Below are 56,565 nucleotides of genomic sequence, written 5' to 3' on the forward strand. Positions count from 1 at the left end.
AGATATGCTGCCCTCGTCCACTATGCGGTTCCCAACCAACAACACGGAACCAAACACAACAAAACACAACAAAATACAGGAAACAAATCTGTTCAAGTTGTAACCACACACTTCCCACCCCCAAACACGTGTTGGGCGGAACGGGTAAAAAGGTTACGGCGGTCACAGCGTGGGGGAAACGCCCGGTCCCATTCCGAACCCGGAAGCTAAGACCCACAGCGCCGATGGTACTGCACCCGAGAGAGTGTGGGAGAGTAGGACACCGCCGGACAACCATTAAACGAAAGGCCCCACCCACAGTGGGGCCTTTCGCACTTAACCACCACCCCACACCGGTCTGTTCGACGCAGGCCCTACAATGGATAGGGCGGCGAAGGATGCCGTCCTTATAGATTCATAGAGAAACCGAGCGGGTACTGCATTCACTGCTGGACCGTTTGTAATGAGAGGAACCGCGCAGCCATGGCCGATCAAGACCGCAACCAAGGAGCGGACCGGGGAGAACGACGACCCGATCGAACAGGCACCCAGGGCGGCCGGTCCTTTGACAGGCAGAGCGACTCCCCCCGAGGCTCGGCTTCCCGCGACGATCGGTCGGCCGGCCACCGTGGCGGACGCCCGGGCGGCGGTGGGTCGTCGACTGGGCGTGACGGCCAGCGTGGTGGGTCGTCGACTGGCGGGCGGATTGCGGGCGGTTCCTCTGCCGGTCGTGGATCCGCTGGGGGCCAAAGCCGGGGCGGAGGTCCACGTGACGAAAACCGTGGCGGGTCCGAGCGGACCGAAAGTGGAAAACGCTCCTTCAACGCCCGGGATCTCCGCAGCGCCAACCGGCCCGACCGCGAACGGTCACCGGACATCGATGAAGACGTCACTGGCGCAGAGCTGGACCGGGTCACCCGCGCGCAGATCCGTAACCTTGAGGAAAAAAGCGCCGAGTGGGTGGCGCGCCACCTCGTGATGGCCGGACGCCTCCTCGACGACGAGCCTGAACTGGCGTTCCAGCATGCTCTGGCTGCCAGCCGCCGCGGGGGCCGTCTCGCCGTCGTCCGCGAGGCAGTGGGCCTGACGGCCTACGCGGCGGGGCACTATGGTGAGGCGCTCAGGGAGTTCCGCACCTACCGCCGGATCAGCGGATCCAATGATCATCTACCGGTGATGGCCGACTGTGAACGTGGGCTCGGACGTCCGGATCGGGCACTGGACCTGGCACAGTCTGAAGAGGCAGAAGGATTGAGCTCGGCAGGCAAGGTGGAACTCGCGATGGTGGTCTCGGGCGCACGCTCGGACCTGGGCCAGCACGACGCAGCCGTTGCAGCCCTCGAAATCAGCCAACTGGACCGCAACCGTGCGTTCAGCTACAGCCCGCGGCTCTTCCGCACCTACGCCGAGGCCCTGGCCGCTGTCGGTCGCAGCGCTGAGGCCGAGCAGTGGCGCCGTCAGGCCGTCATGGCTGACAGTGCCCTTGGTCTCGGCGACTTCGCTGAGCCCGACATCCTGGACCTCGCCGGTGACGATGAGGAAGTCCCTGACGCGTCGGCCGCCCGCCGACGGGTGGCCTCCGCCCCGACAAGCAGCCCCGGCAGTACCTCCGTGACCGAGCGTGACTCAGGGATTGACGAGGAGAATACCGACGACGACGGTGCCGAGGCTGACGACGATCGCCCGATCCACGTGAAATCAGCCGGGCAGGAAGCGGCGGAAGCTGCGGCCGCCCAGGAACCGGAGGATGCGGCAGTCCGCCCCGACGGGGAGCCAACCGAGGGATCCCCCCGTGCGCCGGTCACCTGGCGTTCGTTGAACCGTCCCGCTCCTGTCCGCACCCGCGGAGAGCCAGCTGAACCGGTCCCCTCCGAACTCCATGAGTCGGTGGAAACCGACGCTGCACCCTCCGACGCTGCACCCTCCGATGACACAGCTCCTTCCAGTGACACAGCGGACAGGGTGGACACCGAAAGGCACCATGACTGAGGTTTCCCTGATCTCGTCCTACGATGCGCTGCTGGCAGACCTGGATGGCGTGGTCTACGCAGGACCCAACGCCATCCCTGGTGCGGTGGAGTCCCTGGAACGTCTGGCCGGCATCAAGGTTGCCCTGGCGTACATCACCAACAACGCGTCCCGGTCGGCCGAACAGGTCGCAGCACACCTCCGCAAGTTGGGCGCTCCGGCAACGGCCGCCCAGGTCTTCGGGTCGGCGTTCGCCGGGGCAGAGCTCCTGGCCTCACTGGTGCCTGCCGGCTCGACGGTCCTGGTCACGGGTAGCCAGACCCTGATCGACCAGGTCAAAGCCCAGGGACTGGTTCCGGTCACCTCGGCCGACCCCATCCCGGCAGCAGTGATCCAGGGCTTCGACCCTGGCCTGGGCTGGAAGGATCTTGCGGAGGCCGCCTACGCAGTCGCTGGCGGCGCGGTGTGGGTAGCAACCAACACCGACCTCTCCATTCCGCAGCTCCGCGGAATCGCCCCCGGGAACGGGTCGCTCGTCAATGCAGTCAGCGCCGCCACCGGCAGCACCCCCGCCGTCGCCGGTAAACCCGAAACGCCGCTCTTCACCACAGCAGTGAAACACCTCGGCGTCTCACGACCCCTGGTGGTGGGAGACCGGCTCGACACCGACATCCTCGGCGGAAACCGTGCGCGCATGGATACCGCTTTGGTGCTGACCGGTGTCGACACCGTGCGAACAGCGCTTGCAGCAGTCGCCGATCAACGTCCGACGTTCCTCCTGGCCAGTCTTGAGGGGCTGTCCGAGCCGTACCCGGATATCACCCATAGCGACGGCGTGTACTGGTGCGGTTCGTCGTCGGCAACAGTCGACGACGGTACCGTCCACCTGACCGGCGACACCGAGAGCCTCGACACCTGGCGTGCCGCGTGCAGCGCCTGGTGGAGCGCCCACCCTGACACGGAGACCGCTGCACTGCCCACCCTGAAGTCCGAGGGTGGCCCGGTCGTAGACGACCCGGTAGGCCGCCAATGACCAGTGACCACCCGGGCGAATCGTCATCCGAGGAAATCGTTGGTGAGCAGGCGACTGACGACGACGCCCCGGTCTTCCCATCAGGGGTGGACATCTCCGGGGACCCCAGCGTCGATGGGCTGACCGCGAGTCTGGCTGACATCCCCGCTGTGGCAACTGATGAACACAACGCGCTCTACACAGGGCTCCACGACGGACTGCTCGCCGAGCTCAACGCCGACCCGTCCGCGGACCATGACGCGTCTTGACCAGGCACTGGTAGCGCGCGGACTCGCGCGCTCCCGGTCCCAGGCCGCCCAGCTCATCGCCGCCGGCAGGGTGCGCCGCGCTGGCGTCGTCCAGGCGAAGGCAGCTACCAAAGTGGCGGAGGTAGACGAACTGACAGTCGACGACGGCGGGGTCCCCGACTTCGTCAGTCGTGCCGGTGTGAAGCTCGACGGTGCGCTGCGGGCCTTTGCCGCCATCAACGTCAACGGCCGACGGTGTCTCGACGCCGGTGCGTCCACCGGCGGCTTCACCGAAGTGTTACTCAGGGCTGGGGCGTCGCACGTGGCTGCTGTCGACGTCGGACATGGACAACTTGTTGACCAGCTGCGCAAGGACCCGAGGGTCGGCGTCGTCGAAGGCCTTAACGTGCGTCAACTGGAGGCTAAGAATATCGGTGGGCGGGTGGACCTGACGGTCGCGGACCTGTCCTTCATTTCCCTCACCCTGGTGTTGCTGCCGCTCGCCCAGGCCACTGAACCCGGCGGCGACATGGTCCTACTCATCAAACCGCAGTTCGAGGTGGGCAAAGGGAAACTGAACTCCAGCGGGGTAGTGGCAACGGAAGAGGAACGGCATCGGGCCGTCGGGTTGGTGGTCCGCCATACCCTGGGACACGGTCTGGGCGTGGCGGGGTTGATCCGCAGCCCGCTGCCGGGCCAGGACGGAAATGTTGAGTTCTTTGTGTGGATAACCGTGCCGACGGGCCCGATGGTGCCTAGGATCGAAGAGGAGCTTGATCGCATGACCCGGCGGGTGCTGGACTCCAGCCCTGCTTTCACCGATGCCCGGCTAGTTACCGGCACGCCAGACGGCGCACTGGATACGACGGAGCTTCTATGACACGACGGATACTGGTTCTCGCCCACACCGGGCGGCACGATGCGATGGCGGCTGCCCAGGAAGCCTGCACCCAGGTACACCAGTCAGGGCTGATCCCCGTGATGAGGGCAGAGGAACTTAAGGACATCCAGGACGAGTACGGGGTGCTGACCGCTCCCACCGAGACCCTCGGCGTCGACGTCGCCCTCGACGAGGTGGAACTGGGCATGGTGCTCGGCGGTGACGGAACCATCCTGCGCGCCGCGGAACTGGTGCGCGGCTCGGAGGTCCCGCTGCTCGGCGTCAACCTGGGCCACGTGGGGTTCCTCGCCGAGAGTGAGCGGGCGGACCTCACCGAAACGGTGCGCCGCGTCGTGGACAGGGATTACACGGTTGAGGAGCGCATGACCATTGACGTCCAGGTGTGGCAGGGCGATGTCCTGGTCGCCCAGACCTGGGCCCTGAACGAGGCAGCAGTGGAAAAGGCAAGCCGCGAACGCATGATCGAGGTGGTGATGGAGGTTGATGGCCGCCCCCTGAGCTCCTTCGGCTGCGACGGGGTGGTGATGGCCACCCCCACCGGGTCGACCGCCTACGCGTTTTCCTCGGGTGGCCCGGTGGTGTGGCCCGAAGTGGAGGCGCTCCTGATGGCACCGATCAGTGCACATGCCCTATTCACCAAACCGCTCGTGATCGCACCGACGTCGGTGCTCGCCGTGGAAATCCTGACCCGCACCGATGCGGCGGGCGTCCTCTGGTGCGACGGACGACGCACCGTGGATCTGCCGCCCGGAGCACGGGTGGAGGTGCGTCGCGCTGGCACCCCGGTCCGGTTGGCCCGCACCCAACTGACGCCCTTCTCGGAGCGCCTGGTGAAGAAATTCTCGTTGCCCACCCAGGGCTGGCGTGGCCCCACGAGCCATGCAGGAGGCACTGGCCAGTGATCGAAGAAATCCGCATCCGCGACCTCGGCGTTATCACCGATGCCACCCTCCATCTGGGTGGAGGGTTCACCGTGGTGACGGGCGAAACCGGTGCCGGTAAAACCATGGTAATTACCGCCCTGGGCCTGCTGCTCGGAGCCCGGGCCGACGCCGGCGCGGTGCGCCTGGGCGCGAAGGCTGCCTCCGCCGAAGCGGTTCTGCGGATCGCGCCGCACAGCACTGCGGCACTGCGCGCCGCGGAAGCCGGCGGGGAGCTTGACGAGGCAGAGGGCTCGGCCGAACTGATCGTCGCGCGCACGGTCAACAGCGAGGGGCGGAGCCGTGCCTACGTCGGCGGCCGGTCAGCCCCCGCAGGGGTGCTCGCTGAGCTGGGATCCGCGCTGGTGGTCGTCCACGGGCAGTCGGACCAGTTGCGGCTCAAGACCACCACCGCCCAGCGCGAAGCGCTCGACAAGTTCGCCGGAGCCGACCTGTCCGTGGTGCTGGGCGACTACCAGCTGAGTTATCGCCGTCTGCAGGAAGCAACCACCGAGCTGGAGCAGTTGCGCACCGATTCCAGGGAAAGGCTCCGCGAAGCCGAATCGCTGCAGGCCGCCCTCGAGGAAATCGACGCCGCGGCACCCCAGCCCGGCGAGGATGACACGCTGAAAGCCGAGTCCATCCGGTTAGGCCACGTCGAGGAACTTCGCATCGCGGCGTTCAAAGCCCAGCAGGCGCTGGTCTCAGGTGAGTTTGCCGATGACCAGGACGCCACAGTGCTCGTTGATGCCGCTAAACGCCAGCTGGAGTCGGCGGGGGACCACGATCCAGCCCTCGCCGCGCTGGCAGGACGACTCGCCGAGGTGGGATACATTCTTACCGACATTTCAGCCGAACTCTCCGGTTACAGCGCCTCCCTCGATAGCGACGGACCGGGCCGGTTGACCGAGGTCGAATCCAGACGGGCAGAACTGGCCGTCCTGGTCCGCAAATACGCGCCCAGCATTGACGAGGTGCTGGAATGGGCCGAGGCAGGGCAGACTCGGCTCGGCGAACTGGGTGACGACTCGTCCAGGGTTGATGCGCTCAGTAAGGAGATTGCCGCGCTCGAGGACACGGTTGCCGACCAGGCGGCAGAGCTCACCGCCATGCGCACCAGCGCCGCCACCACCCTCGCGGAACGGGTCACCAAGGAACTCTCCGCCCTCGCCATGGCAGCCGCCAGCCTGGTCATCGACGTGACGCCGGGGGAGCGGACCCTGTTTGGCGCCGACATCATCGGCTTCCTCCTGCAACCGCACCCCGGCTCCGCTGCCCGACCGCTGGGCAAGGGAGCATCGGGCGGTGAACTTTCCCGGGTGATGCTCGCCATCGAGGTAGTGCTGGCCGCCGTCGACCCGGTACCGACTTTCGTGTTTGATGAGGTGGACGCCGGAGTGGGCGGCAAGGCGGCTGTGGAGATTGGCCGCCGGCTGGCCATGCTGGCCGAACACGTCCAGGTCGTTGTGGTGACCCATCTGCCCCAGGTGGCGGCGTTTGCCTCCCAACACATCCGTGTGACAAAAAACTCCTCAGCCACGGCGGCGGGCGACGGCGTGACGGCCAGCGACGTCGAAGTCCTCCCCGAACCCGAGCGGGTGCGGGAGTTGGCGCGCATGCTGGCCGGCCAGGAAGAATCGGCGACCGCGCAAGCACACGCTGAGGAACTGCTCGCAGACGCAGCGCGGACTGTGTCGAAGTGCTAGGCTCAAACTCCGTGGTGCAATCAACAAATTCCCGGTTCCAGAAGTCCGCAAAGACTACCAAGCACGTCTTCGTGACGGGCGGTGTGGCCTCCTCCCTCGGCAAGGGCCTAACCGCCTCCAGCCTCGGCCATCTGCTTCGTGCGCGTGGCTTGTCAGTCACGATGCAGAAGCTTGACCCGTACCTCAACGTGGACCCGGGCACCATGAATCCGTTCCAGCACGGCGAGGTTTTCGTGACCGACGACGGTGCTGAAACGGACCTCGACATCGGCCACTACGAGCGCTTCCTCGACGAAAGCCTTGACGGTTCGGCGAATGTCACCACCGGCCAGATCTACTCGACGGTTATCGCCAAGGAACGCCGCGGCGAGTACCTCGGCGACACCGTCCAGGTCATCCCGCACATCACCGACGAAATCAAGCGTCGGATGCGGCTGCCCTCCGAGCCGGTCGACGCCAAGAAGGCACCCGACGTCATCATCACTGAGATCGGCGGTACCGTCGGTGACATCGAATCGCAGCCGTTCCTTGAGGCAGCCCGCCAGGTCCGGCAGGACATTGGCCGTAACAATGTCTTCTTCCTGCACGTCTCCCTGGTCCCGTACATCGGCCCCTCCCAGGAACTGAAGACCAAGCCGACCCAGCACTCGGTGGCAATGCTCCGGTCCATCGGTATCCAGCCGGACGCCATCGTCATCCGGTCCGACCGTGAGATTCCCGACGCCATGCGGGAAAAGATCGGCCGCATGTGCGACGTCGACGTCGACGCCGTCGTGAACGCCGCCGACGCAGCGAGCATCTACGACATCCCGAAGACCCTCCACGCCCAGGGCCTCGACGCGTACATCGTGCAATCTCTTGACCTGAAGTTCAAGGACGTCAACTGGACCAAATGGAACAAGCTCCTCGACGCTGTCCACCACCCCAAGCACACGGTCGAAATTGCCCTGGTCGGCAAGTACATTGACCTGCCGGACGCGTACCTGTCGGTGACCGAGGCGCTGCGTGCCGGCGGGTTCGCCAACAAGTCCAAGGTGATCATTCGTTGGGTGCCCTCGGACGAGTGCGCCACCCCCGAAGGAGCAGCGAAAGCCCTCGACGGCGCCGACGCGATCTGCGTGCCGGGTGGCTTCGGTATCCGCGGCCTCGAAGGCAAATTGGGCGCACTCAGGTACGCCCGCGAAAACTCGGTCCCCACGCTGGGACTCTGCCTCGGGCTGCAGTGCATGGTCATCGAGTACGCCCGCAACGTGGTGGGCCTTGAGGGCGCATCATCGAGCGAGTTCGACCCCGACACCCAGTACCCGGTCATCGCGACCATGGCCGAGCAGTTGCATATTGTCGACGGCGACGGCGACATGGGCGGCACCATGCGCCTCGGCCTCTGGGAAGCGAAGCTCGACGAAGGCTCGGTCATCGCCCGCACCTACGGCAAGACCACCGTCAGCGAACGACACCGCCACCGCTATGAGGTCAATAACGACTTCCGCGATCAGATCGCTGCTGCCGGGATGGTGTTCTCCGGAACGTCACCGGACGGCAAACTGGTCGAGTTCGTCGAACTTCCGAAGGAAGTCCACCCGTACTACGTCTCCACCCAAGCGCACCCCGAACTGAGCTCGCGCCCCACCCGGCCGCATCCGCTGTTCGCGGGACTGGTCAAGGCAGCGCTGCTCCGCCGTGGAGTCAAGGCCTGAGCATGAGTCGAAGCCTGAACATGGGTGATCCGTCGGCCCAGCCGCTGGGCGACCAGCAGAGCCCCCGCAGGCTGCTGGACTCGACAGTGGTCTATCAGGGCAGGATCTGGAACGTCGTCAGCGATACCTTCTCGCTCACCGACGACGTCGACGGCGAGCCGCTGGTACGCGATTACATCGAGCACCCCGGAGCCGTAGCGATCCTCGCGATGAACGACGCCGGGCAGGTGCTGCTGATCAACCAGTACCGGCACCCGGTGCGGATGACGCTGTGGGAAATTCCGGCCGGTTTGTTGGATGTCCCGGACGAGGACTTCGTCGTCGCCGCCGCACGGGAGCTGGCCGAGGAAGCCGATCTGACGGCCGAACGGTGGAATGTCCTCACCGACCTGTTCCTGTCGCCCGGGTCATCCAGTGAGGCGCTGCGCATCTATCTGGCGCGGGGCGTAGCGGAAATCCACCCGGACGAACGCCACGAACGCACCCATGAGGAAGCCGAGATCGAGCTGGCATGGGTTGATCTGGACGACGCCGTCGCGGCCGTCCTGGCCGGCCGGATCCACAGCCCCTCAGCGGTCGCTGCCATCCTCGCGGCATCGGCTGCGCGCGGCACAGGGTATGACCTGTTGCGGCCGGCCGACGAACCCTGGCCCGAACACGCCAGCCAGCACCACACCTGGCCCAACGGACCGGTCCTGAAGAGCTGACCATGACGGCCCCTGCAACGCGGACCGTAGCTGACGAGCTGCGGGAGACCGTCCCCGGACGGCTCATGAGCGAATATCTTCAGCACATGGCTGTGGAACGCGGGCTGTCGATCAACACCCTTGCCGCGTACCGGCGGGACCTGCTGCGGTATCACCGGTTCCTCGCCACCCGGTCAGTCACCGAGGTGCAACGGATTACCCGCCACGACATTTCGGCCTTCGCGCAGGCCCTCTCCACCGGATCGGATGGCCTCGCCCCGTTGAGCCCGCGCTCCGCGGCGCGCACCGTCGTCGCCGTGCGCGGCCTGCACCGGTTCTGGGCGCTGGAGGGCATTTGCACGGCAGACCCGGCGCACGATGTGCACCCGCCGATCGCCGGGAAACGTCTGCCCAAAGCCATCTCGGTGGATGAGGTGACCCGCATCCTGGAGGCGGTGAACACCGATACCTTCGCTGGCCAGCGGGACCGCGCGCTGCTTGAGTTTCTGTACTCCACCGGTTCGCGGATCAGTGAAGCGGTGGGGCTCGACGTCGACGACGTCTCGGTGGATGCAGCGCTGGACGGGCCCGCCGTCGTCCGGCTGTTCGGCAAGGGCTCCAAGGAGCGGATGGTGCCGTTGGGCTCGTACGCGGCGAAGGCCATCGACTCGTACCTCATCCGGGCGCGGCCCGCCCTCGCGGCGACCGGGAGGGGTAACTCCGCACTGTTCCTCAACCTGCGCGGCGGGCGGCTGAGCCGGCAGAGCGCGTGGACCATCCTGAAGTCGGCGGCCGAGAAGGCAGGGGTCACCCGTGAAGTGTCTCCGCACACCCTGCGTCACTCGTTCGCCACGCACCTGCTGGAAGGCGGCGCCGACGTTCGCGTAGTGCAGGAGCTGCTGGGGCACGCTTCGGTGACCACCACCCAGGTGTACACGCTGGTCACTGCTGATACTCTCCGCGAGGTATATGCTGCTGCGCATCCACGCGCACTCTAATCCTCCCGCCTTCGGCGGTGTGCGAGCGTAACCTTTTCTGCCTATCCGGAAACTAACCAGGTAGAGGTAGGTCACTTATTCGGAGGGGGTAGATGTGTACCGAGGACAGCGCGATCAACGATTCGCCGTGGTGGACCACAAGCTCCGGCCTCGAGTTTTCAACTTTATCCACCGCCGCGTGAGTAGCCGCGAAGCAGCGGACGAGCTGACCAATGACGTGTTCAGGATTGCCTGGGAACGAAATCCGGAAGCCGTAGACCTGACGGTGGCCTGGCTTTTGGCGGTTGCCCGCAATGTGGTGGGCAACGAATATCGGCGGCGTGAGCGTGCGGGGCTCCTGATGGAACGCCTGCACGAATCGGCCAGGGTGTCGGCCCGGACCGGAAACCCGGAGGGTCAGCAGGAAGCGGTCGCCGCCGGTCTGCTTCTGCTGAGGGAATCCGACCGGGAGGTGCTGTTGCTTGCCTACTGGGATGACCTGACAATCGCCGACATCGCCCAAGTCCTGGGCTGTAGCCAGCCAGCCGCGAAAGTACGGCTGCACCGTGCCCGCAAAGCCTTCGCGAAAACCATACCCCCCGTGTTGCTGACTGAGGGAGATAACTGAGATGGATCCTATCGAACGACTTATTCGAGGAATTGACCCGTTCCGGACCGAGACGTTGTTCAGGGGCGCCGACCACGAGCGGGAACCGGAGTCCCCGATCTTTAGTGACGATCAGGGAGAGCCGGGCTCGACGGTGGTGCCCCTGAATCGTCGACGCCGGTGGGCGGTAACCGCCGCAGTCACCGCTGCCGCCGCGGCAGTCGCGACCGGCGTCGTCATCGGCGGAAACTTCGGCGCCACCTCCCCCCTCCCGGCCGACGAACCGGATCCTGTGGCGACCGGTTCGACCACGCCGTCGAGCGAGCCTACACCCACGACGACCGTGCCCACGCCCACGACGCCGGTGGCGGCCGGATCGCCGCTCGCAACCTACACCCCCTTCGGTGAGGGCGGGGATGCGGCGTTGCTGACCGGAACGCTGGTCCTCGAGGACGGCTGCCTGTACATCGAAGCTTCTGATACCACTCGGGTCTTGGCCTATTTTCCGGACACCGCGGTGAGCTGGTCCGATGGTGTGTTGTCCTTCTTCGGGACCGATTACGAGCTTGGGCAGGAGATTTCCGTTGGGGGCGGGGGAAGTATCGTCCCGGGTCCCGTGGAGAACCCAACATCGTTCTTCGCACCCGAGACCTGCGAGCCGGATAGCCAGTGGACCGTGTCGCAGGTTCCGCCGTCGCCGTTGGACGTCCCCTCCCCAGACCCCACCCGTGAGCCGTATCCGGCCGCTGACATGGGGTTGTCAGTGGAGGTGCCCGCCGACTGGAAGATCGTCGAAGCCGCGCAAGGGCTGGACATTCTGAGCCCCAGCGGGGAAGTGGTGTCCAACCTACAGCGTTCAGTGGAGGGCGGTATCGGCGGAGCCTGCCTCGAAACTGCGGTGCCCTGGCAGGAGGTCCGTTCGATCCCGGTCTCCATCGATGCGCCCGCTGGGCCAGTCGACGCGAGGTTTGTGCTCAGGGTTTTTACTGGGGAACGATTCGTCGGGACCAGCGCACTGGTGTTGGTCGACGACCCGACCTCGGGTACGGCCTGCATGCTCTATAACGTCATCTCGAATGCTGAGGTCGGGTTGCTCTCCTTGACGAACAAGTTCCAGCTCTCACCGTACGAGGTAGGTAGGGAGTTCGCATCCCTGGCGGAGGCTGAAGAGTATGCCGGGTCGGCCGAGTTCGACGCCCTCGCAGTCATCGCCGACTCGATAGCCATCAGAGACTAGCCCCTTGCCCCCACCCCTGCCCCTACAGCCCACCGCAGCCTCTCGCCCTACTCGCTGAGAAGCGAGCTCTGGCGACTTAGGACGTCCCTGAGTCGCCAGAGCTCACGATTCGGCGGGGTTTCGGAGGCTACACTTGGGCCTCATGAAACCCCGCCCTGTTGCACTGTGCTTCCTGTTCCGTGAAACGGAATCGGGAAGCGAAGTGCTGCTCGGGCTGAAGAAGACGGGGTTCGGTGCCGGGAGGATCGTCACCCTCGGCGGGGGAGTCGAACCCGGCGAAACCGAGGTCCAGGCAGCGGCGCGCGAAGTTGCGGAGGAATCCGGCGTCGTCGTCGTCGAATCCCAGCTGACCCGCCTCGGAAGGATCCGCTGGAGGTTCCCGTCGCAACCGGCCGCTGACATGGACGCGGCAATCTTTACCGCCGTCGAGTGGACCGGGACCCCGCAGCCGACGGCCGAGGTGGACCCCGCCTGGTACCCGGTGGATAACCTGCCGTGGGTCGGCATGTGGGACGACGCGCGGCACTGGCTCGGGTCGGTGATCGACGGAACCCCCCTGGATGTTCTCGTCACCCTCAATTCCGACAACGAGACGGTCCTCAGCGTCGTCTTTGCCTGACCCCTATGGATCGAGCCTGTCTCGATTCAAGCACTTAGGGGACCTGACGCTGCTCTGGACCGTTGTAGGCGCTGAGCGGGCGGATCAGGGAGTTGGACGCGGTCTGCTCCATGATGTGGGCGGTCCACCCGGTGATCCGGGCAGCGATGAACAGGGGGGTGAACATCTCGGTATCGAACCCCATCAGGTGGTAGGTGGGGCCGGCCGGGTAGTCAAGGTTGGGCTTGATGCTCTTCGCCTCGTCCATGGCCGTTTCCAGCCCGCTGTACAGTCCGAGTAGCTCGGGCCGGCCAAAGTGCTTGATCATCCCGTCCAGCGCGCCCTTCATGGTGGGTACCCGTGAATCGCCGTTCTTGTAGACCCGGTGGCCGAAGCCCATCACCTTCTTCTTCTGGGCGAGGGCATCCTCCATCCACGCCTTCGCCCGGGCGGCAGCATCCTCTCGGGACTCGTCGGTGCGGATACCGATCTCCTCGAACGTGTGCATCACTGCCTCGTTCGCCCCACCGTGCAGTGGACCTTTCAGGGCGCCGATGGCACCGGTAACCGCCGAGTGGAGGTCAGCCAACGTTGACGTGATCACCCGAGCCGTAAAGGTCGACGCGTTGAACGAGTGCTCCGCGTACAGCACCATCGACACGTTGAACGCCTCAACAACCTCGGGCGCCGCCTCCTCGCCGAACGTCATCCACAGGAAGTTCGCCGAGTAGTCAAGATCGTCCCGCGGAGCAACGATGTCCAGACCACGACGACGACGCTGATCGTAAGCGACGACGGCGGGGAACGCCGCGAACAGCTCTTTCGCTTTCTCCAGGTTGGCTCCAGGCGAAGAAGCGCCGGCCAACGGGTGATTGGCGCCCAGCACCGACACAGCTGTGCGGGCAACGTCCATCGGGTGGCATGACGTGGACAGCAGATCGATGGCGGCCTTGACGTTGTCGGCCAGCGCACGGTGGCTGCGTTCAAACGTGGTGAATTCCGTCAGCTCGTCCTTCGAGGGAAGCTCCCCGTGCCACAGCAGGTACGCGACCTCTTCGAAGCTGCACCTGGCGGCCAGCTCCTGCACCGGGTACCCGCGGTACAGCAGCGAGTTGGTGTCGGAATTGACCATGGAGATGGCCGTGGTGTCGACGGTGACTCCGGCTAGCCCTTTATAGATCTGCGGTTCTGTCATGGGGACTCCTGTTCACCAGCTGAAGTGACCTGCTGCGTCGTGTGGTCCGGCGAACCGGGCACCTGAAAATTGAAAACCGAGGTGTCGAATCGGTTGTACGCCTCATAGTCCACGAGCTCGTAGAGACGGGCCCGGGTCTGCATGGCACCGACGGCGCCCTGCTGGGTGCCGTCGGCCTTGATCGATTCCAGCGTACGCTCCGCCGCCCCCATTGCACTACGCAGCAGGGTGACGGGATAGATCACCATGTTCACCCCGACCGAGGAGAGCTGGTCCAGGGTGAACAGCTCGCTCTTCCCGAACTCGGTCATGTTGGCCAGGATGGGGACGTCGACGGCGTCGCGGATGGCCTGGAACTCACTCAGGTCCCGCATGGCCTCGGGGAAGATCGCATCGGCCCCGGCCTCCACGAGTGCCCGGGCACGATCCATTGCCGCCTGCAGGCTGTCCGTGCCGCGGATGTCGGTGCGCGCCATGATCAGGAAGTTGGGGTCGCGGCGGGCGTCAGCCGCCGCGCGGATCCGCTTGGTGGCCGTGTCCAGGTCCACCACGTTCTTGCCATCCAGGTGCCCGCACCGCTTGGGATTGAATTGGTCCTCGATGTGGCAGCCCGCCAGCCCGGCGTTCTCCAGCTCCTGGATGCTCCGCGCCACGTTCATCGGTTCGCCGAAGCCGGTGTCGGCGTCGACAATCGACGGCAAATCGGTCATCCGGGCGATCTGCCCGGCCCGCGTGGCCACCTCGGTGAGCGTCGTCAAGCCAATATCCGGCAGACCCAGGTCATTGGCCAGGACGGCGCCGGAGATGTAGACGCCGTCGAACCCCTTGTCCTCAATCAGCCGCGCCGACAGGGGATTGAACGCCCCCGGGAACTGCTGGATCCGGCCGGACGCCAGGCCTGCGCGGAACGCGATGCGCTTCTGCTCGGGGGTCACCGCTGAATACAACATTTAGAACAGTCCCTTCGGTGCGGTGGCGGGGTCGATGACGCCGGGCGCCGCGACCAGGTTGAGCTGGTCCAGTTCGCCGGCAGCCAGGTCGGGTAGGCGCTCGACGACGGCGAGGAACCGGTCGATCTCTGCCTCGTCGACAATCCGGTGGCCGTCCTGCCCAGCGGCGAGGGTGCGCAGCTTGTTGATGTACTGCTCCCGGGCGAACGGCCGGGCGCCGAGGGGGTGCGCGTCGGCGACGGCCAGCTCATCGGTGATGACTGTGCCGTCGGCGAGGGTGATTTCCACCCGGCCGCCGAAGGCCTTCTCGCTGATGTCCAGCGAGTGGTAGCGCCGGGTCCACTCCGGGTCTTCAAGAGTGGTGACCTTGTGCCACAGCGCCACCGTGTCGGTCCGGCCGGCGCGCTCCGGGGTGTAGGAGTCGACGTGATGCCAGGAGCCGTCCTGCAGTGCCACGGTGAAGATGTAGGGGATCGAGTGATCGAGGGTTTCCCGGGAGGCGGTCGGATCGTACTTCTGGGGGTCGTTCGCGCCGGACCCGATCACGTTGTGGGTGTGGTGCGAGGTGTGGATGACGATCGACTTCACCTGCTCGGGGTCCGCCGCCTCCGGGTGGGCCGCGTGGAGCTTGCGGGCGAGGTCGATCAGGGCCTGGGCCTGGTACTCGGCCGAGTGTTCCTTGGTGTAGGTGTCGAGGATGGCCCGCTTGGACTCGCCTGCGGCCGGCAACGGTACGTCGTACCTGCCATCCGGGCCGTCCAGCAGCCAGGCAATGAATCCATCTTCGCCCTCGTAGATCGGGGTGGGGGAGGTCTGGCCCCGCATCGCCCGGTCTGCAGACTCCACAGCCATCTTCCCGGCGAACGCCGGAGCGTGAGCCTTCCAGGTGGAGATCTCGCCCTTGCGTGACTGGCGGGTGGCGGTCGTGGTGTGCAGGGCCTGGCCGATGGACTGGAAGATGGTCTCGACGTCGAGGTCCAGCAGCGTGCCAATCCCGGCGCCCGCGGACGGGCCGAGGTGCGCCACGTGGTCGATCTTGTGCTTGTGGAGGCAGATGGCTTTCACCAGGTCCACCTGGATTTCGTACCCGGTGGCGATCGCCCGCAGCAGGTCCCGCCCGGATCGCCCGGTGTGCTGGGCGACGGCGAGAATGGGTGGGATGTTATCGCCGGGGTGGGAGTAGTCGGCGGCCAGGAACGTGTCGTGGTAATCCAGCTCGCGGACGGCGACGCCGTTGGCCCAGGCAGCCCACTCGGGTGACGTCTTCGCCTGAATCCCGAAAATGGTGGCACCGGCGCCGTTCGAGGACGCCGGGTGGCTGGTGGCCTGCGCGCGGGCGGCCACCACTGGGGCGCGGGTGAACGAGGCAACGGCGACCGAGGCGTTGTCGATGATGCGGTTGATCACCATGTCGGCTACGTCGGCGTCGACCTCCACCGGATCGGCGGCGACCAGCGCCAGGCGGTAGGCGAGCTGCTCCTCGCGGACGAGGTTCTCATCGCTGCGGTGGGTACGGACCAGGTGATGTTCAACCATTGAGGTGAGCCTTTCGGGGTGGGACGGAACCGGCGTCGAAACTGTGTTTGGACGCCAGCAGATGGTCAAGACTGTTGTGGAGGTGGATCTTGGTGGCGGCCGCGGCCAGGTCGGCGTTGCCGGTGGCGATGGAACGTGCGATCTGGGCATGTTCGGCCGCCGACGCCAGCAGCCGCTCAGTGTTGTCTTTGGCCAGGCGCCTGATGCGCACCAGTTGAGCACGTAGCTGGCCCTGGGCCTGGCGGAGGAACTGGTTGTTCGCGGCGGCGTCGACGGCAGCATCGAGTTCCGAGACCAGGGCGTAGTAGTCCCGCTGATCGGGGTCGGAACCGTCGATGAGGTCGCTGGCCGCCTCGAAACGTTCGGCCAGTGCGGTGAAGACCGGCAAATCCTGGTGTGCCGCGGCGAGCTCCGCGGCCTTGCAATCCAGGGCAAGCCGTACCTCGAAGAGCTGGCTCATCTTCTCCAGGGAGATATCGGTAACGACGACGCCGCGTCCCGCCTGTGCGGTGGTCAGGCCTTCCGCCCCCAGCCGGGCGAGTGCCTCGCGCAGGGGTGTCCGGGAGACGCCGAGTCGCGCAGACTGTTCAACCTCACCCAACACGGTCCCGGGAACCAGGCGCCATTCGATGATGTCGGCCTTCAAGGCGGCGTACGCCCTGTCGCTTGCTCTCATGGATCCTCCTGCCGGCGCTGGCTGTGACGTAAACACTGTAAAGCCAATGTATACAGGGAGGTCGGTATCTGCAAGATAAAGTCGCCAATCAGGGAATTTACTGCGACTTATGTATACATGAGTCCGGCGCGTCAGTAGGATGACAGCACAACACATTGACGTGGAGGAGAGCCGTATGAGCCAGGACTATCGATCGCTGTATCGCCGAAGCCTTGAGGCTCCTGATGCGTTCTGGCTGGAGGCAGCACAGGCCGTTGACTGGTCCAGGGACCCGACCGTTGCCCTGGACAGCAGCGCCGCACCACTTCATCGGTGGTTTCCCGACGGCGAGCTCAACACCTCCTATAACGCCCTGGATCGCCACGTCGAGGCCGGGCGCGGCCACACCACCGCGCTGATTTACGATTCGGCGATGCTCGGCCTCGTCCGTAAGTACACCTACGCCGAGCTCCGGGATGAGGTGGCATGCTTCGCCGGGGTCCTGCGCTCGCAGGGGGTGGCCAAAGGGGACCGGGTGGTGATCTACCTGCCGATGGTGCCCGAGGCGGTGATCGCGATGCTCGCCACCGCACGCCTGGGTGCGGTCCACTCGGTGGTCTTCGGTGGGTTCGCGGCCAAGGAGCTCGCCTCCCGGATCCAGGACGCACGCCCCACCGTGGTGGTGACGGCCTCGGGCGGGCTGGAACCGCGCGGCCCCATTGAGTACCTGCCCGCCGTGCACCAGGCCCTTGAGCTCTGTGAGCATCGGGTGGACGCCGTGATCGTGAAATCGCGCGAGGGGTTCGTGAACACCCGCGCCCAGTACGCGACGACGTCGGGCACCAGCTGGCTCGACTGGGACGAAACGCTCGCCACAGCCGAGCCAGCCAGCCCCGTTCCGGTCAACGCCACCGACCCGCTCTACATCCTCTACACCTCAGGAACCACGGGATCCCCCAAGGGGGTGGTGAGGGACAACGGCGGGCACGCCGTCGCCCTGACCTGGTCAATCACCAACATTTTCGACGTCCGCCCGGACGACGTCATGCTGACGGCATCCGACGTCGGCTGGGTGGTGGGACATTCATTCATCGTCTACGCCCCGCTGCTCGCCGGTGCGACAACGGTGCTGTACGAGGGGAAGCCGGTCGGCACCCCCGACGCCGGAGCGTTCTGGCGCCTGATCACTGATCACCGGATCAACGTCCTCTTCACCGCGCCGACCGCGCTACGGGCGGTCCGGAAGGTGGATCCGGACGCCGCCCTGCTCCAGGCCTACGACACGTCGAGCCTGCGGCTGCTGTTCTGCGCGGGGGAGCGGCTCGATATCGACACGTACCGGTGGGCCGGCGAGACGCTCGGCGTCCCGGTGATCGACAACTGGTGGCAAACCGAAACCGGCTGGCCCATCTGCGCCAATCCCCGCGGCGTCGAAGAGCTGACCATCAAGCCGGGTTCGCCGACGCTGCCCCAGCCCGGCTACGACCTGAAAATCCTCGACACCGACGGCCAGACGGTCCCGGCCGGAACCGAAGGCAACATCGCATTGAAGCTGCCGCTGCCGCCGGGAACGCTTCCCACCTTGTGGGGGAGCGACGAGCGCTACATCAGCTCGTACCTGAGCGCGTTCGACGGTTACTACGTCACTGGTGACTCGGGATATCTCGACGACGACGGCTACGTTTTCGTGATGGGCCGCACCGACGACATCATCAACGTGGCGGGCCACCGGCTCTCCACCGGGGCCATTGAGCAGGTTCTGGCGCAGCACCCGGTAGTCGCAGAGTGCGCGGTGATCGGGCTGGCTGACGTGCTGAAGGGGCAACGGGCCAGCGGCTATGTGGTACTGAAGGCCGGGGCAGACATCAGCGCGGAGACGCTCCAACAGGAGTTGGTGGACCTGGTGCGGCAGCAGATCGGCCCGGTAGCAGACTTCAAGCAGGCGGTGGTGGTCGACGGGCTACCGAAGACAAGATCCGGGAAGATCCTCCGGAAGACCATGCGCCAGATCGCTGCCGGTGAGAACTATGTGGTGCCCTCCACCATCGAGGACCAATCGGTGCTCGACGCCATGAAACCGGTCCTTCAGCCCACCCCGGGGAGCTAACTGATCCAGGAGTACTCAAATTCCGGCCGGCCACGCGTCCCATACCGGGGTGCGCGCCGGGCGGATTCCTGGTCGGCGAGGTATTCAAGGTACCGGCGGGCGGTCACCCGGGACAGCGCGAGGTCCGCCGCCACCTCCACCGCCGACACGGCGGTGCCGCCCCGTTTCAGCAGCAGGATCACGCCCTTGAGCGTCTCGTCGGAGAGCCCCTTGGGCAGACTGCCCTGAGCGGGCGGACGAAGCGCGGCAAGGGCGTTGTCTACCTCGGATTGGGTGGTGGAGGATGCCTGGGCCACCAGGTTCTGGCGGAAGGAACGGTAGCTGGCCAGCTTGTCGCTGAAGGCCGAGTAGGTAAACGGCTTGATCAGATACTGGACGATGCCGGAGGAGATAGCCGCCCTGACGATGTGCAGTTCCCGGACGGCGGTGATGGCGATGACGTCGGTGGGCAGACCGGCGCCCCGGATCCGCCGGATGATGTCCAGACCATGGATGTCGGGCAGGTTCATGTCCAGTAACACCAGATCCACCCGTTCCGCGCCAGAGCCCAGGAAGGTCATCGCCTCGGACCCGTTGTGGGCGACCCCCACTAGGGTGAACCCGTCGACCCGCCTGACATACTCGGCGTGGGCCTCCGCGGTGATGGTGTCGTCCTCAATCACCAGGACCCTGATGGCATCAGACATGGGCGCCACCCGGAAACGGGTTGTCGGCAGTAGGCGCCTGCGTCGGGGCGAGGGGCAACAATACAGTGAACCGGGCGCCGTCGTCGTTCGCCACAGTGATCGAACCTCCCAGGCGGTGCACCGCCTGGCGCACCAGGGCCAGCCCCAGCCCGCGGCCGGCGCCGCCCATTGCGGGCTCCTTGGTGCTGAACCCGAGCGTGAACGCGTCAGCACCCGTCGCGCTTATCCCCGGCCCGCTGTCCTGCACCGTGATCATCACGTCGCTGCCGCTGCGCTCAAGAGCGAGGTTCACCTTCCGGCCTTGCGAATCGGCTGCCGCGTCGAGGGCGTTGTCCAACAGGTTCCCGATGATGGTGACCAATGCGCTCGGGTCCAGGTGCGAGGTTTCGATCATGCCGTCGACCGCGATCGCCAGCTCGATCCCGCGTTCGTTGGCCTGCGCGGCCTTGCCGACGAGGAGTGCGGTGATGAAGGGTTCGTCGATGGCACCGAGCACGTCGTCGGTGAGCTGCTGTGACTGGGTGAGGTCGCGGGTGGCAAAGTCGAGGGCTTCGGTACGGCGGTCAAGCTCGATCAGGGACACGATGGTGTGCAAACGGTTGGCGTGTTCGTGGGTCTGGGCGCGCAGTGCGTCGGTGAGGGTGCGCATCGTCGCCAGCTCACCGGTCAAGGACTCGATCTCCGTATGGTCCCGGAGGGTGGTCACGATACCCATCGGCTTGGCGCCCGGCGGTGGGGTACCGCCGCCCGGGACTGCCGCCTCCTGGTTGACCACCAGGATCCGGTCAGCTGTGACATGGAACTCGTCGATGGCTTGCCGGCCGGTGGTGAGCAGGTCCACGAGCGACGGCGGCAGGTCAAGGTCGCAGGCAGCCGTCGGCTGTCCGGCGCGGGCCGGGGGCAAACCCAGCAGATGGGCAGCCTGGTCGTTGTACAACACCAGTTCGCCGCGCGGGTTTGTGAGGACCATGCCCTCGCGGACCGAATGCAGCACCGAGTCGTAGAACACGAACATATGCGCGAGCTGGTCAGTCCCGAGGCCGAGAGTTGCCCGCCGCAGGTGCCGGCTGAGCAGGAAAGACACCACCGCGCCAGCTGTCACGGCACCGGCCGCGATGAGGAATAGTAGTGGCAGCTGGGCGTTGCGGGCGATCGTGACCGTGTCCACGGTAACTCCGGCGGCCACCATCGCGACCACCGAGCCGTCGTCGTCGATCACCGGCACGATCGCCCGGACCGACGGGCCGAGGGTGCCCGAAAAGGTTTCGGTATGAGCCCGTCCAGTGAGGGCCTGCTGCACCGAACCGATGTACGGTTCCCCGATCTCGTCGGGGTTGCGGTGGGTGAACCTGGTCCGGTCCGGCGCCATGATGGTGATGAAGTCGACGCCGAGGTCGTCCATCACCTCAATGGCATACGGCTGGAGCGCGGCGCTGGGATCGGGCTGCGACACGGAGGCGCTGACATAGGGGTCGTCGGCGAACGTCGTCGCAATTGCGAGCATGCGATCGGCTGACGTCTCATAAGTGCTCTGCTCCGCATCCAGGTAGAGGACCCAGGAGATAGCAGCGGTCAGCACCAGCACAAAGACCAGTTGCCCGACGAAGAACTGCCGAGCCAGGCTCCACTGCCTCACCGTTCCACCGGTTCCCTTCGTTGATGCCGCGAACAATATGACCGCAATGGTGATTCACATCACTGTACGCCCGAGCATGGGATAGACAGCTTTGAATCATCCACCGAAGGAGTATGGCTATGGCGCCATCGAAATCCGCAGCAGGTCAGCCGGCCGAGGCGGCCGGCCCGGGTAAGCCCCGGAAGAGGGTCGACAAGACCCATTTCCTCTACATTGCAGTGATCGCTGCGGTGATCCTCGGCGCCATTCTGGGCCTGATGGCACCGGAGTTCGCCAAAAGCCTGAAGCCCATCGGTGCTGGCTTCATCGGGCTCATCAAGATGATGATCGCACCGATTATCTTCTGCACCATTGTGCTGGGTATCGGCTCCATCGCCAAAGCCGCAACGGTCGGCAAGGTCGGCGGGCTGGCGCTTGGCTACTTCATGCTGATGTCCACCTTCGCCCTGGCCATCGGCCTGGTTGTCGGCAACATCGTTCAGCCCGGCGAAGGCCTCGATCTCTCCGGCGCCACCTACGACGCCGGCGATCCCGCTGAGGCGACCGGCACCACCGACTTCCTGCTAGGCATCATTCCGGTCACGCTGCTCGCTTCCCTGACCGGAACCAGCATTCTCCAGACCCTCTTCGTCGCACTCCTGGTTGGTTTCGCCCTGCAGGGCATGGGATCCGCCGGCAAGCCAATCCTGCGCGGCATCGGTCACATCCAGGCACTCGTTTTCCGCATCCTCATCATGGTGATGTGGCTCGCCCCGATCGGCGCGTTCGGCGCGATCGCCGCTGTCGTCGGCGAAACGGGCGTCCAGGCGATTATCAGCATGTTCACGCTGATGGCCGCGTTCTACGTGACCTGCATCCTCTTCATCGTCGTCATCCTGGGCGGCCTGCTGAAGCTGGTGACCGGCGTCAATATTTTCAAGCTGATGAAGTACCTGGGCCGCGAATACTTGCTGATCTTCTCCACCTCCTCCTCCGAGGCAGCACTGCCGCGCCTGATCGCCAAGATGGAACACCTGGGCGTCTCCAAGCCCGTGGTGGGCGTCACCGTCCCCACCGGCTACTCCTTCAACCTTGACGGCACCGCGATCTACCTGACCATGGCGTCACTGTTCGTTGCGTCCGCCCTGGGTACCCCACTGGCGCTCGGCGAGCAGATTTCGCTGCTGGTCTTCATGATCATCGCCTCCAAGGGCGCTGCCGGCGTCACCGGCGCCGGCCTGGCCACGCTGGCCGGTGGACTGCAGTCGCACCGCCCGGACCTGGTGGACGGCGTCGGCCTGATCGTCGGCATCGACCGGTTCATGTCCGAGGCCCGCGCGCTGACCAACTTCACTGGGAACGCCGTCGCCACCGTGCTGATCGGCAAATGGACCAATGAGATTGACCGGGGCCGCGTTGACGAGGTTCTCTCCGGGAACTTGCCGTTCGACGAGGCGACCATGAGCGCCAACCACTTCGATGACGACGTCGAAGCCGGTTCGGCGGCTACCACCGACAGGGCAGTCAGCAACCTTGATGACGTTGATAATGACGGCGACCGCCGGGTCGGTGCCAACCGCTAGGTTCTAGCTCCCGCGTAACACTCGGAATAGGCCTCTTCCCAGCAGGGGAGGGGCCTATTCTGTTGTCCGACCGTCGAAGCGGGTGCGCCGCAAACCGTCCCACTGACGCGCCCCGACCACTGGGATTGTCTAGACAATCCCAGTGGCCGGCGTCGGCGGGTGGGCTAATGCAAAAAGTGCTTCCCGTCCCAGCCGGGAAAGCTTAGACCTCAGGTTGAAACTAAAGGCTCGCGGGTCGATGTCAGCCGATTTACCCGTCGGAATGCAGCCCCGGTTGTAACGTGGAGGGCAGGCAAGCCAGCAGTACTTTCAGTTCAGCGATTAAACGGAAGCGTGGATACATACGTGAGTAGCGAACAGGGTTCCACAACTCTGACGGACGCCGAGATCGGGCCCACCGGCCGCCCGGTGACCGTGTTCCCCGAACCACCGGTTTTGTCCTCCCACGGACCGGCCCGCGTGATAGCGATGGTGAACCAGAAGGGTGGCGTCGGCAAGACCACCTCCACCATCAACCTGGGTGCGGCGCTCGCCGAGGCGGGACGCCGCGTCCTGCTGGTCGACTTCGACCCCCAGGGCGCCCTCTCAGCAGGCCTCGGCACCAACCCGCACGAGCTCGATGTCACCGTCTACAACGTGCTGATGGACCGCAAGGTGCAGATCCAGGACGCCATTCAGACCACGGCATTCGAGAACGTGGACCTGTTGCCTGCCAACATCGACCTCTCGGCAGCCGAAGTGCAGTTGGTGAACGAGGTAGCCCGCGAACAGGTACTGGACCGCGCCCTCCGGAAGGTTTCGGATGATTACGACGTCATCCTCATCGACTGTCAGCCATCGCTCGGACTCCTGACGGTCAACGCGCTCACTGCGGCGCACGGCGTTATCATCCCGCTGATCTGTGAGTTCTTCGCGCTGCGCGCCGTTGCGTTGCTGGTCGAAACGATCGAGAAGGTCCAGGACCGGTTGAACCCGCGACTGCAGGTCGACGGCGTCCTCGCCACCATGTACGACGCCCGGACCCTGCACAGCCGCGAAGTCATCGCCCGACTGGTCGAGGCTTTCGGTGACAAAGTCTTCGAGACGGTCATCAAGCGCACCATCAAGTTTGCCGATGCGACAGTGGCCGCCGAGCCAATTACCTCCTACGCGGCAAACCACTCGGGTGCCGACTCCTACCGCCGGCTGGCCAAGGAACTGATCGCGCGCGGGGGCGCCCCCTAACCATGCAGTGCGCCGCGCAGTTCTTTATGCAGCGCTCCGACGCCCGTGCGTGAGACCGAGGCTCACGTCGCCACACCCGACCGCGACGGCGCACTGGAAACCGCCAGGTTCACCGTCCGGCTGGAAAACTTCAGTGGTCCGTTTGACCTGTTGCTGGGGCTCATTTCCAAGCATGAGCTGGACATCACCGAGGTAGCCTTGGCCACGGTCACCGACGAGTTCATCGCGTATATCCGCGCCTTCCAGGGCACTGACGCCGATTTCTCCCTCGACGAAGCCAGCGAATTCCTGGTCATCGCCGCGACCCTCCTGGATTTGAAAGCGGCCCGACTGCTTCCTGCCGGTGAGGTGGAGGACGATGAGGATGTGGCGTTGCTGGAAGCGCGGGACCTCCTGTTCGCCCGGCTGCTGCAGTACAAGGCGTTCAAGGAAATCGCCCGGCAACTGGGGGAGCGGCTAGCCGAGGAAGGCCAGCGGTCCCCGCGGGCGGTAAGCCTCGAACCCGAGGTTGCGGCGATGCTGCCCGAATTGTCCTGGCGCACCACCCCCGAGCAGTTTGCAGCCCTGGCGGCGAAAGCACTCGAGCCCCGCGAGCCCGCGCCCACCGAGGTGGGGATCGACCACCTCCACGGGTCAACAGTGAGCGTTCGCGAACAGGCGGAGCTGCTGGAGCTCCGGCTCCGGGAAGGACGACCGCTGTCCTTCCGGCAGCTCACCCAGGATGCCGGGGACATGCTGACCGTGGTGGTCAGGTTTCTTGCCTTGCTGGAAATGTTCCGCGATGCTGTGATCTCCTTTGACCAGGGAGCGCCACTCGGACATCTCACGGTCCGCTGGTCGGCTGGCACCAACGACTGGTCCCCGGCCTCGATCAGCGAAGAGGATGACCAGCCAGCGACCTCACCAGCCCTGCCAGCTCTACCCCCTGAAGGATCACTGTGACAGCCCAGGACCCCGACGCCGAGGAAACCCTCTTTGATGCGTCGGGCGAACCGGGCGGCATCAAAGCCGCACTGGAGTCTGTGCTGATGGTCGTCGACGAGCCAGTCACCGACCTGCAGCTCGCCACAGCGCTTCTGGTTCCGGTCGCCGAAGTCAAGCAGCTACTGGTGGAACTCCAACGGGAGTATGACGGCTATACTGGTCAGGGCCCAGAAGGGCACACCACCGATCCGGCGGTTTCACAGCCGCGTGGCTTCGAGCTACGCAGCGTCGCCGGTGGATGGCGGATTTTCTCGCGCAGCACGTTTGCGCCGGTAGTGGCGAAGTTCGTGCTCGAAGGACAAAGCGCCCGCCTGTCACAGGCAGCTTTGGAAACCCTCGCCGTCATCGCCTACCGGCAACCGGTGTCTCGGGCAAGAGTTTCAGGGATCCGCGGCGTGAACGTGGATTCGGTGGTCCGCACCCTGGCGCTACGCGGTTTGATCGCTGAAGCGGCAACCGATCCTGAAACTGGCGCACTTCTGTACGGAACAACTTCGTACTTTCTGGAAAGATTAGGTATTGGCAGCGTTGCTGACCTGCCGCAGCTTTCACCACATCTACCCGGGTTGGAAAACCTCGGTGACTTTGATGACACGACGTACTAAACACGCTAGCTAGAAGGATATTCAATGACACAGGCGCCACGGTCCGGCTCCGGACGTAACACCCCCCAACGCGACGGGTCCGCACGTCCTGCCAGCGGCCGTGAGGGTTACGCGCGTGACGACTCCGGCCGTGACCGATCGCCCCGCGACAGTGCCCCGCGTGACGGCGCCTCCAGGGACGGTTCCCCGCGTGACGGGGGCTCCCGTGACGGCGCGCCGCGCGGCGGGTCAGCGCGCGGCGGTGCACCCCGTGCCGGGTCAGGGGCAGCTCGCGGCCGTTCGGCACGAGACGCGTTCGGTCGCGGATCGACTTCCGGCGCAGGGCGCGACGGCGATGCTCGCCCGAGCTCACCTCGGGAAGGCGGCGGCTTCGACCGCGACGGCGAACGTCGGGGACCCGCCCGCGACGGCGCCAAGCGCCAGGGCCCAGCCCGTGGCAGTGCCGCCCGTGCCAAGCCAAGCCGGGATGGCGCACCCCGTGAGGGCTATGCCCGTGATGCGTCACGTGATAGTTCACCCCGCAGCGGCGCACCCCGCGACACCTCGGCCCGCGGCGGTCGTCCCACCAGCGGCGGCTACCGCGGTACCTCGGAAGGCTCCGGCGACGCACGCCCGTTTGCCAACCGCACCCCCAAGCAGGCCGGTCCCAAGAAGAGCGGCGGCCGGCAGCAACCGGCCGGTCCCAAGGCATTCGGCCGGGAACGCTTCGGCCAGAGCCTCGGGCCGGTCCATCGTCCCAAGGCGCAGAAGCCTAAAGCGGCACCCGTCGATCGTCTCGACGTCCACAACCCCGACGGCGTCCGCCTCCAGAAGATCATGGCCTCGGCAGGGGTGGCGTCACGCAGGGTCTGCGAGGAAATGATCGAGGATGGCCGCGTCGAGGTCGATGGAACCATCGTCACCGACCTCGGTGTCCGGGTGGATCCCACCCAGGTCGCCATCCATGTGGACGGCATCCGCCTGCAGCTCAACGACCACCTGGTCTACTACGTTTTCAACAAGCCCAAGGGCGTCATCTGCACCATGGAGGACCCTGAGGGTCGCCCCTGCATCAGTGACTACCTGAAGAATAAGAACGAGAACGAACGGCTCTTCCACGTGGGACGTCTCGACGTCGCTACTGAGGGTCTGCTCCTCCTGACCAACGACGGCGAGCTCACCAACCGGCTGACCCACCCCTCGTATGAGGTTCCCAAGACCTACCTGGTGCAGGTCCGCGGGCCGATGGCTCACGGGATTGGCGCCAAAATGCGCGAAGGCATCGAGCTTGAGGACGGCATTGCCAGCGTCGACTCGTTCAGGCTGGTCGACTCCACCCCGGGCCATATCCTTGTCGAGGTAGTGCTCCATTCCGGCCGCAACCGTGTGGTCCGCCGTCTTTTCGAGGCCGTCGGCCACCCCGTCGAGCGACTCGTCCGCACCCAGGTGGGCCCCATCCGGGTCAACGACCAACGCCAGGGCAGCATCAGGGTCCTCGGCAACCAGGAAGTCGGACACCTGTTGGCAGCGGTGGGACTGTAATACATGGCTGGCCCTAACAACGGTGGTACCCACCTGTCCGGTCCCGTGCTAATTGTGGGCACGGGGCTTTTGGGCGCCAGCATTGGGTTGGGGCTAAGGGCCCGGGGGATCGACGTCGTATTGACCGATATCTCTCCTTCCACCCAAGCGGTGGCCGAGGATATCGGTGCGGGCCGCACCCTCAACCCGGTCGAAACTCTCGATCCAGAGCTGGTGGTCATCGCAGCGCCCCCCGATGTTATTGCCGACCTGAGTGCCAAGGCGCTCACCGAGTACCCGGGCGCCGTCGTCGTCGACATTGCCAGTGTGAAATCCTCGGTGCTGGACCACCTGACCACGGTTGTGGACGAGTCGGCGCTGGCCCGCTACGTGGGGACCCACCCGATGGCTGGGCGGGAAAAGTCAGGGCCGGTCGCCGCCCGCGGTGAACTGTTCACCAGCATGCCCTGGGTGGTCTGCCCCGGGCCGCAGACCACCGCGGCTGCAATCCGCACTGCCGAAGCGCTGGCGATTGACCTGGGCGCCGTCGTCGCGCGTATGAGTGCCGAGGAGCACGACCAGTCGGTTGCGCTGATTTCCCACCTCCCGCAGGTGCTGTCGTCGCTGGTGGCGAGCCGGCTGCAGGATTCACCGCCGCACGCGCTGGCGCTGGCCGGTAATGGCCTGCGGGACGTAACCCGGATCGCCGCGAGCGACCCGCGGCTCTGGGTGCAGATCCTGTCGGCGAACGCTGACCGTCTGGTCCAGATCCTGTACGGCGTGCGCGCGGACCTGAACCGGTTGATCGGCACGCTGGAGAACCCCACGGGGGCCGGATCGCGGCTCGACATGGCGCAATTGATTTCCGAGGGCAACGTGGGCCAGGCCCGCATCCCCGGCAAGCATGGCACCCCGCCCGAGGCCTTCGCCAGGATGACGGTGCTCGTCGACGACGTCCCAGGCCAGATCGCGCGGCTCCTCACCGAGATCGGCGACGCCGGCATCAACCTGGAGGATCTGCGGCTGGAACACTCGCCCGGGCGTCAGGTCGGGATGGCCGAGATTTCGGTGGTGCCCGGAAAACGGCACGATCTCCTTGAATTTCTCACCGCCAATGGTTGGAAAGTGGTCCAGTGAACACGCCTCATTCCCTCTTCCGTATCGGCAAGTCCCTGGTGGTCGCCATCGATGGGCCCTCCGGGTCCGGCAAATCCAGCGTCAGCCGTGAAGCGGCGCGCCAGCTGCACGCCGCCTACCTCGACACCGGCGCCATGTACCGGGCCGTCACCTGGCATTGCCTCGCTGAAGGAATCGATCTGGCGGACGGCGCCGCCGTCGAGCACGCCGCCCGCACGATCAACCTGCGCATCAGCACCCGGCCCGACGCCGAATCGGTCACCGTCGGTGGCCAGGATGTCACCGACGCCATCCGTGAACCGCGGGTCTCCGACGCTGTCTCGGCTGTTGCCACCACCATGGGCGCCCGCAGTGAACTGATCCGACGTCAGCGCCAGATCATCGCCGACTCAGGGCACCGCATCGTCGCCGAGGGCAGGGACATCACCACCGTCGTCGCGCCCGACGCCGAAGTACGGATCCTACTGACCGCCAGCGAAACCGCCCGCCTGCGCCGCCGTGGCGACCAGCTCGGCGGCACCCAGACCGACGCGCAGCTGCAGGAGCAGGTCCTGGGGCGGGACACCAAAGACTCGACAGTAGTCAATTTTCACCAGGCCGCAGATGGCGTGGTTACCGTAGATTCATCGGAACTCGATTTCGAGCAGACCATCACGGCCGTGCTCGACGTCGTTCGAACCGTTGCACACTGATAACGAAGGAATGCACTCATGACTGACAACCAGGCCCGCCCTGACATTGAAGGGGCAGAAGAGTTCGAGCCGTCCGGCGAGGACTCGATTGCGGAGCGCCTGGCCGGAATCGACGACGACGAGGCGGAGGTCCGCGCCCGGTCGCTTCGGGCCGGCCTTGACGACTACGAACTCGACGAGGAAGATGCGGCGCTGCTTGCGTTGGAGCCCGAGGATTACAATCCCGATGCGCCGATGCAGCTCGATCCGGTCCTCGCCATCGTTGGACGCCCCAATGTGGGCAAGTCCACGCTCGTCAACCGTATTCTCGGTCGCCGCGAAGCGGTCGTCGAAGACACCCCTGGTGTCACCCGTGACCGCGTCATGTATTCGGCCACCTGGAACGGCCGCGGGTTCACCCTCGTGGACACCGGTGGCTGGGAGCACGATGCCCGTGGCATCCACGCCCGGGTCGCCGATCAGGCCGAGATCGCCGTCGACATGGCCGACGCCGTCCTGCTGGTCGTCGACGCGACAGTTGGCGCCACCGCCACGGACGAAGCCATTGTGCAGATGCTGCGCAAGAAGAAGAAGCCGGTCATCCTGGTCGCCAACAAGGTTGACGACATCCAGAACGAAGCCGATGCCTCCAGCCTGTGGGGTCTGGGCTTCGGTCAGCCGTGGCCGGTCTCGGCCCTCCACGGCCGTGGTACCGGTGACATGCTGGACCAGGCGCTTGAGGTGCTGCCGAAGTTCTCGGCGCACGGAGGGCTGGAACGTTCCGGCGGGCCCAGGCGTGTGGCGCTGATTGGCCGTCCCAACGTGGGCAAATCGTCGCTGCTGAACAAGCTGGCGGGCAGCGACCGGGTAGTGGTGGATCCGCTGGCCGGAACCACCCGTGATCCTGTTGACGAAATGATTGAACTCGACGGCCGCGTCTGGCGCTTCGTGGACACCGCGGGCATCCGCCGCCGCGTGCACATGGCCCAGGGCGCCGACTTCTACGCGTCCCTGCGGACCCAGTCGGCGTTGGAAAAGGCCGAAGTGGCCGTGGTGCTGCTGGCCGTGGACGAGGTGTTGAGTGAGCAGGACATCCGTATTCTGAACCTCGCCATGGAGTCCGGCCGGGCACTGGTGCTGGCGTTCAACAAGTGGGACCTGATGGACGACGAGCGTCGCACCTACCTGGAGCGCGAGATCGAACAGGACCTGGCGCACGTCGAATGGGCACCCCGCGTGAACATTTCGGCCTTGACCGGCTGGCACAAGGACCGGCTGACCCCGGCCCTGGACCGTGCGTTGGCGTCCTGGGACACCAGGATCCCCACCGGGCGCCTCAACGCGTTTCTCGGCGAGCTGGTTGCTGCCCACCCGCACCCGGTCCGTGGCGGAAAGCAGCCCCGTATCCTCTTCGGCACGCAGGCGTCGTCGCGGCCACCGAAATTTGTCCTCTTCACCACCGGGTTCCTCGACCCGGGCTACCGTCGCTTCATCCAGCGTCGCCTGCGGGAAACCTTCGGGTTCGAAGGAACGCCGATCGAGGTTGCCATGCGCGTCCGCGAGAAGCGCGGCAAGAAGAAGTAGTCTCGCCCGTGCACGCCTAGCGGATTGGGGATCCTCAAGGCGGCCCGGTTCGTTCAGGGCCGGGGTATGCGATAGGATTCTTCAGGTGGTTCAGCCTTCATCGGCGAGCCAATCGGGATGTGGCGCAGCTTGGTAGCGCACTTGACTGGGGGTCAAGGGGTCGCAGGTTCAAATCCTGTCATCCCGACAGCTGGAAGCCCCGATGAGACGGCAAATCTCATCGGGGCTTCGTCGTTCTGGACGCGGTTTTTTAGGTCACAGTCTGGTCTCTTTGGCCTTTCTGGGTGGACGACCCAATTAAGAGCGGAACCGGTCGACCTTGGGCGTCTGAGGATAGAGGACCACAAGGGGATCAGAACGCCGTTTCCCTTGACTCGTGCTACTTGGGATATCTACCACTTTCAAGGCCTCTGATGATTTCGTCTGCGGTATCGGAGGGCTCTGGACCGAGGTCATTCGCTAATCATCGACTTAGTACGAGACATAGGTGCCGGTCCACGCCCGGACGGATGTGGCGACGACAGCATCTACGATCCACCCGATAGAGGGGGGTTGTTAGAATACTTTTCGGAACCACCCGAACGCAGTAATCCCCAGACAGCGCACCGCATTGCGGAATACCTTATCGGGTTGATCACTCTCCGCCTGACTTTTACAAGCCTTCACACCATTCCCGGTAATAGGAATTGCTCGTCTAGGGGTGGGCGCTGCGGAACCCACAGCGCCATGGATCTGCAGGACTACACCGACGTATTGATCTTTCCGCTACAACTGAAACTCACTCCGATGTCTGCGTTCCAAGCCCTTCGCGGCCCGACCAGGTAACGGGCGCCGTCTACCGGAGCCGAGATCGTCGCTGACGGGCCGGCAGCAGCTAAAACTAAGCTGAGCTAAGCGGATACGCACTACGGAGCTTACCGTTGCGCGCCCGCCAAAATAATCGGAATGGGGAATTGCGAGGCGCGAAGGGGGTCAAGTAAGTCGTCAGTGATCCCCGCAGTGAAATCATTGACCTCCAAGACCTTGAAGAGCGCCTCACGGCCGAACTTAGAGCTGTCCGCGACGAAGAAGGCCTCCTTCGCGATGGAACGCATCAGCCTTTTGAGCTCAACCTCATAGCTACTCGTGTGATAGAGGCCGTCGTCGCAGACGGTATCCGCGCCGAACACTGCGACGTCAACTCGCAGATTCTCCAGTTGAAGCACTGCAGCCGGCCCCCACGTCGTGTAGATGTCGGGGAGAAGTTCGCCGCCAATAAGTACGAGATGCGCTGAACGTCGCCGGGCAATCTCCGTGGCAACGCGCAGATCATTGGTCACCACGGTGAGACGTCGCCGAGTCAGGTGCCGCGCGACCTCGAGCGTCGTGGTCCCCCCATCGAGGAGCACTGTTTGGCCTTCAAGAATGCGCTCCGCCATTGCCTTGCCAATCGCGGACTTCTCGGCGAGATGAAGTTCCTCTTTGAATTGGTGAGGAGTGTCAGATTGCCGAACTGGGATCGCACCACCGTGGGTTCGCTGCACCAAATCCATCGCCTCAAGACGCTCAAGGTCACGCCGAATCGTCGATGAAGTCACAGCAAATCGCGCGGCGAGATCGTTGACGGATCGGAAGCCATCATCCTTAAGAACCTCGACAATCTCTGCCTGTCGTGACACGTATCCAGCTCCTTTCTTGTCTAAAGTACTGCCTGCGCGGACTAGCCTCATCGCTGGTTCGATTCTAGAGCGTCTGCGCGAAAGTGCGCATTCCGGAGCAGTGCGTGTTGGCCGATGTCGATGCCGATGCACTCGATTACCTGATCTTCAGGGAGGTGGGCTCGGAACGCGCCGAAAAAAGGGGCAAACAAGGATCCTCGGCGAGATCTTGACCCATCTATGCTCATTAATGCGCAGAAATCTGCGCGATATCGCTTGACAAGCCGGGTGTTCGAAGATATTTTCATCCAATAGCGCGCAACTGTAAGCGTGCTACATCAAGGATTTCACCTGCATTGAATCGTTCACAAGGGAGTAAACGAAATGAATAGTAAGCAAACCCTCCGTGGCACCGCGCTTCTGGTGGGAGCATCTCTCGGTCTGGTCGGCTGCTCATCAGTGGGCTCGGTCGGAAGCGAGTCGAGCGGCGAGGCCACCCCTTCCGGGGAACAAGTCATGGTGACGGTCGTAAAGGCTCAGACCATTCCGTGGTTCCAGCGCATGGAGGTAGGGATCCAGGCATTCGCTGACCGAACTGGCGTCGATGCCCGTCAGGAGGGCGCAGACGACGTCAGCCCCGAGAAGCAGGTTCAAATCGTCCAGGACCTCATCGCCCAGAAGCCCACGGCAATCACTGTTGTACCCAACTCGCCCGAGGCACTCTCTTCGGTGCTCAAGCAGGCTCGGGACCAGGGAATCATTGTCGTCTCACACGAGGCAACCGGTATCGAGAACGTCGACATCGACATCGAGGCGTTCGACAACCCCTCCTATGGTGCCGAGATCATGGACAACCTGGCCGAATGCATGGGTGGAACAGGTGAGTACGTACAGTTCGTCGGTGGGCTGACCGCTCAGACGCACATGGAGTGGGTTGATGCCGCGCACGAGAACCAGACCGAGAATTTCCCGGACATGACTCGCGTCGAGACTCCGATTGAGAGCACCGACGACCAGGGGACTGCTTACGAGCGCGCAAAAGAGGTGCTCGCCAAATACCCGGACATCGCCGGATTCCAGGGGTCAGCCGGCAACGACGTCCCCGGCATCGCGCGGGCGGTTCAGGAGGCTGGGCTTGAAGACCAGGTCTGTGTGATGGGCACCTCCATCCCGTCGGTCGCCAACCAGTACCTCGCTGATGGTTCCATCGACAAGATCTTCTTCTGGGACCCCGCCCTCGCCGGTGAGGCACAGCTGGCCATCGCGCAAATTCTGGCCGACGGCGGAACCATCGAGGAAGGCACCGATCTTGGAGTCGAGGGCTACACCTCGCTCAAGAAGCTCGAAGGGTACGACAACGTCTTTGTCGGAGAAGCTTCGGTAGCTGCCGACGCCGAAACAGCCGCCGAGTACGACTTCTAGCCATCTCAGATCGGGTCGGGGCGCGCATCCAGTGGATGCGCGCTCTGGATCCGAGTTGGAAAGGTAATGCTATTACTTCCGCACCCAATTCCCCGCAGGCAGAACCATTCGTCTCGGCATACGGAATTTCCAAGACCTTCGGTGGCGTACCCGCTCTCAGGGACGTGTCCATCGAGCTGATCCCAGGAGAAGTGCACTGCCTTGCGGGCGAAAACGGTTGCGGCAAGTCGACTCTCATCAAGATCATCTCCGGTGCGGAGCGGCCCGACTCGGGTGAGATCGTCATCGACGGAGTCTCCCATTCCCACATCAACGCCCACGCAGCTATCCAGAGCGGAATTCAGGTCATCTACCAGGATTTCTCGCTCTTCCCCAACCTTACGGTGGCTGAGAATATTGTGCTGACTGCGGAGGTCGCGACCGGGCGTCGGATCTATTCCCCTGCTTCCATTCGGCCCAAGGCCGAGGCGATTCTGAAAGAACTCGATCTCGATCTCGATCTCGATCGCGAGGTCGGAGATATTTCGGTTGCTGACAAGCAGCTCACCGCAATCTGTCGAGCCCTGGTCAATGATGCGCGCGCTATCATTATGGATGAACCAACAACAGCCCTCACCCACTCGGAGGTGAGTCGGCTGTTCGCCCTCGTCGAGCGCCTTCGCGCCCGCGGAGTGGCCCTGATGTTCGTTTCCCACAAGCTCGAAGAAGTACTCGCCATCTCTCAGCGACTCACGATCATGCGATCCGGTCGGCAGGTCGTGAGCGGGCCGACGTCCGAATTCGATCCGCGATCGATCTCGCGCCACATGACCGGTCGTGAGGTCAACGAAGCACGAACGGTGAGCGACCTCGACCTATCGGCGCCCCTGGCTCTCGAGGTCACGAATCTTTCCCTGGCTGGGGCCTATCGGGACATTTCCTTCGGGTTGCGCCGCGGCGAAATTCTCGGCGTGACGGGCCTCCTGGGATCAGGCCGCACCGAGATCGCAGAGTCGCTCTTCGGGGTTACCCCCGCCGACGACGGCCAGATCCGGGTCGCGGGCGAAGTTGTCAATATTCGCACCATTCAGGACGCCGTCGCAGCAGGCATCGGATATGTTCCCGAGGATCGCCTTTCCCAAGGTCTATTCCTTGAAAAATCGATTGCTGACAACATTGTCGCCGCCTCACTCGAGTCCCACCGCAGTAAGTGGGGCACTTTGAGTACCTTGGGCGTCACCGCCACGATCAAGCACTACTTCGAGGGCCTCAAAATCAACGCCCCGAACGCGCAGGCCCCGGTTCGCACGCTCTCCGGCGGGAACGCGCAGCGCGTGGTCCTCGCGAAATGGCTTGCGACCGCACCAACCGTGCTCATGCTTAACGGGCCGACCGTCGGAGTAGACATCGGCTCGAAAGAAGAGATTCTCGAGCTCCTTCGTGTCGAGGCCGCCAAGGGAATGTCCGTGATCGTCATCTCGGACGACGCCCCCGAGCTCGTAGCCTCGTGCCATCGAGTATTAGTCATCAGGCAAGGACGCCTGACCCACACTCTCGAGGGAGATCAGATCACAGTGGACACAATTCAAGAGCGGATGTCGGCCTGATGGACGCGCTTCGGCGGCTCCGAGGCGCGAACAACGAGGGCGTTCTGGCCCTCGTCCTGCTCGGGCTGATCCTTGCGATGTCAATCGCCAACCCAACCTTCTTCACCCCCAACACCGGCTTCTCAATCCTCCGGAGCTCGATTGTTCCGGTGATCTTCGCTCTGGGCGTTCTCATCGTGGTGATCACGGGCGGGATCGACGTCTCATTCGCTGCCATCGCGATCTTCGCCGGATACGCAACGGTGTCGTTCTGCCTGAGCTCCGGCTACGACCCCGGCCTACTCGGGATTTTCGCGATTGCGATCGGCGTGGGTGCTGTCCTCGGACTCATCAACGGCATAGTCATCGCCCAGTTCAACCTGCCCACGCTGATCGTGACACTCGGTACCCAGGGCATCTTTTTCGGCGCGATGTACACCTATGTCGGGGCCACCTACTTCGCAGAGCTCCCGGGGTCGATGGCGGCACTGGCCACGACGAACCTGCTCGACGTCACAACGCCGGAGGGTCGTGCATACCTGCACGTGTTGGTTGTGCCGGCCCTCCTGTTGTGTGTGCTCGTAGCATGGGTGCTGAAGCGCTCTATGTTCGGACGCTCCCTCTACGCCATGGGCGGCGACCTGGAGGCGGCACGGCGTGCCGGGTTCCAGGTGAAGCGCACTCAGGTGTCCGTTTACGTGCTGGTGGGAGCACTCGCTGCAATCGCTGGCGTCATCCACATCGTGCTCAGTCGAAGCGCCAACCCCCGTGATCTGGTCGGCACCGAACTCGACATTATCGCAGCAGTGGTGCTCGGCGGCGCATCGATCTTCGGCGGTCGAGGTTCCGTGATTGGCACTGTACTCGGCGTACTTCTCGTGCAGGTAATCAAGAACAGCCTCTTGCTGGTGGGCGTACCCAGTGCGTGGCTGCGCACCGCGGTCGGCGTACTCCTTGTCCTCGGCGTTGGTATCCAGGCAATAGCGGCCCGAAGAGATTCCCGGCGGATGCGTGTGATCGAAGATCTCGACTCGGCGCACAAAGACGAACAGAAGGTGGGACCTTGAGCCCCGACATGAAGTCGCCCCGTACGAACTCGAAGTCGCTGCGCCAGTTCAATGGTCAAGTCGGGAGCTGGACCGAACGGTTAGTGCGACGTACCGGCGCAAACCGTGGTGCAGGACGGATGGTCGTTGCGCTGCTTATGGCGATCTCGCTGTTCTCCATCCTTAACCCCGGAGTCTTCCTCAGTCCGATCAATCTGCAGAACATCGCTGTCGCTGCGCCCGAAATCGGCATCATCGCAATCGGGATGATGGTCGTCATGCTCACCGGCGGAATCGACCTGTCACTGGTAGCCGTCGCTAATTTCTCCGCCATCACCATTTCGACCCTGCACACGGCGATAGCTACGAACGACCCGGACCTGGCAAACAATCTCGCCTTCGTCATTGTTCTTGCCGGTCTCGCCGTCGGAGTGCTCGGCGGTGCAATCAATGGATTCCTGGTGAGCGTGGTGGGAATCACCCCGATTCTGGCAACACTTGCCACCATGCAGATCTACAACGGGATCGCCATCGTCTGGACGGGCGGCACGACACTCTACGGCGCGCCGGCCATACTCGGCACGATCGGGCAGGCGGCCGTCGCCAACATCCCCGTGCTTTTCATTATCTTCCTCGCCGTTGCTGCCCTCGTCGCTGTTCTCATCAATCGCACGGCCCTCGGCCGAATGATCCAGCTGGAGGGCGCCAACCCTGTCGCCGCGCAATACTCGGCTATTCCGCGACGGGCGGTGCTCATGAAGACCTACATGGTGGGTGGATTGCTCGCCGGGCTTGCCGGCTTGCTCTTCCTTGCCCGCAACCCCACAGCGTCGGCCGACTACGGCTCCTCCTACGTCCTCCTGGTGATTGTCATCGCCGTGCTGGGAGGTACCAATCCCTCCGGAGGGTTCGCATCGGTCGCTGGCGTTGTCCTCGCGACACTCACCCTGCAGGTTGTGTCCAGTGGGTTCACCGCCATCCGGCTCTCGTCGTACGAGTACGCGATCGCCCAGGGTGTAATTCTGATCGGAGTGATGATTCTCGATTCGGTTTCGTCTACGCGCACCAAACGGTCGAAGAAAGCTGGATCCCAACCGGCCACTGAGGCCCCCTCCACCGAGCCCGTCATCCACTGAACCTGATCTCGAAAAAAGGACCAAGAACTATGAAGAAGATCATTAATGAACCAGGCGCCTTCGTCGACGAGTTCGTCGAAGGAATTCTGTTGGCCCATCCCGACCTCGTAAAAACTCCCGCGGATGATCGGCGGGTGTTGGTGCGTGCCGACGCTCCGGTCGTTGGCAAAGTCGGCATCGTCACAGGCGGCGGGTCCGGGCACCTCCCGCTTTTCAAGGGATACGTCGGACGGGGCCTCTGCGACGGCGTGGCGATCGGGAACGTCTTCTCGTCCCCCTCGTCGTCTCAGGTGCTGGAAGCGACCAAAGCGGTCAACGGAGGCGCGGGCGTTCTTTACCTGTATGGCAACTACGGTGGCGATGTCTTTAACTTCGATCTCGCGGCCGACATGGCCGAACTCGAAGGCATTGCCACGGTGACCGCGGTCGGCCGAGACGATGTGGCAAGTCAGCCCAAGGAACGTTCCGCAGACCGCAGGGGTGTCGCCGGAATCATGTTTGCCTTCAAGGCAGCCGGCGCCGCTGCAGAGCGCGGCGACTCGCTCGATCAGGTGGCCGCGGTGGCGGAAGACATCATCGACAACACAGCCACGATGGGAATCGGTCTCTCCCCGACGATCCTGCCCACGACCGGCAAGCCGAGCTTCGAGCTCGACGAGGGTGAAATGGAGGTGGGGATCGGCATTCATGGCGAGCCCGGGTTCCATCGCGGCGCCTTGGAGACGGCGGACCGGATTGCGGAACGCATCACCGAACGTCTCGTGGCTGACCTCGGTATCGGCGCGGGGGATCGGGTTGCAGTGCTCGTCAACGGCATGGGGGCAACTCCGCTCGAAGAGCTCTACCTCCTGTTCCGCCGCGTGCACACGCTGCTCACCGATCAGGAAATCATTATCGACAAAATCTACGTCGGGGAGTACGCCACCAGCCTGGAAATGGCGGGGGCCTCCATCTCTCTGCTGGCGTTGAATGACGAGCGGCTTGCCCTGCTCAACGCGCCAGCCGAATCCCCGTTCTTCAAGGAAGCGTGAGCAAGTCATGAATGGAAACGAACTCAGCATCGCGATCCGCAATTGCCTTCGCGAATTCACCACCTATTCGGAAGAACTTGGCGATCTTGACCAAGCCCTCGGTGACGGCGACCTGGGCATTACCGTCTCGTTGGGAGCAGCGGCGGCCGTCGAGTCGCTGGAAGCCCTGCCGACGGGCGCCACCCCGTCGGATGTCGTCCTGGCCTGTGCCAAGGCGTTCGCGAACGCTAACCCGTCGACTATGGCGGCTCTGGTGGCCGGCGCGCTACTCGCGGGTTCGCGCGTGTGGGGTGACACGCCATCCATAGCGGGCGATCAGGTTGGACGATTCGCAATCGCTGCGGCCGAATCGATCAGCCAGCGCGGCAAGTCACAGGTCGGCGACAAAACGATCCTGGACGCAATGTTCCCAGCTGCCGAAGCACTTCTCGAGGCTGGGCCGGGGGCAAAGGCGCTCGACGCCGCCATAAGCGCCGCCGAAAGCGGTGTTATCGCCTCGAAGGAACTCCAATCCCGCCGCGGCAGGGCATCGTGGATGCAGGAACGCAGCATCGGACTGCAGGACCCGGGCGCAACTGCGTTCCTGAGGTTCCTGCAGTCGTGGGCCTCGGCGAACGCGCCACTGGCTTCATCACAAACAGGAGGTCACACAGAATGACGCAAATCGCATTCCTCGGACTCGGGACCATGGGTCTCGGCATGGTCAAGAACCTAATCGCAGCAGGGCACGACGTCACCGTCTGGAACCGCTCGGAGGCACCCGTCGAATCAGCAGTCGCTGCGGGGGCGACGTCCGCTCCCACCATTGCCCGTGCGGTGACGGGCGCAGCGGTGGTGATGTATTGCCTCAGCGACGACGTGGCAGTCCAGTCCGTGGTCCTTGGCGAGGACGGTCTTGCGGCCGTCATCGACGGCAACCCCATCGTGATCGACCTCTCGACCATCAGCCCGGAGGCGAGCGCGGTCGAGCGCGAAGCACTCGAGTCGAAAGGCTTGCGCTTCCTCGACGCTCCTGTCTTCGGCTCACGCGGCGAGGCCAACAACGGCGGCCTCTGGATCGTCGTCGGGGGTGACGAGGACACCTTCAACGAAGCTTTGAGCGTGCTGGAGCCGATCAGCGAGACCGTTCACCTGATGGGTCCCGGAGGATCGGGCGTTCGGATGAAGCTCGTCGGCAACCTGGTTGTCGCATCGCAGCTTCTGGCCCTGGGCGAGTCGCTTACGTTGGCCGCTCGCGCCGGTCTGGACCTCCACAAGGTGCTTGGCGTACTCAAAGTCACAGACTTCCGTTCGCCCATTTTCGATGGCGTCGGGCCCTCGGTCCTCGCCGACGACTATTCGCCGTCATTCGCTCTCAAGCTGATGCAGAAGGACAGCCGTCTTATCCAGGATTTCGCATCCGGTCTTGGTGTAGCTGTGCCCGGAGTCACCGCCGCAGGGAAGTATGTTGATGCTGCAGTCGACGCTGGGTGGTCGGAAGAGAACGCGTCGGCTCTGATCAAATCGATCGCGGCGGAGGCCGGGGTCTCGCTGGCCACCAGCGAGCTGACAACGCAAAGTCACTGATAGGACTGTCCACGCAAACTGGGAGAGGCGTCCCGGGAGGGACGCTCACCCAGCTGCAAGTCGAAGTGCAGCTGGCCCCGCTTTAGATGGGCGGCCGATCCACAGATGAAAGAATCGACGCCCACACATCCGCCCTCCTTCGGGAGGGCGGATGTGTTTTGCTTGGCCGCCGAGGACCGGGACAGCCGGCTTTAAGAAAGCAGACGCGAAGGTTCGATACGGACTTGTCGTGTTCCGGTCTCCAGGCGCAAAATCTCGTCGAGCTCATTAGCAAATTCCATTGACCGGCATCTTGTCCCAGAGGTCGCATGCTGACGGCGGACGCTCTTGGGCATCGTTAGCGGCCATGAAAAACTGCCCATAGGCGGCCATGGAATTCGCCTTGTCGCAATTCATGCACCCGAGGATAATCTCATGTGGGGCGACGACGAAGGCCCGCTGGCGTTCTGCATCAACCTGCTGCGCGACGCCGATCAGTGAGGAGATGGCTATGGTCGACGAGACGCTGATGGTCAGCGCGGCATACTTTGATCTGGCGCCGGCCGATGATGACTGAACACCCGGGGCAAGGCGGTGCCCGGTTCCTGTTGGCCGTGATCGACGGCGGAGGAACCGTCCCGCCAGCGATCGGTCTCGCCGCCGAGCTCGTCCGGCGGGGCCATGAGGTGCACGTACTGGCCGATCCGACGATCGAAGCGTCGGCCAGATCGGCTGGTTGCGCTTTCAGCCCGTGGAGGGATGCGCCCCACGTCAACTCCCGACACGAGCAGACGGCCCTGATCGCCGCGTTAGAGGGGCGCAACCCCCTGCGCGCCTTCCGGGCGGCCAAAGACTTTGCCGCCGGGAAAGAAATGACCAGGCGCTTCGCCAATGACGTCGTGGCGACCATTCGCGAGTTCCCTGTGGATGCCGTCCTAGCGGATGGCTTGCCGGGAATTCTGATCGGGGCCCAATCGACCGGCCTTCCGACCGCCGCTTTGCTTGCACAGACCTACCTGCGGCCGACGCCGGGCCTGCCCCTGATGGGGACCGGCTGGTCACCAGGCCCGGGGGTGCTTCGCCGGACGAGGGACACGCTGGCCCCGAGAACCGTTTCGTGGCTCCTGGACCGCACCCTGCCACGGCTCAACGCCGTGCTGGCCAGCTACGGACAGCCGCCGCTGCACGACGTATTCGAGTTGTTCGACCGATGCACCAAGGTCTTGGTCATGACCAGTCCGTCGTTCGACTTCGTCGCTCCCCGGCTGCCAGCTAATGTCAGATACGTAGGGCCGCAGCTCGACGATCCCGCTTGGGCAACCGCCGAGTGGCATTCTCAGGGCACCGACCCGCTCGTCCTCGTCGCCACCAGTTCGATCTTCCAACACCAGGTCGGCCTTCTCCAGCGCATCGCTCGGGCGCTGGGCCAGCTACCTGTCCGGGGGCTAATGACAACCGGCACTGCGGTAGATCCGGACGAAATCGAGGCGCCACCCAATGTCGACGTCGTTCAGGCGGCGCCGCACAGCCGGATACTTCCCGAGGCATCTGTCGTCATCACTCATGCCGGCCACGGCACAATGATCAAGGCTCTTGCGGCCGGTGTCCCGCTGGTGTGCGTACCGATGGGCCGCGACCAGAAGGACAACACGGTGCGAGCTCTCCGGCAGGGCGCCGGCATACGCCTGAGCGCAAAGTCGACGCCAGACAAGATCGCGGCAGCCGTTGCCGACCTTTTGGACGATCCTCATTATGCGGCAGCGGCTCGCCATTTCGCACACATCCTTGCCCAGGAAGCCATCTCAACGCCCAGCGCGGCCGACGAAGCTGAAGCCATGGTGCGAAGCTGACTGCATTGTGCACTGAGTGTGCCATGACGAAAGACCTGGCGCTCTTCGTCGGCCCCGACCAGCCGTACCAGACCGCCCGACTCTTCGGCGAGGACTGCCGGAAAAGATCCCTTGTGAGACGCGAACAGCCGCGGTGAGGGACTGGCTTTGCGAGCAACACGGCTCAGACAAGCGAGACCCTCTTGCACTGCTGTCCTATTACGCCGGAACCGATCAGGCGGTGAGCGAAGAAACGCGTTGCGGGGCTTTGGCTCGAGGCTAGCGGGCTTCGACGGTGCCCATCATGCCGAGGTCCTCGTGGTCGAGGATGTGGCAGTGGTAGACGGTGCGGCCCTGGAAATCATCGAAGGCCACCAGTACTTTTACCTGGCTGCGAGCCGGGATGTTCACGACGTCCTGCCAGGTAGGCTCGCTCAGGTCGCGGGCCCCATCCTGGACTACCTGCATCGGCCACACGTGTAGGTGGAAGGGGTGGTCCATGGAACTGGAGTTGGTCAGGGTCCACTCCTCAATCCCACCAGCCTGCACTGCGGTGTCGAGCCGGTCTGGATCGAACGCCTTGCCATTGATGGTGAATGACATCATGTTCCCACCGCTGCCATTGCCCATGCCGCCGCTCATGCCCATGTCGAAGTCCAGGGTGTGGCGGCCGGTGATTGTCCCGTTCCGCAGGTCCTGCAGCGCAGGCCCGGCGGGACCCTCCGGGAGGGTTGCTACCACATCTCCGGACACGTCAAGGCGCAATAGATCGACTGGATCGCTGTTGTCAGATTGATCGTTGCCAGCACCCATCATCCCGCCCATCCCGCCGCGATCTACGGGCGCCGCCACCAGGGTGGAGGTGCCTTTACGGGTGTCCACGAGCAGTTCCACCCGGTTGCCCGGCGCCAGTTCCACTTCGGTCACTTCTGCTGGTTCACGTACTCGGCCCAGGTCGAAGGAGAGCAACCGTACGCCTTGTCCATCGAGGGATAGGCGCAAATAGCGGGCGGCGCAGGCGTTGACGATCCGCCATCGCTCCCGTTCCCCCGGCGCGGCGGTGAGTTGCGGGCTGATCTGGCCGTTGACCAGCACAATCTGCCCCTCGCGGCCCATCATTTGCTCCATGGCAGTGACCTCCGACAGGTTCCCGGACGCGTCCAGGGACAGGTCCGATACCACCAGCACCCGCTCCCGGCTCACCGGTATCGGATCGGGATCCTCCACCACGATGGCCCCGTAGAGTCCAGCGGCCAACTGGTCGGCAACGTGACCGTGACGGTGCGGGTGGTACCAGTAGGTGCCCGGCGGGTGATCAGCCGGCAGGATGAACTCGTAGTTGAAGGACTCCCCAGGATCGATGCTCACGAACGGGTTATCCCCGTTGTCCAGGGGCGAGACATGCAGCCCGTGCACGTGCAGGTTCGTGGGTGCCTCCAGCTTGTTGGTCATTTCCACCCGGATCGTGTCCCCGCCGCGCACACGTAGGGTGGGTCCGGGTAAGGACCCATTGAAGGCCTGGACGTTGGCGGGCTGGCCGCCGACCTCAACGCGGGCAGGGGCGGCTTCCAAAGCGAACTGGAGCATCCCCTTGGCGCTGGTGAGCACCTTCGGCTGCAGCAACTTCTGACCGCCCCCGAGGGTGGCGCCGCTGTTGGACCACCACAGCCCGGCTCCGCCGGTTGCCGTCATTCCGGCACCAGCGAGGCCCAGGACCAGCAACTGCCGGCGCGTGGGTTGGCTCACCGGTCTCCCTCCTGAAGGGTCCGCAGTCGTTCGCGGTATTCCTCGGTGCTGATCTCGCCGCGGGCGTACCGCTCTTCAAGGATCTCCCGGGCGCCGCCCGGACCCGCGCCCGTCGGCGGGGTGAAGTCTCCACCCGGCGCGCTACCACGGTCTGCGCGGGCGGACCCAGTGAAAGACCTCACCAGGACGAACGCCAGCATCAGTACCCCGATGATCAGCAGGGGCCAGAAGATCCAACCCAACCCCATACCGACCATTCCATTGCCATCCATTATGATTTCGTCCCATTCCGTCGTCCCGTTACCGCTGGGTTGCCCGCTCGCCACCGATCGTCGTCGTTCTGATCGACAACCAGGGCCTGACCGGCAGTATGGCGCGGGGCAGAGTAGCTGGCTGGGGAGTGGCGCTGGTTATAGGTGCGCTCGAAGGGCATGAAAGTCTCCTTATAGGAAGTTGGTGGAACATGATGCGGAGGAACTCTTCTGGCTGCCTACATAAACTATTATACCGCTGGGGGTATCCGCGGAAGAATCTGCGTTTCCTTGGACCTCGATGGCCATGACCTGACTCCGAACCCCTGCAAGGTGGAGTCACCGATCAGCGGGCCCTCCCTCCCCTGCAAAGACAGCAACCACACCGCGGGGCCAAGCAGGACGACCTCATTGCAACCGTCGGCACCTGCCCGCGCTTCGTCACAGGGTGGTGAGCAGATCCTTCATTTCCTGGATCTGAGCCTTCTGCGAAGACACGATGCTTTCGGCCAATTTGACCGTGTCAGCATCCGATCCATTGGCGGCTTCCTGTTCGGCCATGGCGATGGCGCTGGTGTGATGGATGATCATCTGTTCCAGGAAGACCGTCGACGCTTCCGTGCCTTGCGCGGCGTCCAGCGCCTGCATATCGCCCCCTCCCATCGATCCGCCCATTGACCCGTCCATCCCGCCGGGCATGCCCGCCGGTTCGCCCCATGCTTCCAGGGAAGCGTTGAGCTGATCGATTTCGGGGGTTTGTTCAGCTTTGATTCGGTCGGCCAGGGCCATCACCCGGGAATCGATGCCTTCCTTTCCGAGGAGGCCATCGCTCATGGTGATGGCATCTTCGTGGTGGGGGATCATCAGCTGGGCGAACGTCGTGTCCGCGGCGTTGTGGTTATCGCCCGCGGATTTGGTGCCGCCGTCCGGCGTTGCCGGGGTGGTGTTTGTGCCGTCCCCTGACATCTCCGGCATTCCGGACATTCCCGGCGTGCTGCTGTTTGAAATGGCGGACGGGCCCGGCGTGCTGCTGCTTGAGGTGGCGGACGGGCCCGGCGTGCTGGCTGGGTCAATGCCAGGATTAATGCTGCAACCGCTCAATGCGAGGCCAGCTGCGGCCAGTACTGTCGCGGATATGATCAGGGTCTTCTTCATGAGTTTGGTTCCTTCGGGGTGTTGGTGAACTATCAGCCGCAGCGGCTGCTGCGCTTTTGTCGTCCTTCGGCGCCTCTCAGCGTTCGTTAAGCATGCGGGGGTGATGCTTAACGAACGCTGAGAGGAGGAAAGCAATGATGAACAATTCACGGACCCGGGCTTTGCGGTCTATTCAGCAGTGGACGGTGGGAGGGCTGCTGGTGGCCGGTCTGGCCACCGCGGGGATGAGTGCCGGTCTCGTAGCTGGGGAACAGGCAACCCAGCAGCCTGCGCAGCAGACGGTGCAGCAGGGGGTGGTGTCCACCGGTGGGCAGGGCTTCAGTAGGAGTGCGGCCCCATTGAACGCGCCGCAACACACCCAGCAGGCCCAGCCTCAGGTCACGACCAAGGGGTCCTGAGCATGTATTCGCTCACGTTCCCCGCGATTGGGACCACGGTGGGTTTACATGTCACGGAGCAATTGAGGCTGGAACCCGCGGCGGAGTACGTCCGCACCTATCTGCGGGGACTGGATGATTCGGTCTCCCGGTTCCGGGCCGATTCCGAGCTTGGCGTCATCAACCGGAGAGCAGTATCGGGTCCGGTCACGGTCGACGTCAGCGCGCTATTCGCCGAGGTGTTGGGGGCTGCCTTGGAAACCGCGGAGTTGACCGATGGGCTCGTTGATCCCACTATCGGTTCCGCGTTGATCCGCTCCGGGTACGATGTCGACATGAGCGCTGTCGCTAGCAGAGACGACTGGACGATGCCCAACCGCCCGGTACCAGCGCCCGGGTGGAAGCTCCTCTATTTCGATCCTGTAACGGGCGTGTTGGGCGTACCGCAGGGAATGGTCCTTGACTTTGGGGCCAGCGCCAAAGCCTATGCCGCGGACAGCATCGCTGGGACCCTGGCCCAAACCTTGCCCGGGGGGTTTCTGGTCGATCTGGGTGGGGATATCGCCGTCGCTGGGAGTCCACCGGCTGGCGGTTGGCTGGTGGGGGTGGAACAGGCCGGTGGGACCATCGGCCAGGTCGTCACGATCCATCGTCAGGCACTGGCCACTTCTTCTACCCGGTTACGGACCTGGATCCGCGGCGGTGAGCGTATCCACCACATTTTTGATCCCCGGACCGGGGACACCGCGGTACCGGTGTGGGCGGAAGTAACGTGCGCTGGCGCGACCGTGGTGGAGGCCAACGCTGCCTCGACCGCTGCTGTCATTCTGGGCGAAGAGGCCCCGGGATGGTTGGCTTTCAACGGAATCAGTGCACGGCTCAGGCGCCCGGACGGGGCGGTGGTCCGCACGGGGGGCTGGCCGAGCACTCATGAGGCTGCCACCGGTGGCAGCGCGGGAGCGATGATGTGACCCCGGCCGTCAATGAGGTCCTCTGGGTGGTATCCCGGGCCACCGGAATCACCGCCATAGTGTTGTTGACTGTGGTGTTCATCCTTGGTGTGGTCACCTCGGGGCGGAGGCGTCCGGAGGGCACGCAGACCACCGTGATCACCGGCCTGCACCGCAACCTTGCCCTGGGTATGACGGTGTTCCTGATAGTGCATGTGGTCACCGCCGTTCTTGAAACCTACGTGGACATCGGGTGGATGTCCGCCGTCGTACCCTTCACCTCCGGGTATGAGCTGGCCTGGGTGGGCCTCGGTACTATTGCTTTCGATTTGCTGATCGCTGTGACAGTGACATCCATGCTGCGGCAACGGGTACCGGATCCGTGGTGGGCGCGTGTCCACGCCGTTTCCTATGTGTTGTGGTCGGCCGCGGTCGTGCACGGCATCGCCCTGGGAACAGGCAGCGCCTGGGCCCTTCGGGCCGTGAGCATCGCCTGCCTGGCGGCAGGGACCGGTGCCGTGATTTTCCGGCTCTCGTCCCGGCAACCCGATGAAACCCTGCGGCACCGGATCGGGGCACAGCCATGGCAGTGACCATCATCGACGACCTCGTAGCGGCGGGGCTTACCGGTCGTGGCGGTTCAGCATTTCCCACTGCGGTGAAGCTCGCCGCAGCACAGCGTGCCGGGGCGGAACTGATCATCAACGCCTGCGACGGGGAAATCGGTGCAGCCAAAGACGCTTACGTGCTGAAACGGTATCTGGCCGAGGTGGACCACGGTGTCCGGCTGACACAGCTAAAGCAGGCGACGTACGCTGTCCACGCCGGAACGGATGCCGAGAAGTTCCTGCTGGCACACGGCAAAAGGGTGCTGCCCGTCCCGCACCGGTACGTTTCCTCCGAGGCCAGCGCCCTCGTCGCTTTACAGCGTGGCGGGCAGGCAAGGCCGATGACCAAGCGCACGCGACTCGTGGAGGGCGGGCGCACCCCTGACGGTAAAAACACCCGTCCCGCGTTGGTGCTGAACGCCGAAACGGTGCTGCGCATCGCCCAGATTGAGCAGCACGGCCCGGCGTGGTTCCGTTCCTTCGGCACCCCCCTGGACCCCGGCCCACGCATGGTCACCATCATCGGGGCGGTACCTTCCCCTGGGGTCTACGAAACACAGGCCGGACCACCACTGGCGGACATCCTCGCCTTGGCCGGTCACGCCGACCCTGGTTCCTCCGCCCTGAATATTGGTGGCCTGGGCGGGAGCTTCATCCCGATGGACAGGGTGCCGGGCCTGGCCTACTCCAGCCCATCCCTGGCAACAGCGGACGCAGTCATCGGCCCCGGAGTCATCAACGTGCTCGCCCCTGGCTCCTGCCCTGTCGACACGGTGTCCGGGATGCTCGCCTGGGCCGCGGGAGAATCCGCCGGGCAGTGCGGGCCCTGCATGTTCGGTGTGCCGGCTGTGTCGCACGGTTTCCATCAGCTTGCGAGCGGAACTGGAGGGCCCCGCGTCCTGCAGGACCTCAAGCAGCGTATTGGCCTGCTGCCGGGGCGGGGAGCCTGCCACTTCCCGGACGGTATCGCAGCGTTCACTGCCAGCGCCCTGACTGTGTTCGCCGTGCACCTGGAAGAACATGCCGATGGTTTCTGCACGATCCGGCAACGGGGCGCCGCAGCATGAGCAATGAAACCAGCGCCGAGGCAGGGGAAGTGACTGGACGGTTCCTTGCGGTGGACCGGATCGCCTGCACCGGGCACGGGGTGTGCGCGACCCTCCTGCCCGAACACATCATCCTCGACGAATGGGGCTACCCGATACTCAGCGGTCCCGCCACGGAGAGCCGTGAGGCGCGACTAGCCGTGAAGTATTGCCCGGCGCGCGCCCTCTACTGGAGCGCCAATCACTAACCGGTCGTGACCGAAACCTTATCCGCTCCAGTAGAGGGCGCGAGGGCTGTACTCCTGCCCCGGGCCGGGATACTGCTGGAAGTCCGGTCAGAGGACTGTGGCTCCGAACAGCAATCCGATGCCGTACGTGATCATCAGCCCCACAGCCCCGCCGACCACTACCCGCAGGGCTGCTTTCCGGACTGACCCGCCGCCGATTTTGGCCCCGGCCGCACCGGTCAGCGCCAACGCGACTAACACGATGCCATAGGTGATCCACACCCTCGCCTGAACAGGGGAGAGCAGGATCGCCAGGACCGGCAGAAGCCCACCCAGCAGGAAGGCCACGGCCGAGGACACGGCGGCGTGCCACGGGTTAGTCAGTTCCTCCTCATCCACGCCAAGTTCCATTCGCAAGTGGGCCTTGAGAGGATTCCTGGCCGTCAGTTCCCGCGCCACCGCAGTTGCCGTGGTACTGCTGAGACCTTGCTGCTCATAGAGCCCGGCCAATTCTTCCAGTTCGGATTCCGGGTTCTCGGCGAGTTCACGTATTTCCTTGGCAATCAAATCCTTCTCGCTGTCGCGTTGGCTGCTCACCGAAACGTATTCACCCAATGCCATGGAAACCGCACCGGCTGTTAGGCCGGCCATCCCTGCGATGAACACCGGCTGAACCTCGGTGCTGGCACCGGCGACACCGATCACCAGTCCTGCCATCGACAAAATGCCGTCATTGGCGCCGAGGACCGCGGCGCGAAGCGCGTTCAGACGTCCGGACATTCCTGAGACGTGAGGCTCAGGATACGCATGCACAGGCATAAGTACTCCTTTGTTTCAAGTCCAGAGCGTACCGCAACTCCATCTACCTGAGGAGCATAAGCGGCACTGGGTTCCGGCTGCGTGCGGGTTGGTCCTAATCTGGCTCTCAGGGTCTCTCAGCGTTCTCTAAGCAGGCAGGGGTCAGAGTGGTTACAGGCACCGGGAAACGGGGCCGGACCTGAACGGAAGACAGCAATACCGGGAGGGTCCAAGTCCTCACTGAAAGGCACCACCATGAACGCCACCCCCAGCAACAAAAAGAAGATGCTCGTCGGCTCCCTTGCAGGGATTGCACTGATCGGAGGAACCGCAGCGGTCGGACTGACCGCCGCGAATGCTGCGACCGTCGCGCCAACCCCGCCGGTCCAGGCCAGCCAAGACGGCAACGAAGCGGACGAGAAGCAGGAACCGAAGCTCAACGGATCTATCACTGCTCCCGAGTCGGCAACCGAGCAGTCCGAGGCAGACGAGTCTGCACAGCTTGCGAAGCTGGCGACCATCGACGCGAAGGCCGCCGAAGCCGCCGCCACCGGATCGGCACCAGGATCCAGTGTGGTCTCCACCGAACTCGGTGACGAGAACGGGTCGGTCGTCTACGAGGTGACCGTCGAGGACGGTGCCGGAGTGTTGACCGAGGTCGAGGTCGACGCCGGCAACGCTACTGTCCTGGCCACCGAGGCCGGCGAAGACGAAGCGTCCGAGGAAACAGAGGACGAATCGGGCGAAGCCGGTGAGAGTGCTGAGGACGAGTCCGGAGAAACGGGCGAAACCGCATATGACCAGACCGGCGCAGACAACGAAGCCGACGGCGAACAGGACGACGCGCAGGAGGCCGCATCAGCGGAAACCAACTAACAACCCGAACAACATCATCCACATCCAAATAAGACCCCGGTCGCACACCCGCCCCCAAACGGTGTGCGGCCGGCCTGCGTCCCGGATCAGCACCAGCACGGGAGGCATGCAGCAAACCAAACCTCCGGTCAAGCGTTCTCAGGGTTCCTTCAGCAACCCTGGTGCAGGCTGGCAGGAACGTAAGTCCACCGCTTCTTATCCATATCTGAGGGGATTCTTCCGATGACCGTTTACCTACCCATCGCTGTTGCCGATGTGGCGACCGCCGTCCCGTGGTCGAACCTCACGGATCCCGCTGCCTTGTTGCAGGGCCTGGGAGGGTGGGCTCTGGGGGTAGTGGCTGGCATGGTGTTCATCGAATCAGGGGTTCTTTTCCCCTTCCTGCCGGGGGATTCGCTGATCTTCACGGCCGGCCTGTTGCATGCCCGTCTTGGGCTGAACCTTGCCGTGTTGGTCACAGTCATTGTGGTAGCTGCGATTGTGGGGGACCAGGTGGGGTACTGGCTGGGCCGTCGTTTCGGGCGCCGCCTGTTCACCGACGATGCCCGTGTGCTGAGGTCACGGCATCTAGCCAGCGCGGAAGGCTTTTTCGCCCGTTATGGGGGCCGGTCCCTGGTTTTGGCACGTTTCGTGCCGTTCGCGCGGACCTTTGTCCCGCTGGCGGCTGGTACCGCCCACTACCCGTACCGGAAATTTCTGCTCTGGAATGTTCTCGGCGCTGTGCTGTGGGGGGCCGGGGTGACGATCGCCGGGTCCCTTCTCGGTGGTGTCCCGTTCATCGCGGCGCATGTGGAGCTGATTGCCTTGGTCATTGTTGCCGTCTCGGTGGTTCCGACGGTGATCGAAATCCTCCGGCAGGTTCGCCGGAATCGGTCGGAAACAAGCCCCGCCGATGCAGTCCTTGGGGAGGCTGAACCCAGTCTCTCCGGGTCCTCCACGGGCAGGGTCGGTAACGGCGTTGACTAGGATGGGCGCTAACGAAGGAGAACCACTGTGAGGATTCTGTTGGTCGAGGACGAAAAAGATCTCGCGGAGTCCATCCGCCGCGGCCTGACCAATGAGGGGTTCGTGGTCGACGTTGCCAATGACGGCGTGACCGGGGCCTGGCTGGCACTGGAGAACCCCTACGACGTCGCGGTGCTGGACATCATGCTGCCGGGAAAGCACGGCTATCAGATCCTGAAGGAAATCAGGGAAGCTAAAATCTGGACCCCAGTCCTGATGCTGACCGCCAAGGACGGCGAATACGATCAAACGGATGCCTTCGACCTCGGGGCTGATGATTATTTGACCAAACCGTTCAGTTTCATTGTTCTGGTCGCGCACCTCCGGGCGTTGATCCGGAGGGGCGCTCCCGAACGCCCGGTCAACCTTGCCGTGGGTTCACTGGTTCTGGATCCGGTCCGCCGAACGGTCACCCGGAGGGACACCGTGCTGGCGCTGACGCCAAAAGAGTACGCAATCCTGCAGTATCTGATGCGCAGCCATGATCAGGTGGTCTCCAAGGCCGAGATCCTCGATAACGTGTGGGATTCCGCCTACGAGGGCAGCGACAACGTGGTCGAGGTCTACATGGGGTACCTGCGCAAAAAAATCGACACGCCGTTCGGCATGAATACCCTGAAAACCGTGCGCGGTATGGGGTATTGCCTGGTCTCCGATGAACGTTGATCCCGTCCGGCCACGTCCCCGCAGCAGGGGACGGCTACAGGGCATATGGGGGGTGCGTAAACAAGCCACAGCCGCGGCCGTCGCTACTCTGGCCATCGTGCTCACGATCGCCGGGGTGGTGCTGCTGATCCTCCTGCGCTCGTCTCTGCTGGACAACGCGCGTGACCTGGCTATTCAGCACCTGGATTCAGTTGTGGAGCAGATCAGTGAGGATGACAGCGTCGATATTGCCGGTGACATCACCGGCACCCAGATCACCCAGATCCTGCGCCCCGACGGCACCCTGGAAGCGACCTCCGATGATGCCTTCACCGAACCCCTCTACGAGGAAGGCGCACTTTCACCAGGGGAAACCTACGTATCCGCCCAGCCGGGCCCACTGAGCATTGTCGACTTTGACGATTACCTCACAGCGGCAACCGGTATCGGGCTGCCTGAGGGCAACGCCACGGTGGTGGTAGCCGTCCCGACCTCGATCCAGCGCGACGCCGTCACCACGGTCGCCTGGTTTCTTCTTGGCGGGGTCCCAGTGCTGCTTGCCCTGGCCGGAGGAATGATCTGGATCCTGGTGGGACGGTCCCTGAGACCGGTGGAAAGGATCCGTGCCACCGTGGCCGGGATCACCCGCCAGCACCTGAACGAACGCGTCGAAGTGCCTGCCACCCGCGACGAAATCGAGCACCTGGCCGCCACCATGAACGAAATGCTCGGACGCCTTGAATCGGCAGACCAGGCGCAGCGCCGTTTTGTCACCAACGCCAGCCACGAATTGCGCAGCCCCCTGGCAACCCTGACCACCGGACTGGAAATCGCCGCCGCGGATACCACCGGGCACACCTGGCGGGAAACCACCGGAATCCTCCAGACCCAGACCCGGCGCATGAGCTACCTGGTGGAGGACCTGCTCACGCTGGCCAAACTCGACGACGCCGGGCTGCGCTTCACAATGGCTGACGTAGACCTCGACGACGTACTGCATGAGGAGATCATTAGACTCAAATCCGTTTCCACCCACACGGTGAGTGCACGCCTGATCCCGGTGCGGGTCACCGGCGACGCCAACAGGCTGGCACAGGTCTTCCGAAACGTCCTGAACAACGCAGATCGGCACGCAACCACACGGGTGGACATCAACCTCACCACCGATGGCGGATCAGCAATCATCACCGTCGACAACGACGGCGACACCATACCGGCCGACCAGCGGGAGAAAGTGTTTGACCGGTTCGTCCGTCTCGATGCCAGCCGCACCCGTGAAAGCGGTGGCAGTGGACTCGGCCTGGCCATCAGCCGCGAAATCCTGCGCGCCCATGACGGCAACATCCACGCCACCGAAACGCCAGAACACCGCACCCGTTTCCGCCTCACCGTCCCGCTGCAAACCCTCGCCCCGAAGACACCCCAACGCCAGACACCTCACCGCCAGGCAGCTGAGGACCAGATAGCCCAAGACAGGGCAGGCAGGGACCATCCGGCGCAGGACACTACCTCGTGAGTCAGATCATCGACTTCATCATGTCCCTGTCGGGGCCACTGGTGTATGTGATCATCGGTGCCCTTACTTTCGGTGAAGCAGCCGCGTTCATCGGGCTGGTCCTGCCCGGAGAGACAGCGTTGTTCATTGGATGGGTGATCGCCAGCCAGGGACACATCAACCTCGGAATCATGCTCGCCGTCGCCGTCCTGGCCGCTATCGCCGGGGACTCCGTCGGCTACGAAATTGGACGGCGGTTCGGGCCGGCGCTAAAAAACAGTCGGGCCGGCAGGTTCGTCGGGGCCGAACGCTGGGCCAAGGGTGAACAGTTCCTCTCCAAACGCGGCGGACGGGCAGTCCTGATCGGACGGTGGGTCGGGTTGTTGCGCGCGCTGGTGCCCGCGCTGGCAGGCATGGGACGCATGCCCTACCGAACCTTCCTCCTCTACAACAGCATCGGCGGCACAATCTGGGCCACCACCGTGGTGCTCCTGGGTTACTTCGCCGGCCAGTCCTATAAGACGGTCGATCAGTACCTCGGCAGGGCCAGCCTGATCCTCACGCTGATCCTCGCTGGCCTCCTCCTGATTGCCCTTGTCGTCCGTTTCGCTCTGCGCAACAACCAATGGACACAGCAGCAGGTGCGCAGGCTGCGCACCCCCCGATCAGTCGCAGCGATTCGCAAAGTTATTGCCCCCTCCGCAGCGGGCCTGCGCACCAGGCAGGGGCTGGCCGCGGTCGGGGCTGCGCTGTTGACCGTGATGCTGATTTCCGTTGGATACACCCTGCTAAGCCGGCTGTCCCCGACCGGTGAGGCGCTGCAGGGAATCAATCAACCAGTCCTGGCTTGGTTCACAGACCATCAGGACGACGAATTCACGATCCTCATGGGCATTATTACCGTCCTCGGTCATCCGGCCGTCGTCGCCATGGCCATCGCCGTCACCGCTGTCGCCCTCCCACACAGCGGCTTCCGTAGCGCTGTGGTGCCCGCCGCAGTCACCGCAGCTGGGGCCCTCATCATCACCGCTGCCGGTCACCTGGCGGTCGCCGGAACCCCTAGCCCGGTGCATTCGAGTCAACTGGGCATCTCGTTGACCGCACCGGCAGGTACAACACTGGTTTCCACCGCCATTCTCACCACCACCGCCTGGCTCCTGATCCGCCAGCACGATTCGTCGACATCGAAGGTAATCCTTTTGGCAGGCTTGGTGTCCGTTACCGCACTGCTCGTCCTCAGCCACCTTTACCCTGCCGGGCAGCAACCCACCGACACCATCCTCGCCTGGGCCGCAGGAACCTTGTGGGCGCTGGCCCTTTCCGCCCTGATCAGTGCTGCCCGGGCCCACCAGCCACGTTTGGCGGGCCCCGCTGCCCAGACACAGTAACTCGTCGATGTGTGGTCCTCTGCTCAGGTGTTTTTTAGGAATCATGGGCGAAGATGTACTCGAACCCGAAGACGGCAGTACCGGAATGGAAAGCAGAACGAGATGCGACGCGAACCAGAACACCGCAGGAACGCATGGGGGAAGAGAGCGCTTGTCCTCGCCCTGGTCGCGGGACTGAACCTTAACGGGGCGGGGGCCGCGCTGGCCGCTGACTTTCCCCCCGGTCCCTACCAGGCATCGGCGTCCACCGTTCACCACAGTGCCCCCGCCGCCCCGGCAGGGAACACGCAGCCTGAATCGGGAACCCCGCATGCCGCCGTCGGCAATCAGCCCCAGGAACCGCATACCGAGGTGGACAACAGGATTCGCGAAGGTGAAGGACGCGCAGCCCGCCGGACCGACGAGTCAACCCTCTAACGCACAACCGTCAGGCAGCCGCTGCCTCGCCTGGGGACAGAGTCATCAGAACCCGGCGCCCCCAAGTCTCATCACAACCTGCAGCCCGCCGGCGTTGCCCGGCCAGTGCTTGACTAGCGGGTCCGGCCCCGCTCGACGAATGATGAAACGAAGCATTAGAGCCACGATGATCACGTCGTCCGCGTAGCCGATAATGGGCAGGAAATCCGGAACGACATCGATGGGCATAAGTAGGTAGACCAGCAGCAGGACAACTCCGGCGCGGACACCCGCAGGTTGGGATTTGTCCGCCGCGAGGGACCTGAGAAGCCGCAGAAGGTCCGGCAGCAGTCTCAGCGCATCCTTCATGGTGAGTGTGTCCGGGTGCTTTCGGGCATAGCACCACAGAAGGATCAACAGCACCGCATAAAGGGCCACTAGTCCACCGATGACCACCAGCGCGCTCTGCCACCAGACAAACGCAGCCGGCTCGTCTCCGTTCACTGGCCGCTGAGCCCGAGCCGCTGGTCATCCAGGCAGGGTGAACGTTTTCCCGCAGGCGGTCCGAAGGATCGGCGGCAGGTACACCGCGGGCCTTTAACCGCGGGCAGGGTCAACCAGATGAACCGGTGCAGGTTGTTGAAATCACCGAAGTCCAGCACGGCTCCGTCGATTTTCGGTGCGAGATCATTGCTGACGCTGAGCTGAATCGCCGTGAGGTCGTGTTCCTGGGCAGGGGGACCGGCGCCGCGATCCCGACGGTCGGCTCCTGTCCCGGGGATAGGGGACAGGGTGCCGAGGACCGGCTTCCGAGGAAGGGCGAGGGAGAAATACAAGCCCTGCGAGCGGCAGCCCCCCGATCCCTGGAAGCAGTGAAGGACGCCGCCAAAGACCTCGATCATCTCGAGAGCGGACGCGGTGATCCGGAAAGTGTGACCACGCGGGAGGGTAGCTTGGGCAGCAGCCCGTGGTAGTCGTAGCGTGCTCATTGGTAAAGTCCGTTAGTCAACATATCTCCACCGGTAGCGACAATGAATTAGCTCGACTCCTGCCTGCGGTATTGAATCCCCGCGGCGCAGTCGGTACTGGACGGGTGAGGGAGGGGCTGAGCAGGTTAACGCCCCGCCCCTCCCGCCTTGGCAGACTAAATGTCTTTAGCGCTGTTCCTGCGGCCGATGACGTAGGCAGCGGCTGCGGCCAGTACGACGACGACCACGGCGATGGTGATGATCATCCCGGTGGCGGTTCCTTCGTCCTCGCTTGCCGAGGCAGCTTCGACTGTTTCTGGGCCGCTCGTGCTATCGGCGCCGGCCGGTTCTCCTGCAGTCGCGCTGTTGGTGGGTGCTCCGTCGCCTGCTGGGGCGCCGGTCTGTTCGGCGGCATTGGGTGTGGCTTCAGGCGTCGCTGCTGCGGATTCCCCCTCCGGGGAATAGGTGAAGGTGTAGGAGCCCTCGATGGGATGGCCGTCGGCCGAGACTGTTCGCCAGTCGACCGTGTAGTCGTCCGCGTGTTCGAGGGAGACATCGGTGGAGATGGTGGCTCCGTCGACGGTCACTTCGCCGGAGCTGGAGGGGTGTCCGTCGCCGGCGGTGACTTCGATGAAGCTGGTAATCACGCCTTCACTGCTCTGTGGTTCCGCGGTGAGTGTCAGGGAAACCGTCCCGGGATCCTCGGTAATGGTTTCACCCTCGGCCGGCAAGGTCGAAACGAGCGAGTCGTGCGCCTGGGCTGGGGCGGTTCCCAGGAATCCGGCCATCATCAGAGTGAGAGCGGCAATGGATGCGGGCGCGGTAATCGCGCGCGGTGAGAATGTATTCATGGTT

55 protein-coding genes, 1 tRNA gene and 1 rRNA gene are annotated in these 56,565 nt (G+C 64.2%); 43 read left to right on the forward strand and 14 right to left on the reverse strand.

Annotated features, from left to right (window positions below):
* Nucleotides 1–154: 154 nt before the first annotated feature.
* From rrf to ACX80G_RS14670, 13 genes are all read left to right on the forward strand, one after another.
* A 5S ribosomal RNA gene (gene rrf, locus ACX80G_RS14610) occupies nt 155–271 on the forward strand.
* A 191-nt stretch (nt 272–462) separates the two neighbouring features.
* Nucleotides 463–1,968 carry a tetratricopeptide repeat protein gene (locus ACX80G_RS14615; RefSeq protein ID WP_459308510.1) on the forward strand — a complete coding sequence of 502 codons (1,506 nt, stop codon included), beginning with the start codon at nt 463–465 and terminating at the stop codon, nt 1,966–1,968.
* Entirely contained in the window at nt 1,961–2,980 is a 1,020-nt protein-coding gene (locus ACX80G_RS14620; protein ID WP_459308512.1) for an HAD-IIA family hydrolase, read from the forward strand. Before ACX80G_RS14615 ends, ACX80G_RS14620 begins: the two co-directional genes overlap by 8 nt.
* Entirely contained in the window at nt 2,977–3,228 is a 252-nt protein-coding gene (locus ACX80G_RS14625) for a hypothetical protein (RefSeq protein WP_459308513.1), read from the forward strand. The genes ACX80G_RS14620 and ACX80G_RS14625 overlap by 4 nt, the downstream gene beginning before the upstream one ends.
* Complete coding sequence (locus ACX80G_RS14630) at nt 3,215–4,087, forward strand: TlyA family RNA methyltransferase (RefSeq protein ID WP_459308514.1); 873 nt, start codon at nt 3,215–3,217, stop codon at nt 4,085–4,087. The genes ACX80G_RS14625 and ACX80G_RS14630 overlap by 14 nt, the downstream gene beginning before the upstream one ends.
* On the forward strand, nt 4,084–5,010 hold the full coding sequence (locus ACX80G_RS14635) for an NAD kinase (RefSeq protein ID WP_459308516.1): 927 nt from the start codon (nt 4,084–4,086) through the stop codon (nt 5,008–5,010). Before ACX80G_RS14630 ends, ACX80G_RS14635 begins: the two co-directional genes overlap by 4 nt.
* A complete protein-coding gene (gene recN / locus ACX80G_RS14640) occupies nt 5,007–6,734 on the forward strand; it encodes a DNA repair protein RecN (RefSeq protein ID WP_459308517.1) in 1,728 nt (575 codons plus the stop codon). The genes ACX80G_RS14635 and recN overlap by 4 nt, the downstream gene beginning before the upstream one ends.
* Nucleotides 6,728–8,431, forward strand: coding sequence for a CTP synthase (gene pyrG, locus ACX80G_RS14645; RefSeq protein WP_459308518.1), 1,704 nt, complete (start codon nt 6,728–6,730; stop codon nt 8,429–8,431). The genes recN and pyrG overlap by 7 nt, the downstream gene beginning before the upstream one ends.
* 2 nt (nt 8,432–8,433) lie before the next feature.
* Nucleotides 8,434–9,138, forward strand: coding sequence for an NUDIX domain-containing protein (locus ACX80G_RS14650; RefSeq protein WP_459308520.1), 705 nt, complete (start codon nt 8,434–8,436; stop codon nt 9,136–9,138).
* A 2-nt stretch (nt 9,139–9,140) separates the two neighbouring features.
* On the forward strand, nt 9,141–10,115 hold the full coding sequence (gene xerD / locus ACX80G_RS14655) for a site-specific tyrosine recombinase XerD (RefSeq protein WP_459308522.1): 975 nt from the start codon (nt 9,141–9,143) through the stop codon (nt 10,113–10,115).
* A gap of 130 nt (nt 10,116–10,245) precedes the next feature.
* On the forward strand, nt 10,246–10,722 hold the full coding sequence (locus ACX80G_RS14660) for an RNA polymerase sigma factor (protein WP_459308523.1): 477 nt from the start codon (nt 10,246–10,248) through the stop codon (nt 10,720–10,722).
* Nucleotide 10,723: 1 nt separating this feature from the next.
* A complete protein-coding gene (locus ACX80G_RS14665; protein ID WP_459308525.1) occupies nt 10,724–11,938 on the forward strand; it encodes a hypothetical protein in 1,215 nt (404 codons plus the stop codon).
* 142 nt (nt 11,939–12,080) lie between these two features.
* Nucleotides 12,081–12,557, forward strand: a complete 477-nt coding sequence (locus ACX80G_RS14670) for an 8-oxo-dGTP diphosphatase (RefSeq protein WP_459308526.1) — start codon at nt 12,081–12,083, stop codon at nt 12,555–12,557.
* Nucleotides 12,558–12,591: 34 nt separating this feature from the next.
* Here ACX80G_RS14670 and ACX80G_RS14675 read toward each other — a convergent pair whose 3' ends face one another.
* From ACX80G_RS14675 to ACX80G_RS14690, 4 genes are read right to left on the reverse strand one after another with little or no spacing between them, the layout of a single operon-like run.
* Nucleotides 12,592–13,731 (reverse strand): bifunctional 2-methylcitrate synthase/citrate synthase, encoded by a 1,140-nt coding sequence (locus ACX80G_RS14675; protein WP_459308528.1) that lies wholly within the window; start codon nt 13,729–13,731, stop codon nt 12,592–12,594.
* Nucleotides 13,728–14,681, reverse strand: coding sequence for a methylisocitrate lyase (gene prpB, locus ACX80G_RS14680; RefSeq protein WP_459308530.1), 954 nt, complete (start codon nt 14,679–14,681; stop codon nt 13,728–13,730). The genes ACX80G_RS14675 and prpB overlap by 4 nt, the downstream gene beginning before the upstream one ends.
* Nucleotides 14,682–16,217 carry an MmgE/PrpD family protein gene (locus tag ACX80G_RS14685; protein ID WP_459308531.1) on the reverse strand — a complete coding sequence of 512 codons (1,536 nt, stop codon included), beginning with the start codon at nt 16,215–16,217 and terminating at the stop codon, nt 14,682–14,684.
* Nucleotides 16,210–16,893, reverse strand: a complete 684-nt coding sequence (locus ACX80G_RS14690) for a GntR family transcriptional regulator (RefSeq protein ID WP_459308533.1) — start codon at nt 16,891–16,893, stop codon at nt 16,210–16,212. Before ACX80G_RS14690 ends, ACX80G_RS14685 begins: the two co-directional genes overlap by 8 nt.
* A gap of 175 nt (nt 16,894–17,068) precedes the next feature.
* Between ACX80G_RS14690 and ACX80G_RS14695 the strand changes: the two genes are divergently transcribed.
* Nucleotides 17,069–18,979 (forward strand): AMP-binding protein, encoded by a 1,911-nt coding sequence (locus ACX80G_RS14695; RefSeq protein WP_459308534.1) that lies wholly within the window; start codon nt 17,069–17,071, stop codon nt 18,977–18,979.
* Here ACX80G_RS14695 and ACX80G_RS14700 read toward each other — a convergent pair.
* Nucleotides 18,976–19,665, reverse strand: coding sequence for a response regulator (locus tag ACX80G_RS14700; protein WP_459308536.1), 690 nt, complete (start codon nt 19,663–19,665; stop codon nt 18,976–18,978). The genes ACX80G_RS14695 and ACX80G_RS14700 overlap by 4 nt on opposite strands.
* Complete coding sequence (locus ACX80G_RS14705) at nt 19,658–21,301, reverse strand: sensor histidine kinase (RefSeq protein ID WP_459308537.1); 1,644 nt, start codon at nt 21,299–21,301, stop codon at nt 19,658–19,660. The genes ACX80G_RS14700 and ACX80G_RS14705 overlap by 8 nt, the downstream gene beginning before the upstream one ends.
* Nucleotides 21,302–21,420: 119 nt before the next feature.
* On the opposite strand from ACX80G_RS14705, the gene ACX80G_RS14710 reads away from it, so the two are divergent.
* From ACX80G_RS14710 to ACX80G_RS14750, 9 genes are all read left to right on the forward strand, one after another.
* On the forward strand, nt 21,421–22,863 hold the full coding sequence (locus tag ACX80G_RS14710) for a cation:dicarboxylate symporter family transporter (RefSeq protein WP_459308539.1): 1,443 nt from the start codon (nt 21,421–21,423) through the stop codon (nt 22,861–22,863).
* A 345-nt stretch (nt 22,864–23,208) separates the two neighbouring features.
* The gene (locus tag ACX80G_RS14715; protein ID WP_196841963.1) at nt 23,209–24,087 is read left to right on the forward strand and encodes a ParA family protein; all 879 of its coding nucleotides are present in this window, start codon (nt 23,209–23,211) and stop codon (nt 24,085–24,087) included.
* 45 nt (nt 24,088–24,132) lie between these two features.
* A complete protein-coding gene (locus ACX80G_RS14720; protein ID WP_459308541.1) occupies nt 24,133–25,029 on the forward strand; it encodes a segregation and condensation protein A in 897 nt (298 codons plus the stop codon).
* On the forward strand, nt 25,026–25,676 hold the full coding sequence (gene scpB / locus ACX80G_RS14725; protein WP_459308543.1) for an SMC-Scp complex subunit ScpB: 651 nt from the start codon (nt 25,026–25,028) through the stop codon (nt 25,674–25,676). Before ACX80G_RS14720 ends, scpB begins: the two co-directional genes overlap by 4 nt.
* Before the next feature lie 24 nt (nt 25,677–25,700).
* Complete coding sequence (locus ACX80G_RS14730; RefSeq protein WP_459308545.1) at nt 25,701–27,197, forward strand: pseudouridine synthase; 1,497 nt, start codon at nt 25,701–25,703, stop codon at nt 27,195–27,197.
* Between the two features lie 3 nt (nt 27,198–27,200).
* On the forward strand, nt 27,201–28,313 hold the full coding sequence (locus ACX80G_RS14735; RefSeq protein WP_459308546.1) for a prephenate dehydrogenase: 1,113 nt from the start codon (nt 27,201–27,203) through the stop codon (nt 28,311–28,313).
* Entirely contained in the window at nt 28,310–29,005 is a 696-nt protein-coding gene (gene cmk, locus ACX80G_RS14740; protein WP_459308547.1) for a (d)CMP kinase, read from the forward strand. The genes ACX80G_RS14735 and cmk overlap by 4 nt, the downstream gene beginning before the upstream one ends.
* 18 nt (nt 29,006–29,023) lie before the next feature.
* Nucleotides 29,024–30,568: a ribosome biogenesis GTPase Der gene (gene der / locus ACX80G_RS14745; protein WP_459308548.1), complete on the forward strand. Its 1,545-nt coding sequence runs from the start codon at nt 29,024–29,026 to the stop codon at nt 30,566–30,568.
* Between the two features lie 113 nt (nt 30,569–30,681).
* A tRNA-Pro gene (locus tag ACX80G_RS14750) sits at nt 30,682–30,755 on the forward strand.
* A 727-nt stretch (nt 30,756–31,482) separates the two neighbouring features.
* Here the strand turns inward: ACX80G_RS14750 and ACX80G_RS14755 are convergent.
* Complete coding sequence (locus tag ACX80G_RS14755; RefSeq protein ID WP_459260178.1) at nt 31,483–32,226, reverse strand: DeoR/GlpR family DNA-binding transcription regulator; 744 nt, start codon at nt 32,224–32,226, stop codon at nt 31,483–31,485.
* 363 nt (nt 32,227–32,589) lie between these two features.
* Between ACX80G_RS14755 and ACX80G_RS14760 the strand changes: the two genes are divergently transcribed.
* The 9 genes from ACX80G_RS14760 (at nt 32,590) to ACX80G_RS14800 (ending at nt 41,800) form a co-directional block, all read left to right on the forward strand.
* Entirely contained in the window at nt 32,590–33,627 is a 1,038-nt protein-coding gene (locus ACX80G_RS14760) for an autoinducer 2 ABC transporter substrate-binding protein (protein WP_459260177.1), read from the forward strand.
* Between the two features lie 164 nt (nt 33,628–33,791).
* Nucleotides 33,792–35,213 carry a sugar ABC transporter ATP-binding protein gene (locus ACX80G_RS14765; RefSeq protein ID WP_459308549.1) on the forward strand — a complete coding sequence of 474 codons (1,422 nt, stop codon included), beginning with the start codon at nt 33,792–33,794 and terminating at the stop codon, nt 35,211–35,213.
* Nucleotides 35,213–36,259, forward strand: coding sequence for an ABC transporter permease (locus ACX80G_RS14770; RefSeq protein ID WP_459260175.1), 1,047 nt, complete (start codon nt 35,213–35,215; stop codon nt 36,257–36,259). The genes ACX80G_RS14765 and ACX80G_RS14770 overlap by 1 nt, the downstream gene beginning before the upstream one ends.
* Before the next feature lie 119 nt (nt 36,260–36,378).
* Entirely contained in the window at nt 36,379–37,374 is a 996-nt protein-coding gene (locus tag ACX80G_RS14775) for an ABC transporter permease (protein WP_459308551.1), read from the forward strand.
* A 29-nt stretch (nt 37,375–37,403) separates the two neighbouring features.
* The gene (locus ACX80G_RS14780; RefSeq protein ID WP_459308553.1) at nt 37,404–38,405 is read left to right on the forward strand and encodes a dihydroxyacetone kinase subunit DhaK; all 1,002 of its coding nucleotides are present in this window, start codon (nt 37,404–37,406) and stop codon (nt 38,403–38,405) included.
* Nucleotides 38,406–38,412: 7 nt separating this feature from the next.
* Nucleotides 38,413–39,063 carry a DAK2 domain-containing protein gene (locus ACX80G_RS14785; protein WP_459308555.1) on the forward strand — a complete coding sequence of 217 codons (651 nt, stop codon included), beginning with the start codon at nt 38,413–38,415 and terminating at the stop codon, nt 39,061–39,063.
* Entirely contained in the window at nt 39,060–39,971 is a 912-nt protein-coding gene (locus tag ACX80G_RS14790; RefSeq protein ID WP_459308557.1) for an NAD(P)-dependent oxidoreductase, read from the forward strand. Before ACX80G_RS14785 ends, ACX80G_RS14790 begins: the two co-directional genes overlap by 4 nt.
* A 327-nt stretch (nt 39,972–40,298) precedes the next feature.
* Nucleotides 40,299–40,451, forward strand: a complete 153-nt coding sequence (locus ACX80G_RS14795) for a hypothetical protein (RefSeq protein WP_459308559.1) — start codon at nt 40,299–40,301, stop codon at nt 40,449–40,451.
* Between the two features lie 65 nt (nt 40,452–40,516).
* Nucleotides 40,517–41,800, forward strand: coding sequence for a glycosyltransferase (locus tag ACX80G_RS14800; protein WP_459308561.1), 1,284 nt, complete (start codon nt 40,517–40,519; stop codon nt 41,798–41,800).
* Nucleotides 41,801–42,058: 258 nt separating this feature from the next.
* On the opposite strand, the gene ACX80G_RS14805 is transcribed toward ACX80G_RS14800, so the two are convergent.
* From ACX80G_RS14805 to ACX80G_RS14815, 3 genes are all read right to left on the reverse strand, one after another.
* Nucleotides 42,059–43,525, reverse strand: a complete 1,467-nt coding sequence (locus ACX80G_RS14805; protein WP_459308563.1) for a multicopper oxidase family protein — start codon at nt 43,523–43,525, stop codon at nt 42,059–42,061.
* Nucleotides 43,522–43,797, reverse strand: a complete 276-nt coding sequence (locus ACX80G_RS14810) for an SHOCT domain-containing protein (protein ID WP_459308565.1) — start codon at nt 43,795–43,797, stop codon at nt 43,522–43,524. The genes ACX80G_RS14805 and ACX80G_RS14810 overlap by 4 nt, the downstream gene beginning before the upstream one ends.
* 420 nt (nt 43,798–44,217) lie before the next feature.
* Nucleotides 44,218–44,931, reverse strand: a complete 714-nt coding sequence (locus ACX80G_RS14815) for a DUF305 domain-containing protein (RefSeq protein WP_459308567.1) — start codon at nt 44,929–44,931, stop codon at nt 44,218–44,220.
* Nucleotides 44,932–45,065: 134 nt separating this feature from the next.
* Between ACX80G_RS14815 and ACX80G_RS14820 the strand changes: the two genes are divergently transcribed.
* Genes ACX80G_RS14820 through ACX80G_RS14840 form a run of 5 tightly spaced genes read left to right on the forward strand, consistent with a single transcriptional unit; the run spans nt 45,066 to nt 48,160 of the window.
* Complete coding sequence (locus ACX80G_RS14820) at nt 45,066–45,329, forward strand: hypothetical protein (RefSeq protein WP_459308568.1); 264 nt, start codon at nt 45,066–45,068, stop codon at nt 45,327–45,329.
* Nucleotides 45,330–45,331: 2 nt separating this feature from the next.
* Nucleotides 45,332–46,279 (forward strand): FAD:protein FMN transferase, encoded by a 948-nt coding sequence (locus ACX80G_RS14825; RefSeq protein WP_459308569.1) that lies wholly within the window; start codon nt 45,332–45,334, stop codon nt 46,277–46,279.
* The gene (locus ACX80G_RS14830; protein WP_459308570.1) at nt 46,276–46,851 is read left to right on the forward strand and encodes a ferric reductase-like transmembrane domain-containing protein; all 576 of its coding nucleotides are present in this window, start codon (nt 46,276–46,278) and stop codon (nt 46,849–46,851) included. Before ACX80G_RS14825 ends, ACX80G_RS14830 begins: the two co-directional genes overlap by 4 nt.
* Entirely contained in the window at nt 46,842–47,933 is a 1,092-nt protein-coding gene (locus ACX80G_RS14835; protein ID WP_459308571.1) for an NADH-ubiquinone oxidoreductase-F iron-sulfur binding region domain-containing protein, read from the forward strand. Before ACX80G_RS14830 ends, ACX80G_RS14835 begins: the two co-directional genes overlap by 10 nt.
* Nucleotides 47,930–48,160, forward strand: a complete 231-nt coding sequence (locus ACX80G_RS14840; protein ID WP_459308573.1) for a ferredoxin — start codon at nt 47,930–47,932, stop codon at nt 48,158–48,160. Before ACX80G_RS14835 ends, ACX80G_RS14840 begins: the two co-directional genes overlap by 4 nt.
* 87 nt (nt 48,161–48,247) lie before the next feature.
* On the opposite strand, the gene ACX80G_RS14845 is transcribed toward ACX80G_RS14840, so the two are convergent.
* Nucleotides 48,248–48,919 carry a VIT1/CCC1 transporter family protein gene (locus ACX80G_RS14845; protein WP_459308575.1) on the reverse strand — a complete coding sequence of 224 codons (672 nt, stop codon included), beginning with the start codon at nt 48,917–48,919 and terminating at the stop codon, nt 48,248–48,250.
* 273 nt (nt 48,920–49,192) lie between these two features.
* On the opposite strand from ACX80G_RS14845, the gene ACX80G_RS14850 reads away from it, so the two are divergent.
* From ACX80G_RS14850 to ACX80G_RS14875, 6 genes are all read left to right on the forward strand, one after another.
* The gene (locus ACX80G_RS14850; RefSeq protein ID WP_459308577.1) at nt 49,193–49,813 is read left to right on the forward strand and encodes a PepSY domain-containing protein; all 621 of its coding nucleotides are present in this window, start codon (nt 49,193–49,195) and stop codon (nt 49,811–49,813) included.
* Between the two features lie 222 nt (nt 49,814–50,035).
* On the forward strand, nt 50,036–50,779 hold the full coding sequence (locus ACX80G_RS14855) for a DedA family protein (RefSeq protein ID WP_459308579.1): 744 nt from the start codon (nt 50,036–50,038) through the stop codon (nt 50,777–50,779).
* A gap of 27 nt (nt 50,780–50,806) precedes the next feature.
* Nucleotides 50,807–51,484, forward strand: coding sequence for a response regulator transcription factor (locus ACX80G_RS14860; RefSeq protein ID WP_459308580.1), 678 nt, complete (start codon nt 50,807–50,809; stop codon nt 51,482–51,484).
* A 52-nt stretch (nt 51,485–51,536) separates the two neighbouring features.
* A complete protein-coding gene (locus ACX80G_RS14865; RefSeq protein WP_459308582.1) occupies nt 51,537–52,979 on the forward strand; it encodes a sensor histidine kinase in 1,443 nt (480 codons plus the stop codon).
* The gene (locus tag ACX80G_RS14870) at nt 52,976–54,346 is read left to right on the forward strand and encodes a DedA family protein (RefSeq protein WP_459308583.1); all 1,371 of its coding nucleotides are present in this window, start codon (nt 52,976–52,978) and stop codon (nt 54,344–54,346) included. The genes ACX80G_RS14865 and ACX80G_RS14870 overlap by 4 nt, the downstream gene beginning before the upstream one ends.
* Before the next feature lie 102 nt (nt 54,347–54,448).
* Entirely contained in the window at nt 54,449–54,763 is a 315-nt protein-coding gene (locus tag ACX80G_RS14875) for a hypothetical protein (protein WP_459308585.1), read from the forward strand.
* A 45-nt stretch (nt 54,764–54,808) separates the two neighbouring features.
* Here the strand turns inward: ACX80G_RS14875 and ACX80G_RS14880 are convergent, their stop codons facing one another.
* From ACX80G_RS14880 to ACX80G_RS14890, 3 genes are all read right to left on the reverse strand, one after another.
* Nucleotides 54,809–55,246, reverse strand: a complete 438-nt coding sequence (locus ACX80G_RS14880) for a YkvA family protein (protein WP_459308587.1) — start codon at nt 55,244–55,246, stop codon at nt 54,809–54,811.
* Nucleotides 55,243–55,644, reverse strand: a complete 402-nt coding sequence (locus ACX80G_RS14885) for a peptidase (protein ID WP_459308589.1) — start codon at nt 55,642–55,644, stop codon at nt 55,243–55,245. Before ACX80G_RS14885 ends, ACX80G_RS14880 begins: the two co-directional genes overlap by 4 nt.
* Nucleotides 55,645–55,886: 242 nt before the next feature.
* A complete protein-coding gene (locus ACX80G_RS14890) occupies nt 55,887–56,561 on the reverse strand; it encodes a copper resistance CopC family protein (protein WP_459308590.1) in 675 nt (224 codons plus the stop codon).
* Nucleotides 56,562–56,565: the final 4 nt, after the last annotated feature.

The organism is Arthrobacter glycogeni (assembly GCF_054510815.1).

Excerpts from the sequence above, each read along its gene's own strand:
- ACX80G_RS14700 (WP_459308536.1), bottom strand. The coding sequence starts at position 19,665 with ATGTCTGATGCCATCAGGGTCCTGGTGATTGAGGACGACACCATCACC.
- ACX80G_RS14635 (WP_459308516.1), top strand. The coding sequence starts at position 4,084 with ATGACACGACGGATACTGGTTCTCGCCCACACCGGGCGGCACGATGCG.
- ACX80G_RS14730 (WP_459308545.1), top strand. The coding sequence starts at position 25,701 with ATGACACAGGCGCCACGGTCCGGCTCCGGACGTAACACCCCCCAACGC.
- ACX80G_RS14775 (WP_459308551.1), top strand. The coding sequence starts at position 36,379 with ATGGTCGTTGCGCTGCTTATGGCGATCTCGCTGTTCTCCATCCTTAAC.
- ACX80G_RS14820 (WP_459308568.1), top strand. The coding sequence starts at position 45,066 with ATGATGAACAATTCACGGACCCGGGCTTTGCGGTCTATTCAGCAGTGG.
- ACX80G_RS14840 (WP_459308573.1), top strand. The coding sequence starts at position 47,930 with ATGAGCAATGAAACCAGCGCCGAGGCAGGGGAAGTGACTGGACGGTTC.
- der (WP_459308548.1), top strand. The coding sequence starts at position 29,024 with ATGACTGACAACCAGGCCCGCCCTGACATTGAAGGGGCAGAAGAGTTC.
- ACX80G_RS14855 (WP_459308579.1), top strand. The coding sequence starts at position 50,036 with ATGACCGTTTACCTACCCATCGCTGTTGCCGATGTGGCGACCGCCGTC.
- ACX80G_RS14675 (WP_459308528.1), bottom strand. The coding sequence starts at position 13,731 with ATGACAGAACCGCAGATCTATAAAGGGCTAGCCGGAGTCACCGTCGAC.
- ACX80G_RS14885 (WP_459308589.1), bottom strand. The coding sequence starts at position 55,644 with ATGATCGAGGTCTTTGGCGGCGTCCTTCACTGCTTCCAGGGATCGGGG.
- ACX80G_RS14710 (WP_459308539.1), top strand. The coding sequence starts at position 21,421 with ATGGCGCCATCGAAATCCGCAGCAGGTCAGCCGGCCGAGGCGGCCGGC.
- ACX80G_RS14845 (WP_459308575.1), bottom strand. The coding sequence starts at position 48,919 with ATGTCCGGACGTCTGAACGCGCTTCGCGCCGCGGTCCTCGGCGCCAAT.
- ACX80G_RS14650 (WP_459308520.1), top strand. The coding sequence starts at position 8,434 with ATGAGTCGAAGCCTGAACATGGGTGATCCGTCGGCCCAGCCGCTGGGC.
- ACX80G_RS14815 (WP_459308567.1), bottom strand. The coding sequence starts at position 44,931 with ATGAAGAAGACCCTGATCATATCCGCGACAGTACTGGCCGCAGCTGGC.
- ACX80G_RS14780 (WP_459308553.1), top strand. The coding sequence starts at position 37,404 with ATGAAGAAGATCATTAATGAACCAGGCGCCTTCGTCGACGAGTTCGTC.
- ACX80G_RS14825 (WP_459308569.1), top strand. The coding sequence starts at position 45,332 with ATGTATTCGCTCACGTTCCCCGCGATTGGGACCACGGTGGGTTTACAT.
- ACX80G_RS14875 (WP_459308585.1), top strand. The coding sequence starts at position 54,449 with ATGCGACGCGAACCAGAACACCGCAGGAACGCATGGGGGAAGAGAGCG.
- prpB (WP_459308530.1), bottom strand. The coding sequence starts at position 14,681 with ATGTTGTATTCAGCGGTGACCCCCGAGCAGAAGCGCATCGCGTTCCGC.
- ACX80G_RS14835 (WP_459308571.1), top strand. The coding sequence starts at position 46,842 with ATGGCAGTGACCATCATCGACGACCTCGTAGCGGCGGGGCTTACCGGT.
- ACX80G_RS14800 (WP_459308561.1), top strand. The coding sequence starts at position 40,517 with ATGATGACTGAACACCCGGGGCAAGGCGGTGCCCGGTTCCTGTTGGCC.
- ACX80G_RS14620 (WP_459308512.1), top strand. The coding sequence starts at position 1,961 with ATGACTGAGGTTTCCCTGATCTCGTCCTACGATGCGCTGCTGGCAGAC.
- ACX80G_RS14670 (WP_459308526.1), top strand. The coding sequence starts at position 12,081 with ATGAAACCCCGCCCTGTTGCACTGTGCTTCCTGTTCCGTGAAACGGAA.
- ACX80G_RS14625 (WP_459308513.1), top strand. The coding sequence starts at position 2,977 with ATGACCAGTGACCACCCGGGCGAATCGTCATCCGAGGAAATCGTTGGT.
- ACX80G_RS14770 (WP_459260175.1), top strand. The coding sequence starts at position 35,213 with ATGGACGCGCTTCGGCGGCTCCGAGGCGCGAACAACGAGGGCGTTCTG.
- ACX80G_RS14790 (WP_459308557.1), top strand. The coding sequence starts at position 39,060 with ATGACGCAAATCGCATTCCTCGGACTCGGGACCATGGGTCTCGGCATG.
- ACX80G_RS14850 (WP_459308577.1), top strand. The coding sequence starts at position 49,193 with ATGAACGCCACCCCCAGCAACAAAAAGAAGATGCTCGTCGGCTCCCTT.
- ACX80G_RS14760 (WP_459260177.1), top strand. The coding sequence starts at position 32,590 with ATGAATAGTAAGCAAACCCTCCGTGGCACCGCGCTTCTGGTGGGAGCA.
- ACX80G_RS14630 (WP_459308514.1), top strand. The coding sequence starts at position 3,215 with ATGACGCGTCTTGACCAGGCACTGGTAGCGCGCGGACTCGCGCGCTCC.
- ACX80G_RS14810 (WP_459308565.1), bottom strand. The coding sequence starts at position 43,797 with ATGGATGGCAATGGAATGGTCGGTATGGGGTTGGGTTGGATCTTCTGG.
- ACX80G_RS14685 (WP_459308531.1), bottom strand. The coding sequence starts at position 16,217 with ATGGTTGAACATCACCTGGTCCGTACCCACCGCAGCGATGAGAACCTC.
- ACX80G_RS14615 (WP_459308510.1), top strand. The coding sequence starts at position 463 with ATGGCCGATCAAGACCGCAACCAAGGAGCGGACCGGGGAGAACGACGA.
- ACX80G_RS14785 (WP_459308555.1), top strand. The coding sequence starts at position 38,413 with ATGAATGGAAACGAACTCAGCATCGCGATCCGCAATTGCCTTCGCGAA.
- ACX80G_RS14695 (WP_459308534.1), top strand. The coding sequence starts at position 17,069 with ATGAGCCAGGACTATCGATCGCTGTATCGCCGAAGCCTTGAGGCTCCT.
- ACX80G_RS14665 (WP_459308525.1), top strand. The coding sequence starts at position 10,724 with ATGGATCCTATCGAACGACTTATTCGAGGAATTGACCCGTTCCGGACC.
- xerD (WP_459308522.1), top strand. The coding sequence starts at position 9,141 with ATGACGGCCCCTGCAACGCGGACCGTAGCTGACGAGCTGCGGGAGACC.
- ACX80G_RS14690 (WP_459308533.1), bottom strand. The coding sequence starts at position 16,893 with ATGAGAGCAAGCGACAGGGCGTACGCCGCCTTGAAGGCCGACATCATC.
- ACX80G_RS14890 (WP_459308590.1), bottom strand. The coding sequence starts at position 56,561 with ATGAATACATTCTCACCGCGCGCGATTACCGCGCCCGCATCCATTGCC.
- ACX80G_RS14735 (WP_459308546.1), top strand. The coding sequence starts at position 27,201 with ATGGCTGGCCCTAACAACGGTGGTACCCACCTGTCCGGTCCCGTGCTA.